A 57,671-nucleotide genomic window follows, 5' to 3' on the forward strand; every position below is an offset into this window, starting at 1 on the left:
TAGGCTGTTTCCGCCCATTGAGATCAGGAGCTGCATAACCGTTTCAAAGGGTAACTTTTTCTTTCGCGTAAAGTCTTTTTCGGGGTTTTTGACATACAGTGCTGGTGCGGCTGACATTTCTTGAATAAGGGATGTCAGCTTTTGTTTTAGTGAATTCGCGTACGTATTCATGGGCGAAACCTCCTCGTTTTTTCAAGGGGCTTCGCCACACATTTTCAACTGCTTGTCAAGTTCTTTTACTCTTTTTCACGCAAAAAAGGAGCAGGCTATCTTTCGATAACCTGCTCCTTTGCATAGATATTTGGTTCAACACCTTAACTTAATGACATTGCCGAAATCGGCGGCCCTTGTTATTATTACAGTCATCATCGATGTATGCGAAATATCGATGATCGGGACGACTTACCATGCTGTCGCTCCACCATCTACGGCGTAGTTAACTCCTGTAATATAAGAAGCTTTATCTGAAGCCAGGAATACGGCCAGCTCCACCAACTCCTCGGGTTGGCCGAATCGCTTAAGAAGCGTCTTCTTTGTAACGGCATCTCGAGCCGCTTGATTGTCACCAAGATCGCGGTCGCTGGCTGGGGTCAGGAACGGTCCGGGGCTGAGTGCCACCGCGCGAATGCCATGACGCGCGCCTTCGAGAGCCAGCTGTCTGGTCATGGCGATGACGCCTGCTTTTGCCGCGGCATGTCCAACCATCGGAGGCGTTTCGCCGGCGATCATACCCGAAATGGATGCGACGTTAAGGATGACGCCGCCTCCCCTTTGGACCAAGTGAGGCCACACATACTTGGATACGAAGAATGGAATGTCCAGCTCACCTGCTAGGGTCGTCCGCCAATCTTCAATTGAAAAGTCGGGCATCGGGCCGAATTTCTGAATGGCTGCGTTGTTATATACCACATCGAGTCCGCCATAAGCATGAACGGCTTCATCGATGAGCTTCTGAACTTGTTGGTGGTCGGTTAGATCGATCGGGGCGATGCCTGTCATCTCGCCTCCGGCAAGACGAACTAATCGGACGGTTTCGTTGTTGGCATTGGCGTTAATATCGCTGCCCACGACTTTTGCGCCTTCTCTGGCGAAGGCAAGCGCTGCGACGCGTCCGAGTCCTCCTCCGGTTCCTGTGATCAACACGATCTTATTTTCAAGGATTCCCATGATTATTGCCTCCTGATGTTCGAGAATATCGGGGCATCATCGTTATGCTGTCCCAAGTTATCCATTCCATTCGTGGAACCCAAAACTCCGGTTAATTCAAACCTGCGATTACGAATGCGATAATGCCTAACAGTACAATCATAAACGTGTGCTTCATTCCATCCTTCACTCGCAAATGCGCGACAGTTCCGCCGATCGCGGTAACCCCGATTACGAGCGCGCCGACCAGCGTGAAATTCGAGTTCCAGTAGCCAGCGATCAAGAGCGCTGCGCCAACGAGCTCGACGAGTCCAGTAATCCAACGAAACCATTGCGGCAATCTCAAATGCTCGAACGTATCCTTCTGAGCTTTCGCTCCTGAAATTTTTCCTAAACTCGCCATGATGAACATCGCTGCCAGCAGGCCTTGCAAAATCCAAACTAAAATATCCATTACCAATCTCCCCCTCTGATGTCCCACACCTTTCGTTTACGCAACAGGTGTTGTACAATCGAGTTTATTCGATCGTCATTTCTACCACAACCGTTAGATTTCTGATTTTGTGGCATACGCAACAAATCGGACGGAATGTCGTTCAACTCGCTAGGAGGATCAAATCTATGACAACTGATGAGAAGGTAGACCCACGAGTGATGCGGACGAGGAAATTAATCGTCGATGCATTCGAAACGCTGCTTCACACCAATGATTTCAAGAACACCTCGATCAAAGATATTACGGATGCCGCGACCGTCAACCGCGCCACGTTCTATGCCCATTTTACGGATAAATACGAATTGCTTGATTCGGTCCTAACTGACTATCTCCTCAACAATGTACAAGGCAGCTTGGAGTGCCACGCCCAGTTGAACGAAGATTCGGCTGCCAAGGTGTTCCTTGCGATCGCTAAGTTCGAGAAGGATTTAAGCATTACATGCAGGAAGAGCTACGAATCGATCCGTCCGATGGTCGAGAATAAAATAAAAGAATCGCTGAAATCCGTATTTATCCATTTAATCGCGAAGCAATACCCGGAAACGGAAAAAGATAAGGCGGAAATTTGCTCGGTTCTTCTCAGCTGGCAAATATACGGGGCTTGCTTGGACTGGCAAACGAATAGCTCGCTCACGGCGGAAGCTTACATTGAAAAAGCCATTCCTTTTCTAACGAAAGGAATGGCTGCTCTAGAGATCTAATCAAATCGTTTAAAAATAAACAAGGATGTTGATAATCGTACTATGCACTCGAACTCGATAACAACTCATTGGAGTGAAACAATTGTCACTCGCCTTTTGCGTTCTGATGACTTGGTTGGTCATTACCATACTTAGTATCATCCCAAAGAAGATGACTGAACTCGATATGATTATTTTGTATGCGGTAAATACGATATTCGACTTGAGTATCTTTGCGATCGTACATATCAATCTAAATTGGATCTCAGTCAATACAGATGTTGAGCAATCTCTTGCGGATTTAGTGTTGCGTCTGATCATGATTCCTCTTGTGATGGTCATGGTCTCGAACATTTTGCTTTATTCATGGAAGTGGTTGAAATGGATCATCGTGATTGGCATTCTGCTGCTGTTCATTCCGATGCAATTCATCCTACAGAAATTAGATATCCTTAAAGCTATTCACTGGAATATCTACTACACACTCTGCATGTTTAGCCTTTATATTATCTTCTCTAGTCTGATGACGTTGTTTATTACAAGGTTTCGTTCGAAGGAAGTGAAGCTCGATTGAATATTTATGACAATCGATTCAATGCCAATGAATGGTTTATTCTGATTGGGTTAGCGGTCGGAATTTCTGCGTTTATACTTATACCTAAACGATTTTCGCCCAAGCATAACCTTGTTTACATGATATGTGGCATTTACAGTGGATTTTTCTTCGATCATTCCTTGAGTGTGGAGCCTGTGAATTACTATGATGTGAATGATACCTCGAACTACCAGTTCATTGATTTTCTTTCGTATTGCTCCTATGGACCGATTAGTTATCTGTTTTTTTATTCGTATGTTTATTGGAAAGTAAAGCGCTCCTATATCCCCTTGTTTATACTAGGCTGGGCTCTCTTCTCTGAAGGTATGGAATGGGTGGCTGTTCAAATGGGCGTATTTCATTACAGAGAAGGTTACAATCTGTACTATTCTTTTCCGATTTATTTAATGGTGAATAGTTGTTGGATTTTATTCTTTCACTATTCGCGTAAGAAATCCATGTCCGCACGGACTTGAATTCGCTTATTTCGGGCTGACCTCGAATGGCGCGGCGAGCATGATGCTCTTTGCGCCTCCTCCGAACGTTCTTACGATTCGGTAGTGGCCAGCATCGAGGCTCAACCACTGCAGCGGTATTTTCTCCACATTCTCCCCACCAAGGTTAAGCCCTCTTATCTCCATCGTGAAGGTTTGACCACCGTTCAGCCGCTTCCACTCTCCCGAATCCCATTTCTGCACTCCGAAGGCTGAACCATAACTCAGCGACGTCGGTCCCCAGTTGGTCAGTTTGAGATTCAGGCTATCCGACGGTTTATAGGTTTTGCGGTCTGCCTCCATTCTGGCATTGATCTCATCCGCCGCGAAGGCGTATACAGTGACTTTTCCATCGACGGTTTCCCCGGCTGCATTCAACAAATCGACTCGCAGTGCATACATAGCGTTTCTGCGTTCGGGGAAGTTCACTCTCATGCCGTGCGGATTATCGAACGTTTCGTTTGAAATTTCCTGCATTGGCTTTAGCGATGGATATGGTTCGAGCTCCGTCAGGCGGATCTGCGTCTTTATCCCTTCTGGAAGTCTATTGATTCCCAGTACGAGATCAGCAGCTGGCAGCTCCTTGCTACCGTCTTGATGCGAGTAGAACCCATATTTTACTAACAGCTTGCCGCTGAATTGAGGGAAGCCCGTTTTCTCATGCACCTCAAAGCTGATCTGGAGACGGAAATCGCGGATACCGCGGCAACCGATGCAAACGCTGCTATCGCAGCACCATACAGGAATTTTTTGTTCATGGAACATGTATCCTTCTTCGTAAGTGATGACCTTACGACGCAACTGAATCGAGAAAGTTTCACAGTATATTATTCCAGCAAAAAAACCATCAAGGCCATGACCTCGATGGTTCCATTTAAGTGGGTTTCATTTCTTCACTCGTTTGCCCACTGGAATACTCTGAGCAAAACGAAACACATTATGAGGATCGTACTTTCGTTTCACCCGCTTCAATCTGGCGAAGTTCACGCTATAATAGGCTTTGGGCCAGTTCTTAATCTGCAGATCGGGGAAGTTCACATAATCTCCATTAACGTAGGGACGTAACGCTTTGCGGAACCTTGTCACCCACTGAATATTCCGCTGCTGCTCCCCGCTTCTCCGCCAGCGAGCCGACAGTTCGTAGATGGTCTCCGCATTCCGATGCGGATAGGCCGTTGCCGTTGGCGATACTAGACTGACCGCGCTTCCTGCACCGCCTAAGCTTTGACTCCACACGCTGGAATGCCTGTTCGGTGCTTTGGACAGAAAGTCGCGTATAATGCGTACTCCTCTACCTGGCAATGGTTTAAACCCGTAAGCCCCTTTTATCTTGAATTTCGGTTCCAAGTTCAGGTCCGACTCGGCAAAGAAACGGGTTGCTTCAATAAAAGGGACTGTTTTCACCATCAGCTTCACCGGAGTGCCTGTTCGCAAGAGCGGTCTAATCAATCGACGCAGCTCCTCAGCACCGCCAAGCAATTGTCCGGTAGATACAATCGTTCCAACCTGCTTGGCAGAGACCTCAATCGTAGAGGTTAGGCGGTTTGTGACAGACGGGGACCAACGCTGCCAAACCGGCAACACTTTCTCCAAATCGCACCATTTCCAGGTGACGCTGTATATAGAAACGTTCGAAATAGGTCTAACGCGGAAAGTGTAGGCGGTAGCAACGCCGAAGTTCCCTCCCCCGCCGCCTCGTGATGCCCATAACAAGTCGGAATGTTTCCGCTTGTTTGCCACAATCGTCTTTGCCCCATACCGCCCCGAAGCGACAACCATCCTCACTTGTTTCAGGTTATCGCAAGTCAGCCCATATTTGCGTGATAGAAGTCCGATGCCGCCTCCCAGAGTAAGCCCAGCTACGCCTACGTCTGGCACAGTCCCAGCCGGAAGTGCCACACGTTTATTCCACAGCTTGTTGTACACGCGGGCAAGCGGATTTCCGGTCTGAACGACAGCCACCATTCTTTTTCGATCAACCGTAATCTTATCCATCGCGCTCACATCAATGATAATGCCGCCATTTACAGCCGAAAAGCCTTCATAGCTGTGTCGTCCGCTTCGCACTCGCAGCCGTACGCCGCGCTCGCGAGCCCATCTGACCGCATTGATCACATCCTGAGTTCGTCTGCAAAAAAACAATGACCCTCGGAAATTTGTTAAAGCGCCTATTGTACTCCAATCTGGCCGCATTGTATGACGGATTGTCTGGAAATACGATCCTTCCGGTTAAACTTGTACGTGTCTTTTTCCGGTTCTGTGCCATCTATTTGACACCATCCCTGTCCATGGCATAAGCCTTCTCATCAGCTTATAACTATGTAGGAACACTTGACCTAGTAACGGCAAACGCCTTGTATGTACCGTAAAAATATGTCTAAGATCTTCAAAATATAAAGTCCAAAAGGGTTAAAGGGTTAAAGGGTTAAAGGGTTAAAGGCTTCGCCATGCGTCGATAGCCGCTGTCTCCGATGCGCAGCGTGCCGGCTTCGTTATAGCCGCTTGCCGCATAGAGCTTGTAAGCGCGATCGTTGTAGGCTTCCACGATCAGTGCCGTGCGGTCGAACCCGAGCTCAGCCGCACGCTGCTCGGCCGCAGCCATAAGCCGCTTCGCGATACCATGCCCGCGGAATTGCTCCGCAACGGCTATGGCATCCAAGTAGTATTCGCCGTCCTGAGCTTCCTTGACGATTACACTGTCAGCCAAGAGCGGAGTCTGTCGGCGCAGCTGTTCCAGAAATGGCTCGTCCAGCAGATGCGCATCATTGCCGGAGTATGCGACGAGCATGCCCGCGACCTGCCCGTCTTGTTCCGCGACGAGAACATGCTCCAAGCTGACCCGATTGCCCGGCTGCTTGTAGAAGTCAGTCAGTCATTCAGCCGCCTCCGCCTCATCGGAAGCCCCGGTAAGCAAATACGCGATGTCCCCGATCGCTTCGAGCAGCAGCGGAATGACCGCCGGCGCGTCGTCCCTTGTCGCCATACGTATTAACATGGAAATTTCCTCCAAACTCGTTGAATGGTTTATAGGCACATTATATCCATTTGCCGATTTAGGTTAAACGGATAGTGATTAGTCCGTTAATGCAGGTTGCCGATCGATTATCCGATTCGCTTCTGCTCCCAAAGGTAGAGTATAGTAAGTATAGTTGAAAAATATATTCCAGGAGGCTATAACCATGTCACAGGATATTTGGATTAACCTGCCGGTCAAAGATGTTGAGCGGTCAACTGCCTTTTTCAATGCGATTGGCTATCAAGCGACAAGCTTTGGTAATGAAAGAGCCAAGCTTGCCATAGGCCAAACAACGATATTGCTGTTCCCGATTGAGACGTTTGAGAAGTTTACTGGTTCGAGAATCGCCGATACTTCTAGTAACGCAGAAGTCATATTTTCCTTAGGCGCTGATAGCAGAGAAGAAGTCGATGCCATCATTCAAAAGGTAGAGTTCGCCGGAGGAATCATCTTTGGCAAGCCGAGCGAAAATGACGGCTGGATGTACGGCGCAGGATTTGCCGACCTGGACGGTCACCGCTGGAACCTGCTGTACATGGATGAGAGCAAGATGCCGAAACGCTAAAAATTGAACGCTCATATAGAAACGCCGTCAACCTGTCTAAGGTTGCCGGCGTTTATTCATCCGACCCTGCTTCGGATCGTGCTGCTTGCGAATTCATAGAAAGCCATTGCTTCGTTCAGCGTATCGAAACCAGCCTGTGACATGCTGCTGCTTCCTCCGCCTTTGCCGCCGTACGCTCTTAGATGCTCCTTGAAGAATGCGCCGCAAGCAAGCTCGGAAGACCCGCTGTGCGACAGTACGATTTTGCACTCTGCAAGATCGGCAAGCAGCACGGGCGCGTTAGTCAATGTCGTGAGCTTGGTCGCCAGGCTTTGCAAATCCTTCAGCGGCTTGTTCTCGAACTGGTGTGCGATCAAACCGCGTTCCTGCGATTCCAAGAGATCTCTTGCGATGAACGAATCATGCTGTTCTTTGAGAGCAGCCAGCTCCGTTTGAAGCTGTTTCTGCTCTTGCTCCCACTTCTCCACCCGTGCGACGATATCGTCTTTATTCGTATTGAATTTAATAGATAGCTTCCCTAGAATCTCTAAGCAATCATTAAATTCCGCTAAGGCACGGCTGCCGCCTTTGAACGAGATTCGGGTATTCCCTCTGATCTTCTCCGTTCTCAGCAGCTTGATCATCCCGATTGCGCCTGTTGACGATACATGTGTTCCGCCGCACGCATTGTATTCCACGCTCTCAATCTCGACGATCCGTACCATCCCGGACACTTTCGGCGGCTTTACCAGCGGCAGCTGGCTAGCCTTCTCCTCGGAAACCATATAGCTCGTAATTCGGTGATTATCGTAGATGGCCTGGTTTACTTCCCGTTCTAGATCGGTCAACTGCTCCTGCGTTAGCTCGGGCATAGCCACTTCGATCGTCGCAATCTCATTGCCAAGATGAAAACTTAACGTCATTGCATCGAATAGCTTCAGACAAACTGCCGACAACAGATGCTGGCCGCTATGCTGCTGCATATGATCGAATCTGCGCTGCCAATCGATCCGGCATGATGCCTCCGTCTCCTCCGGCAGTCGCTCTACTTTATGCAGAACTTCATCTTCTTCGCTTATAACATCTAAGACATTAACGCCGTTAATTGTCCCCGTGTCGCAAGGCTGGCCTCCTCCATGAGGATAAAAGGCGCTTTCCTCCAAGAGGACGTACCATCCATCCTCTCTCTCGAACGAATTCGTTATCTTCGTTTCCCATTCGGTGACATAGGAAGCATCATAATACAATCTAATCGTCATCGTTCAGTCCCTTTTCTGTCGCAGAGTCACTTCTCCATTATAACGTGTTAAGGCGTAGTTCATAGAAATACTGTACGATCGGATGCTTTGCCTTCATTTGCTGGCGCATATTTAGAATGCGTTTTTTTCCAATTCGTCTGTCCACCAACGCTAGAATGTTCAATAGAATGTCTTTGCTCTCCATGCTCTCTTCGATCGGACTTGCCAAGAACTTCGTCGCTTCGACCGTGAAGTTTGATTTGCTCAGCGCCGACTGTGCCGACAACAGCTCTTTTGCAACTACCGATATTTTTCTGCCTCTAGCAATGACGTTTAATCGATCCTCGGGAACTTGCCCCTTGGTTTCTAATCTGATCGCTTCAATTTCTGCATGCTCGATCGGAATTTGGATATCGGGATCATTCTTAACCTCCAGCTCCGTCTGATACCATCTGATTAACGTCGCGGCATCACTCATGTTAAGAATGTTCTTCTTATCTACTGTGAGATAACATTGCCCTGCTTTATCGGGTAAATAACGGTAGCTCGTTGCGCGATATTCAACCTTCCCCATTAATGCAGGACATAGAAAGCTCTCAAGTTGCTGCTTTAACTTGCTCCAGGACATGTCATTCTCCTCTGTTGTCAATATAATGTCAATCGCTAAACTGAAGCCTAAACTGCAATGGGGTCATTCCCGACAGCCTGCGGAACGTATGTACAAAATGACTGTCGTCTTGGAAGCCTACGGCTAGCGCAACTTCTCGCACTGTCAGCCTTCGATCCGCAATCAACAGCTCCTTCGACTTCTGGATCCGAAACTGCAGCAAATATTGATAAGGACTTAGACCCCAGCTTTTGCGAAACAGCGTATTGAGGTGCTGAGGGCTTATCGCAAGCGTGGCAGCCATCTGCTCGAGACCAAGTGCGGGGTTGCCATATGATTCCTCAATCAGCAGGTAGATCGGAGTCAGCCTCTCATGACCGGCAGACAAGGAGCTTTGACCGCTTATCTGTCCATACTGCTTTAATTGTGTAAGGAAAGCGTAGACCTCAAGGGAACCATTGACCCCAGCGAGATCAAAGCTATATCTGCACTTCTCTTCCGCTGTTTCGTGAATATGAGCCAGCGGACTATCCGGCTCCCATCCGATCGGCTGCGCCTGCGGAAGCTCCAGCGACGACGTTATCGGATTTGCCAGCGCTCCATCAAATGTCATATACCAGATTTCCCATTTATCGGTCACTGCATGATAGTGGTGAGGAACGTTCGGCTTCAATAAAATACCTTGATTCGCTTGAAGTCGGTACGTACTCCCTCCTACCGTAAAATCCCCGCATCCCCTAGTCGTGTGCAGCCAATGAAACGAGGGAAAGCCCTGCTCTCTATGAATAGGGTTCTGAGCATTGTCATATCCCATGCTTGTCAGATGCAGAGGCAAGCTGCGATCCCATTCCGTCGTCACGAAATAAGTGCTGTAGTTTGGTCTCAGGCTTATATACCCACTTTCATTTTATTATACCGATGATGAAATATATTATATATGAAACGCATACTTATTGGATTAAAATAATTTTGAGATTTGCATTTTATTATACTAATCACTGAATTGGAGTGAACTTGTGCCATGTCCGTAAAGCTTGGTGTTATTGGTACCGGAGGAATCGCGAATCACCATTTGAAGAACCTCGTGAAGATGGACGGGGTGGAAATGACGGCATTCTTCGACGTGGACTCATCGCGTGCCGAGAAGGCGGCTTCAGAATTCGCTGGAGCGAAAGCGTTTACGAACCTTGACGACATGCTGGACGATCGCAAGCTGGACGGCGTATACGTCTGTGTTCCTCCTATGGCTCATGGCGATGCTGAGCTGAAGCTCGTCGAACGCGGGATTCCGTTCCTCGTTGAGAAGCCTCTTGGCATCAACAACGAACTGCCTGCACTCATCGCCGAGAAAGTGACTGGCAAGAAGCTGATCACTTCCGTCGGTTACCACTGGAGATATGAAGAAGCTGCCGCTCAGACGAAGAAGCTTCTCGAAGGCACTCAGCAAGGTATGGCTCTCGGATACTGGATGGGCGGCATGCCGATGGTTCCATGGTGGAGAGTGAAGAACGGCTCCGGCGGTCAATTCGTAGAGCAAACGACGCATATCGTTGACTTGCTCCGCTACTTGTGCGGCGAGGTCAAAGAAGTGTACGCGGCTTACGCGCTTCAGATCATGGATAAGCAAGTCCCGGGCACTGACGTTCCTGATGTAGGCTCCGTAACGATGAAGCTTGCGAACGGTACGATCGCAACGATTTCCAATACATGTGCCATTCCTGTCGGACACCATGTTGGGCTCGACTTGTATACGAACCGCGGCGTGCTTGAGATCAGAGGCGGAACGCTTCGCGAGATCACCCCTGAAGGCATCAACACGTTCAGCGGCAGCACGAACCCGTATAACACCGAAGATGAAGCTTTTATCTATGCGCTGCGTACAGGCGACACTTCCAGAATCCTCTCGGATTATGAAGATGCGCTCCGCACGCATGCTGTGACGATTGCTGCGAACGAATCTGCTGTCTCGGGCAAGCCGGTCACTCTATAAATCATAGCAAAGGCGGTTAGTACCTATGAAATTCTCAATCTGTATCGGCGCTTACTCCGGCAAAGACGAAGTCTATCATCTGGAGAAAATCAAAGAACACGGCCTTCATGGTCTTGAGTATTATGCTTGGTGGGACCTGAAGGACATTCGTCATACGGCGAAGGAGCAGGAACGCATCGGCGTGGGCATCAACGCGACATGCACGAAGTTCATCAGCCTTGTGAACGAATCGCTTCGTGACGCTTATATCGATGGCGTACGACAATCGATCGAAGCATGTAAATTGTTGAACATTCGTTCGATGATTTCCCAAACCGGCAACGTTCTTGACGGCATCCCGCGTTACATTCAGCGTGCGAACATGATCGAGACGCTGAAACGCTGCGCGCCGCTGCTTGAAGAAGCAGGCGTCGTGCTCGAGATCGAACCGCTGAACGGTCTGGTCGACCATGCAGGACATTTCTCCCAACGTTCTGACGAGTCCGTCTACATCATCGATCAAGTCGGCAGTCCGAACGTGAAGCTCGTATTCGATGTGTACCACCAGCAAATTACGGAAGGCAACGTCTCTCGTAATGCCGTGAATTACATCGACCGAATCAACCACTTCCATATCGCTGACAACCCAGGCCGCAAGCAGCCGGGTACCGGCGAGCTCAACTATGTAAACATCCTGAAAGCGATCAAAGGAACCGGATTCGACGGCTTCGTCGGTCTTGAATGCGGCTACACCGTTGACACGGACATTGCGATCGAACAGTTCAAGCGTGATATTGTTGCGCCAGCATTGGGTTAATCGTTGGATGAATAAATAGCGGCGTAAGGGACCTTCGTTCCTTCGCCGCTATTTTTTATTTTGAACCGGAACTCTTGTTGCTTTATCTCCTATCCCCCCTTATTTGTTCAGTATATTGCAGGGGTTTTGGGGAAATAATTCCATAAAGCATTGCGGGGATGGGGGCTTTCATCAGACATGAATACGCAAAAAACTCCGATCGAGCCTTCGGTCGTCCGAAATGTGGATGCACTGCGTCATTTGTTCTCAGACAACGAACAGATTGCCTTTCATTATTTGGAGTCTAATGCAGGTTCACCAGCAGCAGTCATTGCATATATCAGAGTCCTTATCGATATGGAACGGCTCCAACAGCATATTCTTCCACAAATGAGCAAGCATTACCGCGCTTCCGGGTTCGATGCGCAAGCGCTTGAAGAATCGGCAGCTGCTCAAGGCTTCGAGCAAACCCTTGAAGACATGGACCTGGCGGTTCATATGATTGTCAGCGCGGGGATCGTGCTCTTCGTCGAAGGCTATTCCCATGCTTTTGGCATGAGCTTGCCGGGATATGGCAAACGCTCGGTTGACGAGCCGATGCTGGAAGTGAATGTGCGCGGCCCGCGGGTCGGTTTTATCGAGGACATAGGCATCAATCTAGGTTTGATCTATCGTCGGCTGAAGACGAACAAGCTCAAATCGAAGAAATACATGATTGGACGAGACAGTCAAACCGACATTACTGTAATTTACCTGGAAGATCAAGTCAGTCCAGACGTGCTGCAAGAGGTAGATCGCAGGCTGAATACCATCCGGCTGAATGTCCTAACGGATAGTGCTCAAATCGAGGAATGGATACAAGACAGTCCCTACTCTCCTTTCCCTCAAATTCAGAACACCGAACGGCCGGACCGGGTCGCAACGGCTCTCAACCAAGGACGAGTGGCAATCCTAACGGATGGTAGTCCGAACGTCTTGTTAGTGCCTGCAGTCATTACCGATTTGCTGCACCCTAGCGAAGATCTCTACGAGAAGTTTTATTTTGCCAATTTTCTGCGCATTTTGCGGTTGATTACGCTGTTTATCTCTTTGTTTCTCCCATCGATTTATATTGCCCTCTCCACTTTTCATCTGGAGATGATTCCGACTCCGCTCATGCTAACGTTCCTGTCTGCGAAAGCCGGCATTCCGCTGCCTACGTTTCTCGAAGCGCTCGTGATGGAAATCGCCTTTGAGATTCTTCGGGAGGCTAGCATTCGTCTTCCGCGGACGGTTGGGCAGTCCGTAAGCATCGTCGGGGCGCTGATCATTGGGGAAGCAGCCGTCCAATCAGGTCTTGTGTCAAGACCGATTGTTATCATCGTTGCGTTAACGGGAATCGCATCGTTCACGATTCCATCGTTTAACACGGCGATTGCGATACGGATGCTGCGCTTTCCTCTCATGTTCATCGCAGCTTGGACTGGTGTTCTGGGTATTTCGCTGTGCTTGTTCGCGTTAATCCTGCATCTCTGTTCATTGAAATCGTTCGGAAAACCGTATATTACGACACTGGAAATGGTCAAATGGCGTGACTTTATCAGTCACTATGTACTGCTTCCTGTCAAACACAGAAGGCTATCGAGAATGCAAGCTTCCCCCGCACTCCGGAGAGGGTCAACACATGAAGATGATTAAGCGGAGCATAGCGCTGCTTCTATCGATGGCAATGCTTGCCGGCTGTTCGTCGGACATTCGTGAAATCAGCGATATCGCACTGGTCATGCTGACTTCGATTGATTATAACGAGAAGAAGCAGGAGTATATCTTTACCGTCAACTGTCTCGAAGCCTCCACGAACAGTTCCGATAGTTCAGAGCGCAAATCGGAGTGGATTGCCAGCGCATCCGGCAAGTCCATCTTCGAAGCTGCCCGCAACTTAAGAAGCCGGGCTGGTAAAATTCTGGTCTGGCAGCACGACAAATTTTTTCTCATCGGCGAGAGCGCCGCACGCCGTTCTTTCTACGAAGTCGTGGACTTTCTGACCCGAACCCGCGAAATTCGGCTGTCAAGCTTCCTGATTGTCGGCGAAGGTCCTGCCCTTGAGTTGATGAGGATGAGAGCGGAAACCGGCGATCTGGTGTCTAATGAAATTTTGGGGCGAATCAAGAATGAGCAGTTATGGGGTAAAAGTCTGTCGATCACGATTAAAGATGTCGTTAATTATTACACCAACCCCTATCGCGGATTCGTCACCGGCAAGCTGAGTAAATCCATGCCGATCGGCGGAACTCGCGAAGTTATTTTCCTAAGCGGGGGCTCCGTCATCAAAGAAGGCAAGCTGAGCAACTGGCTTACGAAGGAAGATACGCTGAGCATCCACATCCTCGTCGATAAGAAGTATTGGAGGCATCTCGAATTTGCGGAATACGTGCCGTATAAGTCTTTAAACGTCGGTTTACGGTTGCATGTAAATAAGAGATCCATGAAACTGGTTCATATTAACGGCAAGCAAGGAATTGATATTCATATCGGACTGACGGGGACCATCGCCAGCTTAGATAACCATTTAAATCTGGCGGACCCGGTGAAGCTGCGAGAGCTGGAGAACGCTGCAAACCGATATATGGAGAGGAAATTGAAGAAGAGCCTTAACCGGTTCCAACAGGTAATGAAGACAGACATTATCGGCTTCTCCGACTATCTCAGGCATTACCACCCTTACCTCTGGCGGAAAATATCAGCGCATTGGGTGACGGAAGTTTACCCATCTATGCCAACTCGTGTTCACGTGGATGTGTCGATTCCTACGATCGGAATGAGTGAAGTGTTAGGAGGTTCGAAAGATGATTGAGTACCTTGTACTGACATTCGTCGTGGTCTATGGAAGCTGGAAATCAACTCTTTTGTGGAAGAAGTTTCAACGCAGCGAAGCCATCGTCGTATGTGTGCTCTCTCTTGTGGCAGCCTGCTACCTCCTTCCTGTGATCGGAAACTGGATCCCGACGACAGAAACCTTTAATACGTTCCTATACCAATCGATTTCCGAATTCGTAATGCGTAGTTTCCATATTGTGCAGGAGGTCAGCCCCTCATGAATGTCGAGAAGATTACCCCGTTTCAGTTTGGTTGTATGTGCTTCGCATTCATGTCAGGTTTCTCGACGCTATATTTATTGGAAGCGAAGCTAATCATGCACGATGTATGGATCGCGATCATTGCGGCCACAATTGCTACGCTTTTTCTGGTGCAATTACTCGTCTACATTCAACGTCAGTTCGCTGATATGAATCTAAGCGATATCATTATCACTGTTTTCGGCAATTGGGTCGGCAAGCTTGTTCTGTGCCTCTATCTCTTGGGAATGACGGGACTGGGCGTATTGTCGCTGCGCTCCATATCGTTGTTTTACACAACGGCCATATTGCCGAATACATCTCCGGGCCTGATTATGGCTATTGTATTGCTCGTCACGACTTATGCTGCTTATCTGGGGTTAAGTTCCATTTCCCGAGCTGCTCTGGTCATTCTTCCATTCTTCGCAGTAGCGATGCTGGTCATTTCCGTGTTCATATTTGATGATGTCGAGAGCAATCCGTTCATGCCTCAGTTTCAGAATGCTCTGCCGTTGATTGTCTACAGCTCGATGATTTCCTTCGGATTTCCATTTGGCAAAACAAGCGTGTTCGCCTTCGTATTCTCCGAGATTACAAACCAGAAGAAGCTGGTCAAGAGCTGCACGACTGCCGCCATCTTCTCTTGTGTGTATCTTCTGATGTCGACTTACCTTGCGATTGGCTGTTTGGGGGAGTACATGTTCAAGACGGCGGCTTTTCCGTTCTTCTCCTCGATTCAATTAGTGAAGTTCGGCGAAAATATTGAACGAATTGAAATTATGATTATCGGAATATGGACGATCTTAACCTTGTTTGAGATTATCATCGTACAGTATTGTTTTGTGAAAATCGTAGGCCGGATATTCGGAGCGAAGAACCTCTCCTCGCTCTATCTTCCCGTTGGAGCCATCTTCTTCGCGGTATCAATGAAAAGCTTCGACAATCCTGCGAAGCTGGTCGCGTATGACGTGAAGATTCTACCCTTCTCGATCATCCTGCCTTCGATCATTCTCCCGTTAATATTGGGATGTATTCTGTGGGTGAAGAAATCAAGAAAGAATCAGATGGATATCCAGAACTCATAGGATGTCCTCGAAATATTCGACAACGATTTCCCGAAAATCCAGCGAAGCCGGCGATAAATAGCGGCTCTTGTGCCACAATAATGCGATTTTCCGCACCGCTTCGTGGCCTTCGATCTGGAGATACCTGATCTGTGCTCGTTCATTCCTCGCCGTGCTAGGTATGAAGGCGATGCCGATTTCGGCTTCCACCAGATTGATCAGCCTCGCAGGCTCATCTCCCTCGTATACATAATGAGGTACGAATCCCGCCGATTTGCATACGTTGTCCATTAAATCGCGCGTACCGTATCCGATCTTCACCCCGACGAACCATTCGTCCTTCAGTTCGGACAAGGATACGCTGCTTCGATCCGCCAGCCGATGTCCTTCTGGGACGGCGACAAGAATAGGGTCAATGTAGACGATTTGACATTCGATGTCATCCCCCTGAACAGGTGGCGATGACAAACAATAATCAACCTCTCCTCTCTCGAGCAGCATAATCATTTCCTGAGTGGTCAGCATTTGAACGTGAAATTGAATGTTTGGCCGCTTTCTGCGATATTTCCGGAGAATATCGGGCAATACGCTTGCGCTAGTCACGGCTAACTCAAGTGTGCCATGATCGGGGTCGGATAAATCGCTAAGCTCCTGCTTCCCTTGTTCAAGCTCGAACAGAGCCCTTTCAGCCCGCCTGAGAAATCTTCTTCCGAACTCATTCAATTGAAGCTTCCTGCCTACCCGGTCGAATAGCAATACGCCTAGATCATCCTCCAAGCGCTGGATCGTCTTGCTTAAGGACGATTGCGTAACATGCAGACTCTGAGCAGCTGCAGTTACATGTTCTGAACGAGCTACCGCTAGAAAATAGCGCAGTTGAAGTAGTTCCAATCTCGTACACTCCATTCATTCCTTTTAATGAATGAGATTATAGCATGAAATGCGTTGGAATAAATAATGGATCTCAAGTACGATAACAATAAGCTATCACAGAAAGGATTGACCATTGTGAATCGTAAATTCATTGTTTATCTTGTCGCGTTTGCTGCATTTCTTGGGCCGTTCACGCAAACCATCTACACGCCGGTGTTGCCCGAGGTTGCCAGCCAACTTCACTCGACTTCATTCGTCGTCAATTTGACGATTTCCGTGTTTACCTTTTTTCTGGCCATCATGCAAATGATCTATGGTCCGCTTACGGACTCAAAGGGACGCCGAAGAGTCATGCTATTCGGAGTATTACTGTATGTGATTGCTTCGGTTGGGTGTTACTTCTCTAAAAATATAGAGCTGCTTCTGGTTTTCCGAGCGTTGCAGGCAATCGGAATCGCTGCGGGATCAGTCGTTGCTGTTACGGTGATCAGCGACTTGTTCGAAGGAAAAGAACGGGGTCATGCGATGGGAACGTTCCAGATGTTAGTTTCATTAGGACCGGTGCTCGGGCCCGTCATTGGCGGATTCCTGAGCGGGCTGTTCAATTTTCACTCTGTATTTCTCGCTCTGGCAGCAACTGGATTGCTTGTGTTGATATTCAACTACCTCTATTTGAAGGAAACGAAACCAAGCAACGTCGAAGCCGGCCGGTTTCAACTGCGGGACTTTGCCATGATTCTTCAGAATCGGATCGGCTCGTCCATTATTTATCTGGGGTTTATTCAGTATTATGTGTTTTACGATTTCCTTGTCTTCCTGCCGAACATCCTAAGTGATCGTTACGGCTTATCGGCTGAACAGAAAGGATTGGTATTTCTGCCGATGTCACTCAGTATCGTGATCGGCAGTTATTTGGGCGGAAAAATCCAAGCGCGGATAGATGGAGAAAAGGTTGTTGTGCTGACGACTTACCTAAACGCAATTGCGGTATTGTTCTTCCTCATCTCCTATTCGATATCATTGGCTTGGCTGCTGGCTGGAATTATTGCCTTTGGATTATTCCTGGGGCTGTCTCTCCCTGTGCAGACGACGCTCCTAACGGGAGCTTTCACAAGAAATCGCGCGACTGCCGTCGGTGCGTATAACTTCTCCCGTTATATGGGAATGGCCGTCAGTCCGATCGTGGGCAGCATCTTCTACCGAATCGGCGGCTATGGCTTGTTGTATGGATTTATCGTAGTCGCGACGCTGGCCTTTGCCTTTATGTTGTCCCGACGTCTCCTTGTTACCCGATCGGTTTCGGTTTAACGGCTTCAGAGCTCTTCCTAATGCGGATGATTAGGGTAAGCAACAGCGTCATGAGAGCGACTAATCCGACAACGACGGAAACAATCCGAATCGCGGAGCTGAAGCCATAGACGGTAGACGCCAGACCGCCCCCATAGGAGCTGGCCCCTTGGAATAGATAGCAGAGAAAGACGGCGGATAAAAACTGCGCTCGATGCGCGGGAGGCGAGTTCAAGGCAGCGAGGGCAATTCCTCCGGCTGCAGAGAATCCATAGCCAAGTCCGCCGACAATTGATGAGATAATAAAAAGGGCGAAGGAATGAAGCTCCGATGCCATGACGAGCAGCACGAAAGTCAATATGATCGCAATCATGCCGGCCCGAATCGAGGTTAACGGACCCATTCGTCCGGCAATGGTTGCACTCACCGCGATCAGCAAATTCGATATCGATAATACGGTACCGATCACCAGAATATCTTTGGTCCCAACGACATCTCGCGCAATTTGCGCGCCAAGAGATAGGAATACACCGCCGTAGCTGAACGCCATGCCGACGGCTAACACTGCCAAAATATAAACACCCCATAATCCATCCGGCACTTTAATCCCCGCTGGTTTCCACTTTGACCGACCTTCCGAGCCAGACCTTGCATTCTGTGGAAGGAAGAGACAAAGAATAATGCTGATACATACAAATGCGGATAAGACCCAGTAACTTAGATGCAGCGGGAACGGCGCATATTTTATTAGAATTGCACCAACAATTTGTCCAAGGAACACGCCTACTGCTTGCGTAATGGTATTTATCGATCCGGGCAGCTTCTTGTTCGATGTCGGATTGAATTCGACTAGAGCTGCAGCCCCCGACCCCACGGCTAACCCAACTCCGGTGCCTTGCATCGCACGGCCGAAGAACAGCCAGTACATATTGGGAGCCAATGCGAAAGTCAAAGCGCCAGCCAGAAGAAATAGAAGTCCAGTAATAAGCGTATTTCGGCGTCCGAAGTAATCCGAAATATTTCCTAACACAACGAGTACCACTATGATTACGATTGGATACATAGCAAAGATACCTGTCGTAATGGATTTCGACAGATGCCATTGCGATGCATAGAGCGGAAACATAATGGAAGGAGCTGCGCTGGACCATAAACTCATGACGAGTGCCCAGGCAACAATCCAAAATGCCGTTCTGGATGAGACATGTTTCATTAGACCCCTCCATCCTGTAAAGTTGATTCCTCTGTCTATATTCCCCCTGCTCTCCATGATTAATGTTAGGATGCCGCCAGCCAATAAAAAAAGCCCGCTATTACAGTTTCAGCGGGCTTCACTTAGACACAGTCACTCTTCGATATTTCGTGTTTTACTAACACTTGTTAATGCAAAATCCTCTTTGGAAATTCCCATGTTTTCGGCCAACTTCTTCTTGATTACCATAGCTTGCTGTAAACTGGTAGCCCGATATTCAATCGCGGTGCCGGATGCATCTTCGAATGAATAGTAGCACTTCTTATTGGACATAAACGCTGCACCTCTTTTGTCTGACAATAACAACATTATGTCCCTGATCTTGGTTTATAAACTTCTTTGTACAATATCGGTATTATCATTCATTTCATTCGACGACACTTCTTTTACGATCCGGTTCAAGTCCACCAAGATCCCTCCGATCTCCCGAAGTACCAGAGGTGAATGTACGCCTGTCATGTCATGCAAACAAGCAAGCTGCAGGGACTGTGCCCGTTCTACATAACTGCGCTGCGTACTCCTGCTCGCGGTGGAATTGTGAATAATCGTCTCCCCAAAATGTTCAATGCATGCCGCTGTTGCCTCGAACGTCTCGAATATCCGTTCGATCCTCGGATATTCCACGTTGTACTCTTCGATTTCCCTCAGCTCAATCAAGCTGCGTCGTATCCCTCGAATTTGGATCGTCACCTTTTCCAATTGGTTCATTCCGAACCCGATCGCTTCCAAGCGCACCCTTTCTTTGGAGCGAAAAGGACTGAATTTCTGGCTTTGCTTAGCCAACTGCAATTGCTGCAAGCTAACTCCGGTTTCATCAATCAATCGTTCTACCGCTTCATCATCATGTGCTGGGCTGCTCTCCTGGCGATATAACTTGACGAAAGAATGAAGCGCCGAAGCCGCGCGCTTGCTAAGTTGAAACAGAGAAGCTTCTGCGCTTGGGACAGCGTTCGGCGGAATAATGAAGGCATTAACTGCAACGGCGACTGCGGAGCCAATGACGGTTTCCACGATTCTGCCGAGGGCATAGCCTTGATTGTGCCCAAAGGCCAGAACCAAGAGTGAACTGACCGCCACTTGCGTAGCGATTTGGTCATTCAAGCGCAATGCTTTCGGGATGGCCATTCCAATGAGAATGACGATGAAGATCGATAGAATCCCTGCACTGAGCCAATGTCCAATAAGTAAGCTTATAATAACTCCGAGAATGATCCCCATAGTGCGCTGCATCGCTTTCTCAAGCGAATCGGCAACGGTAACTTGTACCGTTAGAATCGCGGCCAGTGGCGCAAAGTACGGATAATTGTTGAACGACAGATGGGACGCCAGCTCCCAGGCTAAGGCGGATGACAGAGCTGTTTTCCCGATTTGCAGAGTCAAACCGTAGCGCGTCAACATTTCCAAGCTTAGCTTCATCGACTTCATCCCCCCTATGTAAACCATAACAAGAGGACATCCGGGATTCCGAATGTCCTCTTCCATTAAGTCCGTATTCACTGCGATGTCAGTTTAGAATAATACCGTTTAAATTGCAAGGAATAAATCAGCACATAAACGACAATGAGAGCTGCAAACATATTGATAATCACGAGCGAAGTGTTCAAACTTAAGAACGATGTCAGGACGCCGACGGCAACTGGGGGAGCAATGAATCCGGCATAAGCGCACATATAGAAGGCGGAGATGACACGCGGTCGTTCTTCCGGTTTGGGCAGCTGTCCGGCAAATCGCAAAGCGGCTTGAAACGTCCATCCGGCGCCGATCCCTTGAATGAAGAAACCTGCCCAGAGCAAGGGCATGCTCGACGTTTGCCCCGATAAGAAGATAAGCCAGGATCCAATGGTAAGCGCCAATATGCTCAGACGGATCCGTGTGACAGGGTTTTTAGGCCAAGGGAAGAACTGCATGAGCGCTCCTCCACCCAGAAGCAGCAAAATCAATAAACCGGATATGGATAAATTGCTGGTGTGTATTACGTTTTTGACAAAGGTTGGGATGAGTGATAAAACAACTCCGCCTAATGTGAACACCGTGAAGATTGGAAGCCCGATAATGGACCAGAATTGATTTCGAACGTTATGCGGGATGCCAAGAGAGATCTTGTTCTTCTTCGCATTCGAATCCTCGTGTTTGGGCAGAAGTTCCAGCAGCACCAAGGAGACGAAAAGCATGAAGAGCAGGATCCAGAACGGCATCCGAAGCGGTTGAACATGCAAGTATTGAACAATAAGGCCGGAAACCGCGGGTCCCAAACCAAATCCTAAGTTAACCGTTACCCCGGACAGCTTCAGTGCAGTTCCTGTTTTCTCAGGCGTCGTTTGTTTCAATAAGAAGGCACTAACGGCTCCTGTAAATGCGCCATATGCGATGCCTTCCAAGATCCTTGCCACATAGAGCATCCAGACATGAGTGCTGGCGATGAACAACAGAGTTGAAGCGATGGAAAGCCAAATACTGATCCGTAATACCTTCTTTAAGCCCCAATATCCCCCTCTGGACCCCACAATAAGCAAGGTAGGCAGAAGAACGGCAGCATAGATCGCGAACAAAATGGTGATTTCCAGACTGCTCAGCTTAAAGTGTTCACCATAGACAGGAAATAACGACGAAATGTATGTCGCCCCAATGGACATTAATAGCACGATTAACAGCGTTCTTTTCATTCAAGTTCTCCTTCTTCATGATTGAGTTATTATGCCCAGCATTTTAAAAGACATTTTGTCTTATATGCCCCTATTTATCAAAAAAAAACGACGGTGAGCAAAATGATTATTTCTGCGCGTTACTCACCGTTGATGTTTGAAACGCCTCCTTCAATTAATGCTAAAGGAAAGGCCGATTACCTCATCCATCATGTTCCTCATGGATTGGGCTTGTTCATGACCAAGCAGACCTTCGAATTCGGTTTGAGCTCGCTCCCATCCGCTTCTTCCGATTTCAATCCGCTTCTTCCCTTCATCGGTAACCGAGACGATGCGAGCTCGACGATCGGATTGACTAACCTCAATACGTACCAGCCCGTCACGCTCTAATGGCCGGAGGTTATGGCCAATTGTTGCTCGATCCATTGTCATCATATTAGCAAGCTCCATCATGGTCTTCGGTCCCTCGCGCTTAAGTAATCCTAAGATTGCGAATTGGGTAGCCCGGACTCCTGCGCCGGATTCAGCCAAACAAGTATCATAAAGACGTGTAATATGCCGCTGAGCACGTCTTATCTTGGTACAATTACATATTGCAGCTATATTAATGTCATTGGCCATTACGTTCACCTCCCTTAACCGTATCGTTATTGTTTGCTGCAATTCAACTTGATAAAACATATTTTAGTCTTATATGCCCGTAAAAGCAAGTGGCAAGATTAATAAAAAAAAAGCCGCAATTATGCGACTTTAAATCATTCTTCCATTTACCTACCCAAATTGCTCTTATTTGCTTCGCGATAGTATACGGCCTTCTGAACGATCGCGATGATGGCCAGGGCGATGATAGGCAGCGGTGTAAATTCAAACAAGAAGGAATAGAGAATGAAGAACAGAATGCCGCCAGTGATCATATGATTGACAGCCTTAAAGGAACTGTAAGCAGACCGATAGACCGTGAACCGCTCGGCTTCATCCAGTTTGTCGAACAGCTCGCGCTGAGCAGATCTTGAACGCAAATTAATCGAGCGATCCGGAAACAGCTTGTTGTAATGCCGAAGGATGATGGCCTGCAGGATGACTGCTAATACGACGAAAACAACGGAACTTAGCACATTGGCGATCAGGAAGGCTTCTTGATCATTATCCCGTGCTTCCCGGCTTGCGAAATAAGCAAAGCCAAGCGCGAACCAGACGAAGGCTATAATTACATTGTAAACGCTGATCTGAATAAAAGAACCAATCGCACGCTCGCTTGCAGGCGTTTCATCTTCCGCCATATTGGATTCATCATTTCTCATAGAAGATAGCTGCACAATTCCAACGATGCTCCACATCGAGAAAATGAAACAGGCTAATCCGATAACTCCGAATATAACATCGTAATCGTACACGATACTCGGTTTAAACGTTAAATGGTCCGGATGCGGAATCGAATCGCTAGTCAGGAGGAATCCGCAGATCCCTCCAATGGCCATCATGAATAACAAGTACGGCACAGAAATTTTTTTCGATTTATTGTTCATCGTTCTCCCCATCCCCTTCCAGGTAAAATATAGCCTCCACTTGCTCCTTAAAGACAGCAGCGATCTTCAAACACATGACGATCGAAGGTGCGTAATCCCCTCTTTCGATCAAGGCAATCGTTTGTCTGGATGCGCCGATTAATTGGGCGAGTTCGCTCTGGGACAGTCGATCGCGGGCCCTCAGCTCTCGAACTCGATTGTGTAATTCACCCACCTCATCACCTCCACTTGGAATTATACATAATTATTGTCATAATGTATATTATCATAAACAAAATGACTATAAAAATAGACACAAAAATAACCGCGAATTTCGCGATCATTTATGAACCTATGCAAGTTACATCATGAGCCTGATATCTGGAAACGATAAGGTCATGCTACTAGAAAAAGGTGATGCAATGGCTTCAACGACACCGCCTGCAAATGACCTATTAAGCTTATTCGAGAAGACCATTTCCATGGAGATACGAGTCGAAGACGCCGAAGACGGTTGTGGAGTTTTGGAAGAGCGATTTGTTAAGGACTGAAAGTGAAATATGGGATTGCTCCACGCTGAGGGCAGTCCCCTTATGAGAGGAAGAACTATGCAACTGTCAACGAGTGATGCAATAAGGCATCTTGAGGAAGTACTCACGATGTTAAACATTCATTACTGGCTTAAGCATGATTTGTTCACATTTCCTTGGTGGGTGCTGCTTATGACCTTAATCGCCCCATGGATGATATGGTGGAAACTGGTGGACAAGAGTCGAATTGCAGTCATTTTGGTTTATGGACTATTCATGAGTATCCTTATCATAATGTTGGACGAGATTGGGATATCGTTTGGATTGTGGTCATATCCGACCCAGCTTATTCGAATTCTTCCCGGTTTATATCCGGTAGATTTCTCATTTCTTCCTGTAGCACATATGCTGCTGTTTCAGTATTTCAGGAATTGGCGGTCATTCCTAATTGCTGTTACGATCACCGGCGCTGTTTTTTCGTTTCTTGGAGAACCGCTCTTTGTCTGGCTGGATATCTACGAGTTGAATCATTGGGAGTATTATTATTCATTCCCGATCTATATTGCTAAAGCCATACTGGTGAAATGGCTTGTGGAGTCTCTAATGACGAGAGCAGTAAAACACGCAGGGGGTAAAGAAAGGTGAGTCCAGACCCGGAGGATTATAAAGTTACATAAACTTAGAAAGCTGCGAGCCTGCAGGCGTCGCAGCTTTCTTCATGTATCCCTCTAAGGGAGCAATTTGAAATTGGGCATATAGCCGTGAATCCGGAATGAGCGAAAAGCTTCGGCATAGACGAACCCTGCTTGAAGCCCTCTGAATTTGTCGGTAATCTCCAAAATATCGAGCAGCCCATGCGTCTGATAGACGTCCATCCAGGTATACTGGCTTGTATGCTTGGTTAGTGCCTCCCTCTTCTGCTCGTAGAAATCGGTGATATCTACGTAAACCTCCGGCATAAAATCGATTCCCACTGGCGTCCCATAGAAGAAGAGTGATGGGTTTTTGGAAATTGGCGGTTCGTCTGCCGGAATCAGCCTCCCAGGAATGGACAGCATGACTTCGCTCACGATTTTTCCGGTTATGGCATGGTCTGTACTCGGATCGAGCGGATAATTGGCTAAGATTACGTCTGGATTCGCCCAGCGTATGGCATTGATGACGGCTCTTCTTGTTTCCGGCGTGTCCTGCAAGCCCTGATCGTCGAATCTCATAAACCGGACTTGCGCCCCCATCACCTTCACGGCTTCCAGCTGCTCTTGCTCCCTCTGCTGCGCGATCGCTTCCCTGCTCTCGTACTCGTTCGAACCGATATTTCCGCTCGTGGTCAACGCGATGAAGATGTTATGTCCCTGCTGTTTGTATTTCAGCAGCGTCCCCGCGCAAAACACTTCAATATCGTCGGGGTGCGCGCCGATAGCTAGTATGTTCATCTTGGATCATCTGCCTTTCAGTATGTTTTGCAGGATCGACGTCAATCCGTTCGCGAGCTGCATGAAGCCCAGATCGGTATGATGAATGCCGTCAACCGTGCATTCGTTCCAGATATCTCCCAGTAAATCGGCTCCATCGCAGAAGTGAATGAACCCGTCGTCTTGGCTTCGAAGCGTGTCCACGAGCTCTCGTTGGAAGGTCATCCGCTCGATTCTGTCGTGATAGGAAGATCTCTTGGCATGCTCGAACCCGAACGGGATGCGAGAAACGACGATGATCGGAACTTTCGGATGCTTACCGCGAATGATGCGAATGAATTCTGGCATCGTATCCTTCAATTTCTGCGGTGTCGGGCAATTCGTATCGTAGTCCAGCACCACGACGTTCGGATAATTAATGTCATTAATGAATGTGGCGACTTCAGGATCTCCTTGACCGTTTCCGGAGAAGCCCAAATTGATGAACTCGAGGTTGAATCTGCGGCTTAAAATATTGGAGTACGCCATGCCGGGACGGGAAGCGCAGCCGCCTTGTGTAATTGATGTTCCGTATACGATCACCTTTCCGTCAGAATCATAAGCGAATGGCTCTTCGATGACGGCATCCGCGTTCACGCCGATCTGTACCTCATGCACGCCTTGAAATAGAGGGAAATGAAGTGTGACTCCGCGCATCTCAGAGGTTAAATCTTCGTAGAAGACATACTCGTAATGGTCCGCATCATAAGGGAATCGCGTCGTTCCGTAATACAGCTGAGAGGCATGATCGCCTAAGTAGCAATCGAAGCCGTTCACGGCGGTCGCCGGAATATGTTCTGCGGTATTCGACGCGTATAGCTTGGCCTGAATGGCTAACTTCGTCGCATTCGTCCGGAATCGAATTTGACCGCCTGCGGTGTTATTCGCCAGTTCGTCGACTGCTTGCCGAAGCACTCCCGGTTCGACGACGGGAAGTCTGCGATACTTGCCGCCATACGTTCCCCAGGCGAACCCGGACAGCCGAAATGGCGCTTCCAATGGAGAAAGCCATTTCAAGCGCTCCTTGATTTCGACCTCGTTGTCCATTTGCCTCATACCTCCTTCTCGTTAGGATTCGAATTGATAGGTTCCGGAGCCAACGCGAAGAACCCAATATTCCGGATCGTCCCCTGCGAAGGCGACACCTTCCACGGCAGATACGTCGATGCCGCTTTCCAGCAGCTTCCGTGCTCCTAGCTTCGGGACGTATAGGGTTGCCGAAGCATTGACCGGTATCGTGACTGTCAGCCTAATCCCGTCGGCGGTTCGCTCCCATGCCGAGCCGATCGGTCCGCGGACCGTATCGATTGTCGCACTTGCACTGTTAAGTCCCTCGATCGGATAAGGTTTGATCGCGCTAGTCTTATAGCCATTCTCTCCTACTTGGATGCCTGCCAAATGACGATAGAACCAATCGTCGATCGTACCTAGAAAGAAGTGGTCGAATGAACGGGTCTCCTCTTCCCACGACTCCCAGAAGGCGGTCGCTCCTCGCGCGAGGCAATAGCCCCAGCTCGGATACGTTTCCTGCGTTGCGATCGTATAAGCGACGTCTCCTTTACCGTTCTCGGTCAATACAGGGGCCAAATATTTGGTGCCAAAACAGCCCGTATTCAAATGGCCTGCCTTCCGCAGCATCACATCCTGCGCCAAATTGTCGATCACGGCTGGGATGTCCTCTACCGGCGTTATCCCGAATGCGACCGCAAGAACATTGGACGTTTGTCTGTAGCCTGCTTCGATCTCGGTATGGTACACCTGCTGTTCGCGATCATAAAACTTCGCATTTATCGCTGCTTTGAGGCGCTCCTCTGCCGCTGTGAAAGATTCGACATCCGATTCATGACCCAAAACTCCGGCGATTCGTGACATCAGCGTACAGCAGCGGAACACGTAAGCTGTTGCCAGCAAGCTTCCTCCTTCTGGACCGATGAATGGCCCGGGAACGGCCCAGTCCGCGTAGCTCTTGTCGGAGCTTACACCGTCGAACAAACGGTCGAGCTCGAATTGGAGGTAACGTTTCATCTCCGCGTAATGCTCGCGTAGGGTTTCGCGATCTCCGTAATATTCGAATAGAGCCCATGGTATGATGATGAAAGCACTCATCCACGCAGGTGTTGGATCCAAGTATAGAAACGGACCCGGGCACGTATGGGCGATTCCACCCGATTCCTGCTGAGAATCTGCAATATCCTGAACCCACTTGGCATAGAACGACGACATATCGAAGCTCATCGATGCGCAATCGGCGATCAGATGCCCGTCGCCCGTCCAGCCTCTTTTCTCGTGAAAAGGTGTGTCCGTAGGAATGCTATGGAAATTGTTCAGCATCGTGTTCGTCATGACTTGATCGATCCGATTGAACAGAGGGTTCGAGCATTCGAATTCGCCGATCTTATCCAAGTCATTGTGAAAGATGCGCGCTTCCAACTGAACGGGCTGTACCGCACTCTCGACCTGAACGTAACGAAACCCTTTATAGCTGAATTTGGGCTCCCAACACTCGGTACCTTCTCCTTTGGCGACGTAGACATCCTCTTGGGCATTCTCCCAAAACTGATGGTCATACCCGTCTTTCCAAATGTCGAGCACGCCGTCCGCGCGCAGCTTCTCGCCATAGATGAGCTTTACGCTCGTGCCCGTAGGTGCAGCGCTCGTTATCCTCGCCCATCCGGCCGTGATTTTTCCGGCGTCGTAGATATAGGTGTTTGGCTTCGGATTGGAAATATAGGCACACGGGATCGTATCGACAATTCGGATCGGCGGAGAAACCGTTGCTTCGATCGCGCCTGTGTACGGCGTTAAGCGTCGAACTTGAGCCCATTCTTCTACCGGATATCCGGCCCTGTTCCATCCGCGTTGCTCGAGGCGAGCATCGTATTTATCTCCGTACCAGACATTGTCGTCGAGTGTCGGACCGTCTGCCGTAAGCCAAGTCGCGTCCGTGGCGATTGTCTCTTCCGTTCCGTCCGTGTACGAGAGTCGCAACTGAGCGATAGCTTTTGGCTCGATCGTCCCGGTAGTCGGCTCTTCTTGGCTGAAATTATCTCCGATCCAATCCTTCCCGTACGCGTAGTGCCCTCTGCCCAGCTCTAACCCGATGCAGTTGTCTCCGAGCTCCAACAAGCCGTCGCAATCGAGTGTCACCGAGTAGGTCCGTTTCGGAAAGTGGGTGTAGTCGGGCTGAAGAAGTTCATTGCCTACGCGCTGTCCGTTCAGTGTCGCTTCGAAATAACCGAGGCAAGCGATATGCAGACGGGCATGCAGCACTTCCTTGGCAATACGAAACTCCTTGCGCAGCAAGGGGGCTGGACCTCTGCGCCGAATGCAGCCCCAAGGCGCATCGCCGTAGGATGCAAGTATGACCGCGGACTGCGCGTCGAAATCAATGGAGTCGGCAAGCTTCCAACCGTCAATAGCCCGATTCGAAACAGACCAGGTGCTGTCCGTGTCTACGATTTCATATGTGCCGTCTTCGTAATGCAGCTCGAATCTGCCAATAAATCCTGCGTAAGGTGAAGCCGTATTTTCGGCCTCGCAAGCCAAACAGTTCGCTCCGTCTAGTAGCTTAGGCGTAAAATCGATATAGACGAAAGGAGAAGTATAATCCTGCTTCCACCGCACGTTCAGCTTCGCGATCGTGCTTCCGTTCACGTAGACGATGAAAGGCGTGCCACAAGTACCGTAAAAAAGAGCCTGCCTCACCGCCTTATGATCAGCGGACAAGTGCAGCACTTTGCGGTAGTAGATGCTTCTGGCAGGCGTTTCGCCCACTGGAAGCGCGAACGGCTGACCGATCCATGTGCCTCCATCGAGTGGGTTCGTCCTTGTGTTGCCGCCGATCCATTCTCCTTGCCAATCCTCGGAATGGAGCAGCCCCGTCTCGAACCAGGCGACGGGGCTCCACTCCGCGGCGGCATTCCCTTCACCGTCCCAGACGATAACCTTCCAATAGTAATGCTGGCCGGATGCCAAGGGGCTGCCGCCATAACGAATTTGCAAGGTTTCATCCGACTTGACCTTGTCTGAGTCCCAGCAGAAAGGGCCGAGGTCGTATCTCAACCGTTCTTCGTTCGTTCCGACGATAATCCGATAGGCGGATTGACGCTGCGCGCGCAAGGAGGCGTTCAGTTTCCAGCTGAATAGTGGCTGGAGGCTGCCGATTCCCAGCGGCTCAGCGGCATTATCGGTTCTCAAATCGTAAGGCTGAATACTTCCGAACATACTCGGTTTCCCCCTCATGGAAGCAAATGGAGACCGCCAGGTATTGGATACAGGGGCAGGCTACGGAAGCCTTCGGCGTATTTGAAACCGGGAGCTGCGCCTCGGAATGCGGAGGTTTTCGCGGCATTCTCCACCACTCCCGTTCCATACATGTATTTCAGCCAGGAATTCTGACTATCGTGGCACTCGAGCATTCGCGCTTTCATATCGAACGTATTGGTGATGTTCACATACGCCTCGGGCTCGAAGCCGACGCCGCCGATCGTGTCCATTAGAAACACATGCGGAATCTTCTCCATATGCGGATATGCGGTCTTAATCAGCGGGACGGTGACCGGAATACGGCAATCGACGGCGATTTCGGAGCAAATCCGATGATCGGGATGATAATCGTTGCCGCTGTGCACGAACATCACGTCGGGATTCGCCTTGCGAATCGCGTTAATGAACGTCATTCTGGATTCGCGGTCGTGGAACAAAAACTCGTCGTCATAATTCAGCCAGATGAAATCGGCGCCGATCAACTCGGCCGAGGCTTCCGCTTCGCGCTTACGCACAGCCGCGATTTCATCTTTGCTGAGCGCCTTGGAGCCAACGTTGCCGTTCGTCGCGACCATAATTGTCACGTGGTCGCCGCGGGCAGCGTATTTCGCCAGTGTGCCGCCGCACAGAATTTCCACGTCGTCCGGGTGAGCGCCAATCGCCAGTACTCGCATGAAGTTCCCCTCCTATGCTCCTACAAAATCTGGCCGATCCGCGGCTGGAACTGCGGATCTTTCGGATCGTAAAATACCATTTCCCGTTCGAAATCCGTTCCGTACAATTCGAGTTTCGCGATATCCAGATCGATGCCGAAGCCAGGGCGATCCGGCACTTGGATGCTGCCTTGGCGGAACGCCAATTGCTCGCGCAGCAAATCGCCAGTCATGAAGTTCAGGTGCGTATCGTTCGCGAACGGGAAATTCCGCGAGGAGGCGACGAGATGCACGTTGCCGAGCGTCCCGATGCCGGTCTCGGCCCAGCTTCCGGTCACGCACCAAATGCCGGCATGATTGGCGAGGTCGACGATTTGCTTCGCCTTCAAGATGCCGCCTGCTTCTGACGGGTAGACGAGAAAGCAAGCGCATGCTCGCTTGTCGATCAATCGCAGCGCATCCTCGTAGGTAGCGCACCCTTCATCGGCGATGATCGGCACGTCGACCGCGCGCGCGACGGCGGCCATGCCGTCCACATCGTCGTAGCGGGTCGGCTGCTCGACCATTTGCAGATCATATTTCTCCATGGAGCGAATCGCCTTGATGGCGGTTGGTACGCTCCAGTTCTGGTTCGCGTCGATACGGATCTTCATCGCCGGACCTACCGCTTCGCGGACGGCTTTGACCCTAGCCGCATCCAGAGCGATGTCCCGTCCGACCTTCAACTTCAATTCGGTATACCCTGCGGCGGCGAATTTACGAGCCTCCTCCGCATTCGCTTCAGGCGCATCGATAAAGATGTAGCCGGCGAACGCGACCTCCTGCTTCACCTTTCCGCCGAGCAAATTGTACACGGGCGTGTTCAATATTTTTCCTCTCATATCAAGCAGAGCCATCTCGATGCCCGCCATGCCGTAATAGCCGATCTGCTTCCAATTGACGCAATATTCCTCCAGCCGGTGGAGTATGGATTCCAGTTCCATCGGATCGCGTCCGATAACGAACGGGGCGAATTCCTTGTCTACCACGGTTTGGATCACGGGAATGGTCGGTCCTACCGATTCGCCGATGCCGATCAAGCCTTCGTCCGTTTCGATTTGAATAATGAGCGAAGGCGCGCTGTACCTGGTCCCTCCAGACCATTTCTCTCCTTTGTAAAAAGGGATCTTAATCGGTTTCGTACGTACGGCTGTAATTCTCATCGCGGTCCCCCCTCATCTTCTTGATCTTCTTCTAGCGAAACGATGATCTTGACGGCTTCATCCGATTGGCTCCGAGCGAATTCGATCGCCTGATCCATCTCTTCGAACCGATAGGTGTGCGTAAGCAGCGGTTTTACTTGCACTTGTCCGGAAGCCATCATTCGGATGACCCGCGGCCACACGCGAGGTGCATTCGTTGTGCCAAGCAAGCTCAATTCCTTCAATACTACGGTTTGCACGTCCGCCGAGATCGGCTTGCCGGGTAAGCCGAACAAGAGCAGCCGCCCGCCCCTCTTCAGAAGATTGACGCACAAGGCAAGCGATGACTCTGAGCCGGCCGCGTCGATGACGATGTCTTGCGATTCCGCATCAGGCGCTTGCATTGAAGCGCCGCTTACATTCACCGCTTCGTCCGCACCGAGCGCAAGCCCCAGTTGGAGACGGCTCTCCCTCATGCCGATGAGGCTTACTTTGCCGGCGCCAGCTGCCTTCAGCAGCTGCACGAAATACAAGCCTGTCGGTCCATCGCCAACGACTGCCGCATGCTCGCCGATGCGAATGTTCAATTTATCGATTCCGCCCAAACAACAATGGAGCGTCTCCGCTTGCGTGGCTTCCGCGAAGCTGATCGAATCCGGCAACCCGTACACGTTCGCCGACGGTACGATCATATACTGCTGCCAGCCCCCTGGATATTGGAGTCCGAATTCTCCGGAATCGGGGCAGCGATGCTTGTTGCCGGACAGGCACTCTCCGCATTTGCCGCAGCCTGTTAACGGATCGATGCAAACGCGGTCGCCAATCCTCCAGGAAGTAACGCCCGCACCGATGCGCTCCACGACGCCTGCCAATTCATGTCCGAGGGGAAGCGGCGGCTCAGCGAAATTCGCGTGACCGCTCATAATGTGCAGATCCGTCCCGCAAATGCCGATTGCCCGGATACGCACCTCGACTTGACCGTCGCCAACATCTCCGCGCTCTGCGACCCGCGGTTCCATGGCGTTAAACCCCGTCCATTCCCAAATTTCGTTTCTCATCTTAAGTCACGACCTTTGTCTCGAACTCTACGAAACTTCCCGTCCGGTCGATGATCGCGAATGACAGCGGCTTCAGCCGAACGGGATAACGGTCTCCCTCCCAATTCAGAACGCCTGCCGTCTCGGTAGCTGCTAGATTCATTAGAACCGTTTTGCCACCATCGTTAGCTCCAAGCCACGTGATTCCGATATTTTCGCCTTCAGCGATCCAAGGAAAAGTCCACGCATCCAGCTTTGCCAGCTCCCGAAGCCGCTCGGTTCCTTCAACGACGTTGTTTCTATCCGCATCGAGATCCCAGAAAACAAGAAGAGAGACGGATGATTGCAGTTTTCCGAGGAGATCTATGTTCTTCGAAGCCGCCTTACGGTCGAATATGACCCTCCTATAGCTCGAAAGCCTCTCTTGCCATTTGTCGCTTAATTGATAGTCTCCGAAGAACAACAGCACCTCTCCGTCGTCGCTGAATTGATCCGCGCGGACCGGCTTCACGGGCAATCCCGCCAATAGGGGCAGCGTTGAAGGGACGAAGGCTTCCGCGAAAGCGCCGTTTGTACCATAAGCAAGGTGCACAGGGTATTTGCGAGTGGAATTCGAGCAAGCTTGGTCGAGCGCCTCCAAGGTCGGCCGCGCTGCCGCCAATGCTCTCCAGTAGCTCTCCTCCAGCAGCCAGGTGCCGCTCATGAAGAGAACATTTTCGATGCCGGCTGTAATCGCCAGCTTCGCTTTATAGACCAGATTGTGCTCCTTTAACGATCGTGGCGGGAAAATGGTAGATTCGCTATAAGCTTCCGTGCCGGTCATAAAATTCAGATGATAGAGGATACCCATAAGTTCTTGCGCTTTGCCGTTCGGGTTTCCGAAGCTTACGTCATTGAAGTGCAGCTCCCCGACCCGGAAAATCGTATTCGGTACTCGTTCGCGGATGGAAGGCACGTCGATTCCATGCCGTTCGTCGCCGTAATGCATGACCATAATGCCCGGCCGTACCCCGTCGATGTCCGTCGCCTTCACCACGTCCGTCACTTTATCGCATTGGAACGCGACCCAATCCAGCATCAAGTCCGCATCCCGCTTATCCACCGTCGCGTCCCGAAGCGTTTCCCTTGTCGTTTCACGATTATAAATTCGATTGAATTCGGCTACGCAGTCGTCGCAATAACAGCCTTCGATGTCCGGATTATAGTTGCCCGCTCTCAGATCGTCGTCGAGAAACACTTCCTTGAAGCCAGCTTCCTTCAAGAGAGTGGCCGCCTTGCCGTTATCTTCGATCAAGCTTTCATCGATCGCCCCGCAGTAATAGACGGTTTCACCGAATTTGTCGATGCGATAATGCCAATGCTTCGGCAGTTCCAAGTGCTCGATATCCGGATCGTCCGGATTGAGCGCGTTGCCTGGATGGCCGACCGGAATGGTGACCGCTCCGACCTCGAGACCGTGTCGCTCCGCGAAAGCCTTCGCTTGCTTGAGCTCCTCGATATCGATCATTTTTCCGGAAAAGAAGCCTGCGATCCAGATTTTTTCGATTCCCGCGTCTTTCATCAGTTCAATCAACCGATCTCGCGATGAAACGTCCAGCAGCGGCTTATGCTCCATGCTATAGTTCAGCTTCATCTCTATGCTCCCTTCACACGTTGGTTTCTTTAAACGGGAACCGGGCCGAACACGACAAGCGGGATTCCGAATTCATCTTTCACGTTGACGACGGGATTGAAGCCGGCTCCATGCGATAGCCAACTGTCGGCTGGAACGGATTGCTCGAAGCGCAATCGGATTCGCCGCCGTTCTTCGGTCAATTCAGCCGTTAACGGCAATCTCTGATTCTCTTTCTCCACTCGAAACCCGCACACGCGGCCAACCTCTGTCAATCGGCCATTAATTCCAGTCAGGGCTATCGTTAGCTCCGTGCGTTCCTCGTTCCAACGAATCACGTCCGGTCGCGGACCGGATTCCGCAATCGGATTTCCATAGGCGATGCGCAAAGCTTGCCACGCCATTCTTTGCCCGACCTGCTGAAGCGACTCCGTATCCAAATGTATGATGTCCGCCAAACCTGCATCAATCGTCGGGACCATCGCCGTGAAAGGCAAGGCGTGCTCCAGTGCCAGTTGATCCGCCTGCACGCGGTTCCACAACGCAGAATCCGGCCATCTTGCATCCGGCTCGAGGACGTAAAACACGGATAGCTGCGCAAAGATAAAAGGCAGCTGCGGGTCGTTCAGGTCTTTGCGCAGGGCGGCTACCCAGGCAACCATCGTTTCGTAATATTGCGGTGCCGTTTCAGCGTTAGTGTCACTCTCGCCTTGATACCACAGGCAGCCTTTGACCTTGCCGCCCAGCTTATTCACTCTGCGCAGCATCGCCCCGTAGAAGGAGCGGCCTCCCTTATCGGCAAGCCGGTAATCCCAATGCGCCATGCTGGTCCCGGAATGGGAGCATACGATAAGGCCGATCGGCACGTTGACGTGCTTTCTGACCTCCTTGGCGAACGGAATGCCTAAACCCGCCCCATGCTGGCGAAATTGCCTTTGTTCGAGAATGGCTTGGGACAACTCAGCCTCCGGCACCTCCCGATTAATAGGGTCGACCGATTCAAGCAGCCAGCAAAGCGGATCGGTCGCGATCTCCCATCGGTCGCCGAGGTAGAAGCAGCTGATTCCGGTTTCTGGAAGCTGGATTTGGCCAAGCTTGCCTACGCCGTCCATATTCGATTGGCCTGCCAGAATCCACAGATCCCCCACGAATACCGGTGTCACGTAGCATCTCGCTAGTTCGGCGTCGTCGGTCCACGATACGATTCGAACTTCTACGAGGTGCTCCCCTACGGGCACGTTCGTCAATGAACCGGAGAACGAATCGCCTTCGATTGGGCCAAGTGGTTTCCATGCTCCAACCGAGCTTGTTCCGACGATTCTCCCTTCCACGCGGCTGCTCGAGCTTGCGGGTAGTACGCCTGTTAATACCAGCTTGATCGGGATGACAGCTTCGTCCAGTTCTTCTCTTTGAAAAACCTGATGCGGCACTGGCTCGATAATCTTCAAATCTTGCAGATTATTCATCTGATTAATGTTTAACCCCCTTAATTAATACGGATTCGAAGGCATCATTTCCCAAACGCGGATCGAATCGAACGCCGCGTCGCCGCCTTCACAGAAGAGGTACACGCCTGTGCTGTCCAATCTCCCCGGATACACGCGTCTTGCGATGCCCTGTCGCTCACACGCAAAAATTTCGATGACGGATTTGTCGAGGAAGATCGTCAACTCCAGCTTCTCCAGCCCGTGCAAGCGAAAAGGCGCTGCTTCTCTGATTCTCCTGCCGCCGGCTCCGCTCTTCGTCGAATCGAACACCAGTTCATCCGTATCGGCATCATAATAGAGCAGCGTAACTTCCTCTTCGTCCTCAGAGGCGCGCACCTTCAATCCCACTTTGCGAGCCGATCCCGGCGCGATCTCTAATTTGATTTCGGAGGATTCCCCGTTGATATTCGTAAGCTCCAGCCTTTCCCCGGCAGGCACAACGATTGAGGGAAAGCTCCTCTCGTTGTATCTCAGCAGAGCAAGTTCATCGACAGGCGCCATTCGCAGCGTGTCGTCATCGCCCAGCCACAACGTTCTCGGCAAGCTGTACACGCCGGACCAGCCGTATTGGAGCTCGTCGTCCAGATTATCCACGAGCCAAGCCCACATAATTTGCCGACCTTTATCATCCATCAGCGCTTCGGGAGCACAGTAAGTAGTGTCCGCCCATGTCATGCGTCCGTGGGATTCCAGCAGCAAGCGCCCGCCACGATATTCGCCAATATAATATTGGCAGCCTTTGTTATGCGAGATGAACAGCTGCAGATGCTTCCCGCTTGATGCTCCGCCCTGTTTGGATACCGGTAGAGGAAAGAAGCTCGCGCACATATCGTCCTCGCTTTCCTCGGTCCACTTGTTGGAGCGATCCCGTTCATAGAACCGGTCGACGTAGGTCCATGTTTCGAGGTCCGTCGATTGGAACAGATCTGTCCAGTCCCCTCTGGCTTCGAGCGGAGAATCTGCGGCCCTCCCGTACTTGCCCAATACGCAAAGATTGCCTGTCTGCATGTAATAGACGCCGTCTTGCTTCCATATATTGCTCGGATCGCAGCAGCCTACATACAGCGTTTCACCATCCGGACCGATCGCTTCCGTAATCCCGTTGACCGTGCTTTGCAGAGCTAGCTTATCGAACTTCTCCCACTTGTCGTAGTGTCTGTCCGTGCTCTTCGCGATGCCGACGCCTCCTCCGGCCATCGTTTCGAGACTCGTCGCCAAGCTCGAATAGGAGAGATATGCCGTACCGTCATCATCGACGAAGGCGCCGCCGCTGAAGGCTCCGTTATCTCCGTTACTCACAATCAGGGCATCCATGTGATATCGCCAATGCACCAAGTTATGGCTCGATATGTGCCCCCAATGAAAGGAGCTGCCGCTATGCGCATAGAGATACATCAGATGATAGCGGCCATTCGCGTAGAAGGCACCGTTCGGATCGCCTGGAATGCCGAGCCCTTCGGGCATCGCGAAATGATAGCCCGGACGATGGCGGTCATCCAGCAGTTTCATTCTGAACTCCCTCGTTGTGCGAATCGCCTCTTGGATCTTCTCGTTCTCCATGATTTTTGGCTCGCTCCCTTTACTTGATCATTCTTAAGATCGCATCGCTGAACACCGGATCGAACAGCCCCCAGTTCCGATCGGTATACCCGTACGGATGGTTGATCATGTTGCCCTTCAGCTCCGTGATGAAATACTTCCCGTACTCGTGCAGCTTGCTGAAATACGAGTATCCTCCGACGAAAGCGACACCGTATTCGGCCGCCATCCTGCGGTATAGGTCATGATAAGCTTGGAAGTTTGCGGAAGACGCGTGTCTCGAGAACTGTGGATTCGCTCCGTTGTTCGTAAGGAGAATGCAAGGAGTGCCCTCGTCCTGAATACTTTGCAAAATAAAGCGGGCAGCCTGTTCGGTCTCCTTCGGGTCGCCGTGACACACATCGTTGATAAAATACTCCATGATAATCAGGTCTGGCGCGCCAGGCAACACCTCGCCGTGGAAGCGGTGCCTGCCATGGCGCATCTCTTCTCCGCCATAGGTAATGGAGGAAGTTGAGATTCTGGTTTGCGGATACGAGGTCCTTAAGCTCTTGATCACGTGATACGGCCATAAGCCGGAGCGCGCGTTACTCGCGCCGAATAAAGCGATTCTGACTTGGGCATCTCCTGAGGCGAGCTTCTCTCTGAAGCCGTTCAGATGCTCGCGCTGCTCCAATGGGATGCATGATACCGGGTCGCTGCCGCTGAGTGCGGCTCTTCTGTCGAAAATCATTTCTGGATAAGCTTGAACCCTGTACTCCCCAGGAAGGTTTCGACCTCCTCCAACCTGCCACGATGGCGAAAAATCGAGCTCAAGTCCCCAGTTCACCGGGAATCGATAGGCGGATTGCAGCAGCAGCGGCAGGTTCTGATCGCGCGGCAGAGGCACACGCTCTGTCCATCGCAGCGTATCCATCGTCAATCTATCGTTCATGCCGTAATCTGAGCCTGTCGCGGCGATCCGCACGTAATAAGTTCTCCTGGGATAGGAACCCTCCTCGTTCTCGTTCTCGACCTCGTCCACCGTCACTTCAACCACATATTCGCGTTCCTCCATGTCCTCGTACCGGCCAATCAGCCGCGGAACCGTAGACGAAACGGATGTCGATCGCGCTAATTGGTTCACCGACGAAACGAAGCTCCCGCCGCCGTATACTCGCTCTTGCCCCCAGCCGGTAAACACATGCGCGAGCACGTATCCTTCTGAGACACACGGCGGCTCGGGAAGCAGAAGCTCGCGCGATTCCGGCGCTTCGCAATCGCCTTCGGCGACCCGGATTGTTCCATCATCCTGCAGGACGATAGCATCGTATCGACATAGCCAGACCGCGTAATCCAGGGACAGTTCTTGCCCCGCCTCAATCTCCCCTTGGGGATGACGTTTGATTGACCCCCAATAGCTGTCATGCGTATAGTCCGTATCTGCGAGATAGCGTTTTCTTCTATCCTTGGAATACACCTGCAATGATCCCGGTACCATTCTCTGATAGGGCATCCCGCCGCTGCCGCGAATGTCCTCCCCATTCCATCCGCTAGGGGAAGCGGCGCCTTCGCCTTGGATGCGATAGATTTGATTCCTATACGGCCTCTGGCCAGCCTTGCGAATCGCGATAGTGACGGGCTCTCGCAGCTCAATCGTACGAGTTCCCGTATTCAACCACCCGGGCTCCACGATGACGTTCATGGAAGCCGGCTTCGTTGATACGACCGCAAGTCCCGAGCAGCTTGGTTTCATAGACATCCCTCCATGCCCTATTCCGTTTCCGTCAGCATAATGAGCTGCGAAGTTAAAGCCGTATCCAGCTTGATCTCGAGTCCTGTGCGCGACAACGCATAGCCTTGAAGCGTGAATTCGCTGCCTTCCGGCTCCACGGTCACGCGGTAATGCGCGTTCTTATTCAGTCCTCTGAACTTCAGCGTATACATGTTTTCTTCCGCGTTCATGAGCCGGAATACAGCTGCGACAGCCTTCTTCCGGTCCTCGGATACATACTCCAGCGCTGCCCATCCTGTGCCATCAGCACCGGGGATAACCGGGGTATGATGATACACTTTCGCCGTTCGATGGAAAGTCCGAATGAAAGTTTTGTAGATTTCAATAAACTTCCGGGTTGTCTCCATAATGGCCGGATTCGCTTGCTCCAAGGAAGGCGTAATTCCGAACAAAGTCGGGTGTCCCATGATAATCACATGCATCTGCGTATCGAGATTTCCGGCGTACGAGCTCTCGACTCCCGTCGACCGATTGATATATTCAGGCGGCAGCGCCATGCTCATGCCATTCAGAATGCGAACCGTACGCGGCATTTTGAACCAGTCGGAAACCCAGGTCGTCGTAAAGCGGCTGACGATACCGACATCCGTCCGTCCTCCACCGCTCGCGCAGTTCTCCAGCTGCAGGTTCGGGAACCGTTTACCAACGCGCTCGAATATGTCGTAGATGGCTTCCACATGCTTCCAATGCGTGTTCTCGTGCCGTCCATCGTGGACATTAAAGCCGCCGTCGTTCGAGCTTGAATTGTAATCCAAACGGAACATATCCAAGTTATACTTCTCTACGAGACGGACGATTTCCGACTCGACGAAAGCTTTGACCTCCGGCTTCGCCAAATCAAGAACGCGATCGAACTTGCTGCCGAATTTATGGAGGAACCAATCCGGATGCTCTTCGGCGAGCTTCGATTTGGAACCCGCCGTTTCCGCTTCCACCCACAAACCGACCTTCAAGCCCTTCGACCGCGCATAGTCGAAGACGGGAAACAAGTCGTTCGGAAGGCCATCCGCAGCATGCCAATCTCCCGTCGTATTTCCCCAATCCGTGCCCTCTTGGCCGTTCTTTCCGTACCATCCCGCATCCACCATCAGGAGCTCCGCGCCTAATGCCGCGGCGATATCCGCTTCCCGCTTCAATCCTTCCTCGCTCATCTGCGGCTGTTTATAACCCGGCTGCATATAACCCGCCTGGTTATAGATGACCGGCTGCAAGCCGTCGCCGACTTGTCGCAGAACGCTCTTCCGCAGATGCGAATGAAGGTTCTGAATCGCCGTATCCAAATCAACATGACTCATCCCGAAATGGACGACAGGCGTTCGAATCGTTTCTCCCGGCGCGATGAGTCTCGCCGGAGCCGGCGTAACCGGCATCATCTCGAAATTCAAGCTCACCTTCATCTGCAGCCGTCCATCGTTAAAGTAATCCGCGAAGAAAGCCGTTTTCCAGTTGGAAGACCATCCCATCTGACAGACGAAGTAGCCGCCGTTCAGATTGTTGCGCAGGATGAAGAACGGGCTGCTATGCCCGCTCATGCCGAACGTCGATTGGAAGAAGATGCCGGTGTTTAGGGGAATGTCCTGCCAATCGAAATTCCCTTCGTGCGACCAGTACAAATCTTTGAATCGTCCAACCGAATAAGGCGATACCGAATAGTCTTTCAGATTATCTGCCAAATTGTCGTTGATACTCCAGATACAGCCCTTCAGAGGGGTCATGCTCGTAAGTCCTATTGTCGCTTCATCCGATAAATTCGTGATTTCTATGAATCGTTTGAAGAATCCGAACCCGCAGCAGCTCGTCACCATTTTAAGTAGGATCGGCTTTATCGTATTTTTCAGCGTCAACGTTCCATGCATGTTACCGATCTCGTCTTCATGAGAGTTGAAGTCCGCGAATTCCCAACCGAAATTGAGAGTATCGCCGTCCACCACGAGATCGAATGACGGCTTATCCAACACATCGCTTAATTCGTAAATGGTGATGCCGTTATCTTGAAACCCCGAAACGAGCAGTCTGCCGTCTGCGAGCGTCTCCGTATAAATCGAGAGGTCCGATCCGTACTGAAACCGTTTCTTCTCCAAATCCGCGAATACGACATTAGGTTGAACCGGCATTCTCATAACCTCCTCTCTCCTATTTGGTAGAATATTCTAAATTTCCAAATCCTAAGATGGTCGAGACGCAGAACGACTTCCCCTTCGGAGCTTTCTATTGCCGTTTCTGGCAACGGAATGCTGGTTCCGTCTGCCAACAGTTCATAAATAGTCCACTTGGCTTTGTCCGATCTTGCTCCAATTCGCAGCTTCGCTTCGAAGGAACCGGTCTCGTCGAATGATCCATTGAACAGCATGAGGAACCAACCGTTTGCTTCCTCCGCTTGCTTGATGAATGGTACGACCTTCAGACATCGGTCGATGACCACAGGCAGTCGGTCATAGCTGAGCCAATCGCAAATCCGCAACAACTGCGTTCGTTTGATCCCGGAGTGGATCAACTGCCATGGAACATATCCTTGAACGGCGACTCTGCCGCCTAGCGCATTCTCGTAGAGCGTCGAAGCCGGTCCGACATCTTCCTTCGTATAGCTCACTAAACGGTCGAGTACTCGGACTTCATCGTGAAGCGGTTTCAACACGTACCCGGGTTCCCTGCTCATCGAATTGCGGGCATCCCTGTTTTCCCCGGCAAAGCCAGTATTAATCGGATCGTCTGTAAAGCGCTCGAGCACCCCGTTGTCGTACGTTCTCTCTATTGCGACTCCGCAATACTCGCCCAGCCCTCGCGCAGTCAGTATCTCCACGGTCTTGCCATCCATCAGCACACCACGGCTCAGCATCGCCATTAATTCCTCGGTCGTATATCCTTCCGCCATCATGCCGCTTAGAACGATCGCGCATGCCTGGTCTACGTCCATGCTTAGCGGGATTCCAATCTCGCTAAGCACGTATACATTCGGCGCGTTATCGACGGAAATGGGCTCGAACCAATTACCGCCGTCCACGCTTCTGCGCGCCTCATACAACGGAGATAACGCCGGGTAAAGCCCAAGACTGCTGTAATTCCCGGCAATGCGATCCATTTCTGACCATAACGGCTTATTCGCTGCGATTGCGTCCATGATCTCGTGGAACTCCGCAAGCGAGCCCTCTTCTCCCTTCAGCGCGTTGAATGCGATCCCGTGGGTACCGGAAACGAACGCGGCCGTGCACTCCAGCATCGCGATATGAACAGATTTGGACAGCCGGTGGTACGGGAAATTTTCCAATTCGTATTGAATGTCCTTCACCGCTTCGGGGTAATGGGCAATTTGCCGGTTGACTTCATGCGCCTTGCGGATGAACCCGAACGGCTTGGCGTCGTCGAAGAATCCGCCTCCCGGTCTGCCTTTCACAGAACGGAGCGCTGCGAACCATCTCTCGTAATCCGCGCCAGTATAAGTCGAGATATTAAGGCTGACCGTCATTAACCCGAGCTCAATTCGAGGATCTACTAATCGGACCGCTTCCGCGATATGAAGAAGTAAGTTCTCAATCGTTTCGATATTCTGCTGAACCCAGTTTTCTCGAAACGGCTCGCCTGCAGGGGAATTCAGCTCGCCAATCAGCGCTTCTCTCGTATAGGCGGTCTGATGCTTGGCGTTATAAATTCCGATGCAAGTATCACAGAAGCAGGCATAATCAACGCCAATGCCGAACATGCGCAGATCGTCGTCGAGCCATATAAACTCCGGTTCCGCGAGTGCGGCCATCGTGTATTTGAGGGCAATATACGTGCGGAACTCCGGGGAATTCGGACAGAAGGTGCTTGTGGCGACCTTACCGTCCCAGCCGACAGCGCCTTGATAAGGCAGTTCGGGCAGCCAATCCCAGGCTTCAGGCATATGGCCGAGCGTGCTCAGCATGTTAATGCCTACGTTTCGGAAACCGTGCGAGCGAAGGCGTTCCATACGGTTCTTCAAGATGTCGCATCGCTTCGCGAAGTCGTCCAACGGGAAGTAACCGTAATGCCAGTACTCTGTGAAGAGGGTCAGTTCATCCACAATTTCTCTATGCCTCAGCAGAAACGTGAGCAGTTCTTCGAACTGATCTTCTCTCTCATAGCGGGAAACGCCGATGCGAAACGATAATTTCATCAGGGAGCCACCTTTTCTTTAATTGAAAAGGGACCCCCTAAGGCAGTCCCTTCTCAAGTTTCCAGTCCAGCCGGTTTGATTATTGATCCAATTTGACCGTCTTCGCGAACTCTTTGGCGTCATCGATCAGCTTGCGGAATTCATCGTACGCTTTGTCGACGCCCATCGCGTTGAAGTCGTCGATCGCTTTCTGCTGCGCGGCATCGAATGCGGCGTCGTCCTTCGCCATAATGTACTTCGCGACGTTCGCCATGAAGTATTGTTCTGCCTTGACGAGCGTCTGAGCCGTCTGTTCGGAAGGCTGCTTGACGAATGCGGTGAACGGGAAGTACGTCGTGTTGACGATCCCTTTGCCCTCTTTAACCAGCTTGTCGTACACCTGTCCTGGGTACAAATCAGCTCCGAACTGTTGAGCGAGTTCCTTCTCGGCTTTCGTTACGGTAGCCGGGTCGATGTTGATCTTCAAATCGAGCGGATACCCGTCTTCCGCTGGGTAGCTCTCGATCAGACCAGCCAAGCGATTCAGCTTCTCCGTGCCCACGCTCTTCAGATAATCGGCATAACCCGGATCGGAAGGATTCGCCATCTTGCCGATCAGCTTCGGCTTGCCGTCCACAACGTCCCAATCGACGCCTTTTACCCCTGTATAAAGCAGCCTTCCGCCTTCTGTTCCGCTCAGGTAATTGAACAATTCCATCGTGCGTTCCGGATATTTATTCGCCTTTGTAATCGCATGGGCTGGCGATAGACTGTTCCCGCCCGGATTTTCAATCGGGTACAGGTACAGATAGCCAGGAAACGGACCAGGCAATTGCAGCAACTGCGCGTTATCGTTACCGGTGTTCTGAATCAATTCGTTGCCGCCCATCCAGAAGCTTGCAGCCGAGTTGAATACTTGGCCGGAGTTGAGCTTGGCGATATATTGGTCGATCTTCTGCGTAATGCCCTCTGGGTCGAAGATGCCCATGCGGTAAGCTTTATTGAAGAACTTGATGCCCTTCCAGAATACGCCGTCTTTCTCGGTGAAATTGTACGAAACGTCGCCGGTCGTCGCGTTCAAAGAGGTATCCGAAAGCCAGTTGCTCCATCCCATCGCATGCGGATACGAGATGATGTAAGGGAACAGCTCTCCTCCCCATGCGGAGAAGGCATATGTCTTCTTGCCGTCCTTCGTCGTTGGATATTTATCCTGCATTTCTTTATTGACCTTCAGGAAATCATCTTCGTTATTCATGGCGGGAGCGCCGACGCCCTTGTACAGATCCCATCTCGTATAGAATCCGACGAAGCCGTCTTTGGCCATGCTCGCGTCGTTCGCTTTACTTACCCGGACCGGCAGGAAATAGACTTTGCCTGTGTTGTTGCTCGCGACTTTCTTCATAATTTCCAGGGCGCCAGGCGTGTACTTCTTAATGTTCGGACCGTATTTATCGATCAAGTCATCGAGTGGAATGACCTGGCCGCCTTGAATCATCGAATTGACCAGAGCCGATACCGATCCGACTGTCATGATGACGTCGGGCAAGTCGCCGCCGGCGATCATCGTTTTCGCTTTCACGTCGTCGCCCGTGATGAAGTCGAGCGTGATGCCGAGCTTCTTCTTAATCTCTTGAGCGATCGTTGTGTTCCATATCCCCTTGTCCGTATCCGCTCCGCCGATGAATACTCGTAAAGTAATGGGATCTCTCGGAAGCACGGGATAGCCGTCCGAGTCGGCAGCTGTGTTCTCGGTCGTGCCCGTCGAATTGTTCGCAGCAGGCGCCTTGTTCGCGTCTGACGTATCGGTTGAATTCGACGTGCCCGCCGTGTTTGTCGTGTTGGTCGAATCATTTGCCTTGGATGAAGAGGTATTGTTTTCTTCTTTATTACCGGAACAGGCCGATAATGCGAGAAGCGTCATAATGACCATGATCGCAATCCAACTCGTTCTTTTTTTCAAGATTGACATGGAATACCCTCCCTATTAATCGTTAGCGTGCTTCTATCGATACATGGTCCCCTAGAAAAACCATCATATCTGCTTCAACCTTTTACCGCGCCAAGCATAATTCCTTTGATAAAATTTTTCTGCAAAAATGGGTACACGAGTATGATCGGGAGCACCGATATGACGGTGATGCTCATCTTAATCGTCTCCGGCGATAGCTGAAGCTGCCTGCCTGAATTGGCGTTCGTCACCATCTGCGTAAGATCGGTCGCCATCCCCTGCGCTTCGTTCAGATAAGCGAATAAGATGACTTGAATGGTTTGCAGCTTCTCGTTATCGACGAGCAGATAATTATCAATCCAAGTATTCCAGCAGCCTACAGAGGCATAAACGGCGACTGTTGCGACAATGGGTTTGGATAATGGGAATATGATTCGATTGAAGATCGTCAGGAATCCCGCCCCATCTATTTCCGCTGACTCTTCTAACGAAGCTGGCATTTGTTCAATGTAAGTCTTGATGAGAATGATATAGAAGGCGTTGATGATTCCTGGGAGGACATAGAGCAGGAAGGAATCTCGCAAGCCGTACGTCTTCATCGTGATATACCACGGGATCAATCCGGAATTCAGATACATGGACGAAATGACGATGCGATACATCGTTTTGCGAAGGGGCATAACACGTTTCGTGAAGAGAAAGGCAAGCATCGCCGAGAAGTAGACGCATAATACGGTGAAGATAAGCGTCTTCTCCACGGAGATCAGGAAGGCGTGCGGAATCGTATTGAGGCTAAGGACTTTGATATAACTGTCGAAATCGAAATGAGCAGGCCAGAAATAAATGCCCTTCGAAGCGAGTCGCGGATCGCTGATTGAATAGATCAGCACGTAGTAGAACGGATAGATGCACACTAAGGAGAACAAGGCCATGAATACGTAGTTGAACACGTCGAACAATCGTTCAGCCAAAGAACTGCGCCCATTGCTTATCATAGAATCGACTCTCCCTTCGTTTTCCTGGAGAGATAGTTAACCGCGAACAACAGCGCGATACCTAGCAGAGATTTCACCATTCCGAGAACGGTCGCGTAAGAGTAATCGCTGACCAGCCAGCCAACCTTGTAGATATAGAAGTCGAGAACCTCGATTTTATCCGCGACGAGCGAGTTATAGAAGACGAAGTATTGATCGAATCCGTTATTCAGCAAATTGCTGATTTGCAGCAAGAGGAGTACGAGAAAGGTCGGCGCCAGCCCCGGAATCGTGATATGACGCATTAATCCGAATTTACCAGCGCCGTCGATACGGGCGGCCTCGTATTGCTCGTTGTCGATCCCGGCGATGGCGGCGATATAGATGATCATCGTCCATCCGATGCTCTTCCACACGGAAAGTCCAAGCTGGAAAAACCAAGTCGCGCCGTTATTGCCCATGATTCCGATGACAGGTACGTCGAGATGCAAGTTTCGGAGCAAGGTATAATAGAGACCATCGTTCGAGAAGACGGCGAACGTTAATGCGAATACGACGATCCAGCTAATGAAATTCGGCAGCGTAGTTACCGTCTGTATGAACCGCTTGAATTTGCCATGCTTGATTTCGTTCAGCATGATGGCTGCGATCAGAGGCAGCGGCGTCACCAAGATCGAGAGGAAACTCATCGCCAGCGTGTTCTTGAGAACCCGATAGATTTCGCTCCATTCGTTGTAGATTTTGAGGAAATTATCGAAGCCTGCGAATTGCAGCTGCGAGAAGCTGAGAGCCGGATTGTAGTTATAGAAGGAATAGATCCAACCGAATAACGGGACGAAGTAGAAAGCAATGACATAGAGCATGAACGGCATGGCGATTAAGAAATATCTCCATCCCGTTTTATTTTTCCTAAAGGTCATTTGATAGTTCTCCTTGCCGGGTGGATTTGGTCTATGGACTCATTATAGAAAAGAGAAAATCCGATAAACATGGACATTTCGGCGAAATCTAGAACAAACCAGAGCATCGCGAAATGAATGAAAGCAGCTCCGGTAAAAAATTGTACTTTTTTTACGATTTTTGGACTTTCGGGATGGCGAACGTCAGCTTAGTCCCCTCTTGCGGCATGCTATCGATCTGAATGTAATACTGACCGCCGAAGTGAAGCTGCAGCCTGCGGTTCGTATTGTACAAACCGATGCCTTTCCTTTCGTTCCAATCCTCCCCGTCCCAATTCACGAGCGCTCTCCTCACTTCCTGCAGCCTGGCTTCGGTCATTCCCTCTCCATTATCCTGGATGCTCCAGATGATCTCGGTGCCCCGTTCCTCTGCCGTCATGCTGATGACGCCGCCGCTTCTGTTCTTCAGTCCATGCGTGATCGCGTTCTCAACCAAAGGCTGCAGCAGGAAGCGCAGAATTGGGTAATCCCTTACATCGGCGGGAATTCGGTGCTCGACTTTGATTCCGCCCGCCATTCGATAATTCATAATCCTGGTATAGTTCTCGATATAATCGATCTCCTCTTGAATGGTACAGAACATCCCTTTGCTGAACATCGGCTTCAGATAATCGCCCAGCGTCGTAATGCTTTCCACAATGTTGTCCGCCTTGGCCATGATGGCCATCCATTTAATCGTATTCAACGTGTTATAGAAGAAATGGGGATTGATCTGGGATTGCAGCGCTCCGATCTCGAGCATCCGCTTCTCTTCCTGAATGGTTTCCTTCTGCTCCATCAATTCGTATATGTTCTTCGACATCTTGTTGAATTGCGTGATCAAGATGCCGAGCTCGTTTCTTAATTCCAGATCCAGCGTCAATCCGAGGTTCCCTTGTCCCATCTTTCGGACGACGTTCGTTAAGCTGTTGAGCGGCTTCGTCACTTTCAGAATCCAGAATCTCGAAACAACGGCCGCCGATGCCAAACTGAATACGAACATGGTCATTACGATGGTCCTTAACGTCAGCGCATCGCTTGTAAAAACACTTACGGGTATCTCGTTCACTAATTCCCAGCCCAAGCTGTCGATCCGGTACGACATGATCTGCTTGCCGCTTCGTTCTTCGCTGGAAAATTTATTCCCGCCGCTTGCAGTGGCGCTTGCCTGCAAAGGTGCCATTCCCGATTCGCCTATTCTCGCTTCGATGCTATGGGAGACGATCTTCCCCTTCTGGTCGATCAGATAGAGCTCATTGCTGTTAATGTCATTCGCATGATTATAAATATCGGTGAAATACTTCATGTCCACGTTGATGACGAGCGTGCCAGCCCTATTATTCGAAAAGAAGCTGCGAGCCGCGGAGATATAAGCAACGGGCTTTGCAGCTTCTGGAGACGTCGTAAAGCCGTCCGTTATCGCGAAATCCTTATCCGTGAAGCCGCCTAACCAAACCAGCTTCTGCCCCCCGGATACCGCCTGATCGTAAATTTCGGACCGATAGAACTTGTTCACCTGATCCGCAGGATCGACGAGAATTTCATTGGTCTGCGCTGTCGTGCGAATAGCGAAGCCATCATCGCCGAAGAAGCTGATCTCGTTGATATATTTATAGTCGGACAGAATTTGCGTGAAATTGCGGAAAGCAAGCCCGACCGCAAGAACGCGATCCAGCTCGGGCTTGCTCTTGTAATTGATGAGATCGTACAGCTCGGAATCGAGGACGAGCATCCGGGACAATTGATCCACTTCGCTCGTGAAAGAGGTAAGGTTATAGTCGTATTGTTTAAACTGGCGAAGCGTCGTCTCCTTCGCGTTGTTCTTTAATATCGCCAGTATTCTTAAATAAGCGAATAGCGAACTAAGGGAGAAAATAATCAGGAAGATGACAAGGAAAGAAAGCACTAATTGATTCGCGAGCGAGACCCTCTTGTTCCGTTTATAGATGGCCATCTTCTCTCTCCTCCCTGCTGTCCGCGAGCCATTGCCTTCTGAACTCGTGAGGTCGCATGCCCGTCATTTTCTTGAACGTTCGGCTGAAATAACTGTCGTCCCAATAGCCCGTTTTTTGGGCGATTTCGTAGGATTTCAGACGCGTATTGAGCAGCAGGTTTTTCGCCATGTCGATCCGATAGAAGTTCAAATACTCGACGTAGCTCATTTGCAGCTCTTTTTTGAACAGTCTGCTTAGATAGCTCGGATTCAAGTGAACCTGTTCGGCGATTTGTTGGAGGGATACTTCTTCGTCGTAATGCTCCCGAATAAATTGGATCGCTTCCGCGATTTCTTTGCTCAAGTATTTCTTCTTCTCGTTATAGTTCAAGATGTCCCGCAAATAACGCTGAAAAATCTCGATCGTCTCGTCGAGCGTCGCGCTGTCATGAATTTGACCGGCATAATCGAGCGCCATCGCGGAGATGTCGTCGGAAGGGGGGTTCAAATTCACGGTCGGCCAATGAATCCACCGGATCATCATGATTTGAACGTCCAATCTGCTGATTCGATCGAGACGAATGAGCGCCTGCGTACCAGCCTCGATTTCTTTGGCGTGCCTTTCGTTGAACGGCTTCGATTCCCTCAGCATCTTCTCGAGTTTCGCGCCAACGATGCTCCGAAGCGTACTCAATCTCACCGTATCCCAGCGGATGAATCGCTCGCTGCTCAGAATGAAGCTCTGCTCCAAAGCGCCGACGCCTTCTTGATATAATTGCCTTAGCAGCGAGTAGCCGGTTTGAATCGTGCTGATTCCGAAAGTGACGGAAGCGTTAAGGTAGGTTTTGATCACATTGCTAATATGCGAAAGAATATCCTGCAGCTGCAGGTAAATCCTCTGTTCGCTGACGATGTCGTGAAAGCTGAAAACCAAGATATACTTCGCGTCTTTCTCATATATGACTTCTCCGCGGTCGTATCCGGCGAGCAGCTCGCTGACGATGTTCAGTATGCTGAAACGAATCAAATTGCCATGGTTATCGTGAAACTTTCTTTCCATGCGTTCGAAGTTATCGATCGACATGACGCAGAGAAGCAACCGCTCCGGCTGGAGCCGGAAGTTCAGCTTCTTCGTGATTTCGGCAAATTCCGCGTCCGAGTAACGGCCGTAGGACAAATAATCCTTCATCGCGGTTTCTTTCAGGCTTGTCCGGTCCAAGGCCGGGGGGTCTTGCTGTTCCGCTGATGCGCGGCTGTTCTCCGATTGCAGCTCCGTCTGAACTTTCCGCAGCACGGACTCCATCTCGTCGATAGACATTTTGAACTTGAGAATATAGTCGGTGACGCCGAACCGGATCGCCTTTTTGACCAGATCGAACTCCTCGTACGCAGTTAGTATAACGATCTTGGTCTTCGCGTCGTTCTCCCGGATAAGCGAAATCAGCTGCATCCCGTCCATATTCGGCATCCGGATATCGGTCAGAATCAAGTCCGGCTTGGCCGCATTATAGAAATCCCAGGCCGCTTGCCCATTAGAGAGGTCGGCGATCACTTCCATGCCCAGCTTCGCCCAATCGATCGAGTTTTTCAGTCCGATTCGTACCAGCATCTCGTCTTCGACGATGATCACTTTAAACATGATCGGCAGCCTCCTATCCTCGTACATTCGACAAACTGCTATCTTTCCTCTTAATTCAGCAATGGCTATCGATTCTCCTGCGGTGAAGTCATGGCGGGAATGCGATATAAAAAAAGCAACCGCTCTTACCAGCCGGCTGCTTCGTGTCCTTCTTATCATTCTGCTAATTCGCACTAGGTAAAACAACTTCCACAATGGTTCCTTTCCCAACCTCGCTCTCGATGTGCATCGCCCCTTTATGATTCTGGATGATTCGCATGGAAACCATTAATCCTAATCCGGTTCCCGTTTCTTTCGTCGTGAAGAATGGATTACCGATCTTAGCAATTTCTTCTTGCGGAATGCCGATCCCTGAGTCTTGAATTCGAATATGGATTTCGCCGTCCATTTGCTTCGCGGTTATGATGGCTTCTCCGCCATTAGGCATAGACTCAATTGCATTCTTCAATATATTAATAAATACTTGATTGATCCCGCTTTGACAACGAATTAACGGTAATTGGGTATCCAATTCTTTCTTGATCTGCACATTATAGAGGTTGGCTTGTCCTTCAATTAATCGAGTCACATGATTGATGATTTGTACCAAGTCTCTTAACTGATATCCCTCTCTCGAAGGCTTAGCTAATACGAGAAGCTCGCTTACAATGCCATTGATCCGATCGATTTCAGCCAGCATGACATCATTGCGTACTTTCCTTGAACCGTCAATATCCTCCCTTAAATACAATTGCATAAATCCCCGCAGGCTAGTCAGCGGATTTCGAATTTCATGGGCGATCCCGGCTGCAAGCTGGCCAACTAGCGTAAGCTTCTCTGATCTGCGGATTAATTCTTCGGAATTAATTCGTTCCGTTATATCGCGTCCCATACTGATTACATGTTGAATCGTTCCGGCCGCATTCCTTATTTTCTTGGAGTGTGCCTCTTGCCAGATATAATGACCTTTCTTATGCAGGAGACGATAAACCGTTATTCGGCTATCCGATTGATCGGGATGACCTCGGGTTAACCAGCCGTTGTTCTTGTCATCCGGATGCCAGTAATCATAGGCATATGTTCCGACAAGTTCCTCGGGCTCATAGCCGAGCTGGTTGCGGACAGCCGGCGAGGCATAATCGATCATTCCGTTAGGCGTTAGCCGCAAAATCACGTCTTGTGAATGCTCCGAAATCAGAGTGTGAAGCTCTTCAATTCGTTTGAATTCTTCTTCCTTCTTCTTTTGTTCCGTGATATTTACGATTTGGGAAATGAATATGTCATTCCCGTCGATACCCTGACAGTTTCTTTCGGCTGTAACATTGAGAAGACCCCACAGGATGGCCCCGGATTTGTGAATATACCTTTTTTCCATTTGATATTCATCCAGTTCACCCCGACACACTTTGCGCCATAACTGCATATCCGCTTCTACATCTTCAGGATGAGTGATGGATGTAACATCGAGGTTAATAATTTCACTATCGCTATATCCCAACATGTTGCATAGAGATGGATTCGCTCTTAAGATCGTTCTATCGCTTAATAATAATGCCATTCCGCTTGGCGATTTCTCGAATATGCGAGAAAACAGACGATGGTCACTGAATTGAGATAACATGTAATCCTCCATTAAAGCAGTTGCATGGATCAACTAACCGACTACTGAATTTAAAATTACCTTAATGATGGAATTATAACAGCAATTTACTTTTAAAAATATATGTTTTTACTTGGATATCGTCATTCGTCTATTTAGCAGGAACCAAGAGGAAGGATATCGAATGATGTAAATCAATCACATTATCCTTCAGGAGGAGAAGCCCTTGTTCCGAAAGCTGCTACCCTACGCAATCGCGCTTATGAGCGCCTTGTACATCTTCGTCATTCCAGCCGAACCAGAAGGCTTGAAGCTGGTCTTCAAGCTGATCCCCATGGCGCTTATCCTGACATATGCCTGGCTGCTTGCTCCGACTTCGCGACAGTCGAAGCATTGGCTGCTCCTGCTGGGGCTATTCTTCTCCATGTGCGGAGACGGACTTATGAAATGGTTCGTTGCCGGACTCTCCGCGTTTCTGATCGGGCACTTGTTCTACATCGCATCCTTCACACGCGAGCTCCGTTTCTCTTGGCCGCGCGCCGCAACACTGCTCCCGATTGCTCTCTATGCTGGCTATATGGGTTACCGACTGGTGAACGCACTCCAGGACAGCGGGGACAACGGACTCCTTGCGCCTGTGCTCGTATATATCACCGTAATCTCGCTGATGGCTTGGACGGCGATATTGACAGGCAATCGCTTCGCGATAATCGGCTCGCTGCTCTTCCTCGCCTCCGACTCCATCCTCTCATGGAACATGTTCGTGTCGGACATTTCCTATTCCGGAGTATGGATTATGACCACCTACTATGTAGCTCAGTTTTTCATCGCCAGCAGCATTCGGGCGCGCGAATCATAATCGTAATCCCGGAATTGAAAAAAACCGCGGTTTACGCGGCTTTTTTCGGAGCGAAAAGTTAAAACGTATTATAAATATTTTCGCACTCTTGTCCGGTCGGCTCATAAAAGCAGTGCTTCTTCCAGCGTCCTACGAACGGCTGATTATACCAGGTTGCTGGACATGGGCCTGGATTCTCGAACGAACCTGGACGGAAATACCATAGGGAGAATTTGGCTGGCCAATTCCGCTCCCCGTTCACAGCCCGCTGCGCCAGACGACGTTCTCTGTCTCTCGCGCTTTGATAGTACATTCCATGCTGCAGCGCTTCGAACGCATGCGGCTGGTTGATCATTTGGGGAATGGTCCGAAGATTCTTGAAATCGGAGCAATTCGCGCGTATTCGGTTAATGCCGACATTTCCAACAAGGAGCATGCCCATTTCGCCTTCGGTCTCCGCTTCGGCCCGAAGCAATCTTGCCAACATATCGATATCCTGCTGCCTTGCTTTTACGACTCCCATTGGCTCACCTCTTTAGATGTCTAGACTCATCTTATTGTAAGTGAAGCGGATGTGTTCCTCTGCAGTTTCATAATCCTACTATCCTTCAAATGAGGTGCTTGCATGCAGTTCGTCAAGTTTAAGGTTTCATTCCTTTATTCGTACGTCTGTATTACCGGCGCGTCGGTTATGGCGCTGGAGCTTGCTGCATCGCGGTTCCTGGCTCCGTATTACGGAACCTCCATGATCGTATGGGCGAACATTATCGGTCTCATTCTTTTATCCCTGTCGCTAGGCTACTGGATCGGCGGCAGATGGGCCGACCGCAGGCCGGACGGCAAGCTGCTCATGCTGATCTCTCTTGCGGCAGGCGTATTCACGTCGCTGCTGCCGCTTTGGGGGAAGCTGATCTTCCCGTTGCTGTCGAACGGTATCCTCGATACATCGCTTTGGATTATCCTGTGCTCCTTCTTCGCGATCTTAATCGTGTTTGCGCCGCCTGTCTTCTTGCTCGCCATGGTCAGTCCATTCGCCATCCGACTCGTTTCGGCGAGCGAAGAACAGATCGGCAAGACAGCCGGCAATCTGTACGCCTTCTCAACGCTTGGCAGCATCATCGGCACGTTCGGCACCGCATTCGGCACAATCCCCTTCCTTGGCACGCGCGAGACGATCTTTCTATGGTCGGCAGCGCTGATCGCCATTAGCAGCTTGGGGCTCCGCAAGTCCAAATGGAAGTGGTCGGCGCTGTTTCTTCTGCTTCCTGTGCTGCTCTACTTGATCCCGTATGATACATTCAAGCAAGTAGAAGGGAAACCTGTCGTCTGGTCCAAGGACACGCTGTACCAATTCGTGCGAGTGACGCAAACCGCTGATGGTCAAACGTCTCTGATCTACAATGAAGGCGGCGGCGTGCAGTCCATGCGGCGACCGAATGACGCCCTCAATAAGAATGACTACTACGACGACTATCTCATGCTGCCTTTCCTGATGGAAAAACCAGAACAAGTGCTCGTGCTTGGCTCCGCGGGAGGCACAATTCCCCGGCTGCTCGCCAAATATGTCAAACCAATCTATCCGGGCTTACATACGACGGGAGTAGAGATCGATCCCGAAGTGATCAAGCTCGACTCCCGCTTCTTCGGCCTACAACCTGAAGATGCGAAGCTCGTGAACCAAGACGCGCGCGTCTTCCTCGACAACACTGAAGAGCGCTACGATATCGTAATCGTCGACTGCTACTCCCAGCAAATCTACATCCCCTTTCACCTCTCGACGGTCGAGTTTTTCCAAACGATTGAGAACCATCTGAATCCATCCGGTCTGCTCGCTCTAAATGTGAACGCCGTCTCGACAGACTCGCGTCTGCTGCAATCCATGGAGAAAACGCTGCACCAAGCCTTCCCGTTCAGCTATGTCGTCAGAGCAAGAGGCGATTATAACTACATACTGCTTGGCTCGCTCACACCACTTAAACTAGACAAGCTAAAGGCAATTGAAGCCGATCACCCACTAGCTGGGATCCGCGACGAATGGCCGAAACAGTTGACTTCCCTTACACCTGAGCAATTCGCGAACGGCCAGCTGCTCACAGATAATCGCGCGCCAACCGAGATGCTAACGGACTCTATGATATTCAGTGCTGCTGGAGCTAGATAGTCCTAGCAGAAATACGCTCCATGTGTCGGCAGGAAAATCCCGTTTTTTGGCGAATTTAATCAAGGAATGTAAGTATTAACTTCGATTAGATTTTGAAAGGCGGCCGGCGCGTGAACCTCACAAAAGATTTCCTGCTTCAACTATCGCTGGTCGGATTCCCTCTCGGTATTTATCTTGCTTATGTACTCGGCCACATCGGGCCGGTCACTCATATAAAGCTTTTCATTACCTTACTGTGGGGGAGTTCGATTGCACTTTGCATGTCGTTCCCAATTTATTATGGCACCGGCAGCCACATAGATCTCCGAATTGTTCCGCTCCTGATGGGAACGCTGTACGCCGGACGCAGAGCTGGTTTCTGCTTAGCCATGTTCATTCTCGTGTACCGTTTCATCGAAGCCGGCGCAGTTCCGGGCTTCTGGACGACCGCGCTCGCGCTGCTGCTTGGTTTCTCGGTGGTTCTGTACGCGCAGCGCATGTTCGAACAAGCCGCCAAGGGCAAGCGGCTTCGCATTGCCTTATTGCTGGCAGCGTTCTATTGCGTGCTCGGTTCTGTTCTCGTCGGCGTGCTTCAAGGCGTGACGGCTGAGAGCCTTCTTGTGCAGTTTATTCTCTTGAATGTTGTCGTTGGCATCGTCGCGACAATGATCGGGCTGATCGAGACAATGGCGGAAATCCATACGATGCGCAAGGAGCTTCACAATGCCGAGCGATTGCGGCTCATTGGCGACTTAACAGGCGTCTTCGCGCATGAAATTCGCAATCCGATGCAGGTGGTGCGCGGCTTCCTTCAGCTGCTGGATTCGCCCGAGCTGCCTGCAGCGTCCAAGACGCAGTACATTCGGCTATCAATCGAGGAACTTGATCGTACGAACGAGATTATCAGCGAGTTTCTTCTTCTCGGCAAGCCCGTCACGGACAACCTGGAGAAGTTCGACGTCGGCAAGCAGCTGCAGCGAACCGTGAACCTGATCAACAACTACGCCCTCGATAAGAACGTGATGATCGAGACGACAATTGAGCCGGATTGCTTCGTTAACGGCAACATGCAGCGGCTGAATCAATTCATGATCAACATCATGAAGAACGCGATTGAAGCGATGCCGAATGGCGGGACTGTACAGGCATCATGCATCGTTGTCGACAAATCCCATATCGAGATTCATGTCAAGGACGAAGGCGTGGGCATGTCGAAGAGTGAAGTGGAACGGCTCGGTTCGCCGTATTATTCGCTCAAGAAGAACGGGACGGGGCTCGGGATGATGATCAGCTTCCAGATCATCCGGACGTTCGGAGGTACGTTACAAGTCTATAGCGAGCAAAAAGTAGGGACCGAGGTAATTGCGAGAATCCCGTGTGTTAAGTATTCTCCTTCTCTGGAATCGTCCTCGCTCCAATCTGGATAAGAAATTGCTCCAGATCCCGTTTGGTCACGGGCTTTGCCGCGTCCGTAAGCTCGTAGCCAAGCTCCCCGTTCGCCTCGATGACGCCGGACTTAATATCATCTATGTTGGAGATGCCTAATTGACGAAGTCGCATCTCAAGCTGATTGACCGTAATACGAAGCTTGCGCAATTCCTTCATATCCACTTGCCCATCACGAATAACCGTAACCGCTTCTCCTGTGATTAAATTCTGGAACTTGCCGAAGCGTATCTCCAGAAGTTCCAGTATGACCAATACGGCTAGAAACAAAGCAACTGACGCAATTGCCCTCCATATGGTTTTCTCGATAATCCCTTGCGCGATCAACTCACCAATAGAGATCATGATTACCGTCGTCGCCACGTTCATTTGCGCGATTGATTTTCGGCCTGATAAGCGCAGCAAGAAGATCCCCGCCAAGACAAGGAATGCACATTTCCAGATTAAATGCCAGGATAGATCCATCTCATCCCGCCTCCTTCCTGACCTATCTTTCCCATCTCCCCCACATTCCACCCAAATCCGGATAATGAAAAAAAGGCAACCGATCCACTCTGATCGGCTGCCTTCATGTATGTATTGGACGCTACTCCCCTGCTCTTATTTCGACTCTCGCAGCATATGATCAACAGACTTGCTGAGCTGGTTGAAAATGAACTTCGGCGCGATCCGGTTCATGAACTTCAAGTCGTTACTTTGCCCAGGTCGAATTTCGAAATTGTCCTGCTCCATGCCCCGAATTGCAATTCCAACCATTTTGGTCACGTTCATCGCTTTGGAACCTGACAGATCTGCTGGATCGAACGAGTCTACGAGCGGTGTATCGGTGAGCGGAGGCGCGAGCTCAAACACGTTTACTTTCGTATTTTTGAGCTGTACTCGTAATGACTGTGTATAGGAATGAAGCCCGGCTTTTGCTGCACAATACACCGGCGAGATAGGCAGCGGGACGAAAGCAAGTCCTGACGATACATTCATAATCGCGGCAGATTCTTGTGACTTCAGATGCGTCAAAAATTGATTGATCATCCAGATTGGCCCGCTTAAATTCGATTCGATCTCGCGATTGAGATCTTCCATATCGATATCCGTGTCGTGTAGATTAAGTTTGCGCATGAATCCCGCGTTATTGATCAGGACGTTAAGCTTAGGGAACTGCTTCACCACAGTTTCAAACAAATCAGCAATTTCGCGAGGATCCGCCGCATCGCTTCGTAAAGTATGTACAGCCGGCAGCTTGAACTTCGCCGAATTCAGCTTCGCCTGATCGCGCCCCGTTATGATAACGGTATTTCC

Annotated in this window: 51 protein-coding genes and 1 pseudogene (1 of these 52 running past the window's edge); 14 read left to right on the forward strand and 38 right to left on the reverse strand. The window is 50.3% G+C overall.

All coding sequences use genetic code 11. From position 1 onward, the window contains the following. Positions 1–402: 402 nt before the first annotated feature. Positions 403–1,167 carry an SDR family NAD(P)-dependent oxidoreductase gene (locus A8990_RS24300; protein WP_116191631.1) on the reverse strand — a complete coding sequence of 255 codons (765 nt, stop codon included), beginning with the start codon at positions 1,165–1,167 and terminating at the stop codon, positions 403–405. Positions 1,168–1,258: 91 nt separating this feature from the next. Next, positions 1,259–1,600, reverse strand: coding sequence for a DoxX family protein (locus tag A8990_RS24305; RefSeq protein WP_116191632.1), 342 nt, complete (start codon positions 1,598–1,600; stop codon positions 1,259–1,261). A gap of 167 nt (positions 1,601–1,767) precedes the next feature. Between A8990_RS24305 and A8990_RS24310 the strand changes: the two genes are divergently transcribed. Next, on the forward strand, positions 1,768–2,343 hold the full coding sequence (locus tag A8990_RS24310) for a TetR/AcrR family transcriptional regulator (RefSeq protein ID WP_116191633.1): 576 nt from the start codon (positions 1,768–1,770) through the stop codon (positions 2,341–2,343). Positions 2,344–2,509: 166 nt separating this feature from the next. Then, positions 2,510–2,896, forward strand: coding sequence for a hypothetical protein (locus A8990_RS24315; protein WP_181909755.1), 387 nt, complete (start codon positions 2,510–2,512; stop codon positions 2,894–2,896). A 503-nt stretch (positions 2,897–3,399) separates the two neighbouring features. Here the strand turns inward: A8990_RS24315 and A8990_RS24325 are convergent. The 4 genes and pseudogenes from A8990_RS24325 to A8990_RS32535 all read right to left on the reverse strand — a co-directional run bounded on the left by A8990_RS24325 (position 3,400) and on the right by A8990_RS32535 (position 6,406). Then, entirely contained in the window at positions 3,400–4,176 is a 777-nt protein-coding gene (locus tag A8990_RS24325) for an immunoglobulin-like domain-containing protein (protein WP_116191635.1), read from the reverse strand. A gap of 120 nt (positions 4,177–4,296) precedes the next feature. Further along, positions 4,297–5,677: pseudogene (locus tag A8990_RS24330) on the reverse strand (FAD-binding oxidoreductase). A 159-nt stretch (positions 5,678–5,836) separates the two neighbouring features. Beyond that, positions 5,837–6,244, reverse strand: a complete 408-nt coding sequence (locus A8990_RS24335) for a GNAT family N-acetyltransferase (RefSeq protein ID WP_116191636.1) — start codon at positions 6,242–6,244, stop codon at positions 5,837–5,839. Positions 6,245–6,283: 39 nt separating this feature from the next. Next, the gene (locus A8990_RS32535; protein WP_281272524.1) at positions 6,284–6,406 is read right to left on the reverse strand and encodes a hypothetical protein; all 123 of its coding nucleotides are present in this window, start codon (positions 6,404–6,406) and stop codon (positions 6,284–6,286) included. A gap of 184 nt (positions 6,407–6,590) precedes the next feature. Between A8990_RS32535 and A8990_RS24340 the strand changes: the two genes are divergently transcribed. Then, entirely contained in the window at positions 6,591–6,992 is a 402-nt protein-coding gene (locus tag A8990_RS24340; RefSeq protein WP_116191637.1) for a VOC family protein, read from the forward strand. A gap of 56 nt (positions 6,993–7,048) precedes the next feature. Here A8990_RS24340 and A8990_RS24345 read toward each other — a convergent pair whose 3' ends face one another. From A8990_RS24345 to A8990_RS24355, 3 genes are read right to left on the reverse strand one after another with little or no spacing between them, the layout of a single operon-like run. After that, the gene (locus tag A8990_RS24345; RefSeq protein WP_116191638.1) at positions 7,049–8,230 is read right to left on the reverse strand and encodes an alanyl-tRNA editing protein; all 1,182 of its coding nucleotides are present in this window, start codon (positions 8,228–8,230) and stop codon (positions 7,049–7,051) included. Positions 8,231–8,267: 37 nt separating this feature from the next. Next, the gene (locus A8990_RS24350) at positions 8,268–8,837 is read right to left on the reverse strand and encodes an SF0329 family protein (RefSeq protein WP_116191639.1); all 570 of its coding nucleotides are present in this window, start codon (positions 8,835–8,837) and stop codon (positions 8,268–8,270) included. A 28-nt stretch (positions 8,838–8,865) separates the two neighbouring features. After that, entirely contained in the window at positions 8,866–9,630 is a 765-nt protein-coding gene (locus tag A8990_RS24355) for a helix-turn-helix transcriptional regulator (RefSeq protein ID WP_245996193.1), read from the reverse strand. 207 nt (positions 9,631–9,837) lie between these two features. Here A8990_RS24355 and A8990_RS24360 point away from each other — a divergent pair, with 207 nt between their 5' ends. From A8990_RS24360 to A8990_RS24385, 6 genes are all read left to right on the forward strand, one after another. Next, positions 9,838–10,806, forward strand: coding sequence for a Gfo/Idh/MocA family protein (locus tag A8990_RS24360; RefSeq protein ID WP_116191641.1), 969 nt, complete (start codon positions 9,838–9,840; stop codon positions 10,804–10,806). A 25-nt stretch (positions 10,807–10,831) separates the two neighbouring features. Beyond that, positions 10,832–11,602, forward strand: coding sequence for a TIM barrel protein (locus A8990_RS24365; protein ID WP_116191642.1), 771 nt, complete (start codon positions 10,832–10,834; stop codon positions 11,600–11,602). Positions 11,603–11,779: 177 nt separating this feature from the next. Continuing rightward, positions 11,780–13,258 carry a spore germination protein gene (locus A8990_RS24370; protein ID WP_116191643.1) on the forward strand — a complete coding sequence of 493 codons (1,479 nt, stop codon included), beginning with the start codon at positions 11,780–11,782 and terminating at the stop codon, positions 13,256–13,258. Continuing rightward, complete coding sequence (locus tag A8990_RS24375; protein WP_181909756.1) at positions 13,245–14,414, forward strand: Ger(x)C family spore germination protein; 1,170 nt, start codon at positions 13,245–13,247, stop codon at positions 14,412–14,414. Before A8990_RS24370 ends, A8990_RS24375 begins: the two co-directional genes overlap by 14 nt. Further along, complete coding sequence (locus A8990_RS24380) at positions 14,407–14,658, forward strand: hypothetical protein (RefSeq protein ID WP_116191645.1); 252 nt, start codon at positions 14,407–14,409, stop codon at positions 14,656–14,658. Before A8990_RS24375 ends, A8990_RS24380 begins: the two co-directional genes overlap by 8 nt. Beyond that, positions 14,655–15,761 (forward strand): GerAB/ArcD/ProY family transporter, encoded by a 1,107-nt coding sequence (locus A8990_RS24385; protein ID WP_116191646.1) that lies wholly within the window; start codon positions 14,655–14,657, stop codon positions 15,759–15,761. The genes A8990_RS24380 and A8990_RS24385 overlap by 4 nt, the downstream gene beginning before the upstream one ends. Here A8990_RS24385 and A8990_RS24390 read toward each other — a convergent pair. Further along, positions 15,756–16,631 carry a LysR family transcriptional regulator gene (locus A8990_RS24390; RefSeq protein WP_116191647.1) on the reverse strand — a complete coding sequence of 292 codons (876 nt, stop codon included), beginning with the start codon at positions 16,629–16,631 and terminating at the stop codon, positions 15,756–15,758. The two genes, A8990_RS24385 and A8990_RS24390, sit on opposite strands and share 6 nt — an antisense overlap. Positions 16,632–16,748: 117 nt before the next feature. Between A8990_RS24390 and A8990_RS24395 the strand changes: the two genes are divergently transcribed. Further along, positions 16,749–17,921, forward strand: coding sequence for an MFS transporter (locus tag A8990_RS24395; protein ID WP_245996190.1), 1,173 nt, complete (start codon positions 16,749–16,751; stop codon positions 17,919–17,921). On the opposite strand, the gene A8990_RS24400 is transcribed toward A8990_RS24395, so the two are convergent. The 7 genes from A8990_RS24400 to A8990_RS24430 form a co-directional block, all read right to left on the reverse strand. After that, the gene (locus tag A8990_RS24400; RefSeq protein ID WP_181909757.1) at positions 17,899–19,113 is read right to left on the reverse strand and encodes an MFS transporter; all 1,215 of its coding nucleotides are present in this window, start codon (positions 19,111–19,113) and stop codon (positions 17,899–17,901) included. The two genes, A8990_RS24395 and A8990_RS24400, sit on opposite strands and share 23 nt — an antisense overlap. Before the next feature lie 132 nt (positions 19,114–19,245). After that, positions 19,246–19,425 carry a hypothetical protein gene (locus tag A8990_RS24405; RefSeq protein WP_116191650.1) on the reverse strand — a complete coding sequence of 60 codons (180 nt, stop codon included), beginning with the start codon at positions 19,423–19,425 and terminating at the stop codon, positions 19,246–19,248. A gap of 54 nt (positions 19,426–19,479) precedes the next feature. Further along, positions 19,480–20,568, reverse strand: a complete 1,089-nt coding sequence (locus A8990_RS24410) for an FUSC family protein (protein ID WP_181909758.1) — start codon at positions 20,566–20,568, stop codon at positions 19,480–19,482. A gap of 77 nt (positions 20,569–20,645) precedes the next feature. Continuing rightward, a complete protein-coding gene (locus A8990_RS24415) occupies positions 20,646–21,815 on the reverse strand; it encodes an MFS transporter (protein WP_116191652.1) in 1,170 nt (389 codons plus the stop codon). 150 nt (positions 21,816–21,965) lie between these two features. After that, positions 21,966–22,415, reverse strand: coding sequence for a MarR family winged helix-turn-helix transcriptional regulator (locus A8990_RS24420; RefSeq protein WP_181909759.1), 450 nt, complete (start codon positions 22,413–22,415; stop codon positions 21,966–21,968). A 146-nt stretch (positions 22,416–22,561) separates the two neighbouring features. Next, positions 22,562–23,320: a DUF3169 family protein gene (locus tag A8990_RS24425; RefSeq protein WP_181909760.1), complete on the reverse strand. Its 759-nt coding sequence runs from the start codon at positions 23,318–23,320 to the stop codon at positions 22,562–22,564. Beyond that, a complete protein-coding gene (locus tag A8990_RS24430; RefSeq protein ID WP_116191655.1) occupies positions 23,310–23,534 on the reverse strand; it encodes a helix-turn-helix transcriptional regulator in 225 nt (74 codons plus the stop codon). Before A8990_RS24430 ends, A8990_RS24425 begins: the two co-directional genes overlap by 11 nt. Before the next feature lie 424 nt (positions 23,535–23,958). On the opposite strand from A8990_RS24430, the gene A8990_RS24440 reads away from it, so the two are divergent. Further along, positions 23,959–24,474, forward strand: a complete 516-nt coding sequence (locus A8990_RS24440; protein WP_147306861.1) for a CBO0543 family protein — start codon at positions 23,959–23,961, stop codon at positions 24,472–24,474. Positions 24,475–24,557: 83 nt separating this feature from the next. Here the strand turns inward: A8990_RS24440 and A8990_RS24445 are convergent, their stop codons facing one another. From A8990_RS24445 to A8990_RS24530, 18 genes are all read right to left on the reverse strand, one after another. Then, positions 24,558–25,262 (reverse strand): PIG-L deacetylase family protein, encoded by a 705-nt coding sequence (locus A8990_RS24445; RefSeq protein ID WP_116191658.1) that lies wholly within the window; start codon positions 25,260–25,262, stop codon positions 24,558–24,560. 6 nt (positions 25,263–25,268) lie between these two features. Next, entirely contained in the window at positions 25,269–26,327 is a 1,059-nt protein-coding gene (locus A8990_RS24450) for an SGNH/GDSL hydrolase family protein (RefSeq protein WP_181909761.1), read from the reverse strand. Between the two features lie 21 nt (positions 26,328–26,348). After that, on the reverse strand, positions 26,349–29,504 hold the full coding sequence (locus A8990_RS24455; RefSeq protein WP_181909762.1) for an alpha-L-rhamnosidase: 3,156 nt from the start codon (positions 29,502–29,504) through the stop codon (positions 26,349–26,351). Positions 29,505–29,518: 14 nt separating this feature from the next. Then, complete coding sequence (locus tag A8990_RS24460) at positions 29,519–30,220, reverse strand: PIG-L deacetylase family protein (protein ID WP_116191661.1); 702 nt, start codon at positions 30,218–30,220, stop codon at positions 29,519–29,521. A gap of 20 nt (positions 30,221–30,240) precedes the next feature. Next, entirely contained in the window at positions 30,241–31,401 is a 1,161-nt protein-coding gene (locus A8990_RS24465; protein ID WP_116191662.1) for a mandelate racemase/muconate lactonizing enzyme family protein, read from the reverse strand. Then, positions 31,398–32,438: a zinc-dependent alcohol dehydrogenase gene (locus tag A8990_RS24470; protein ID WP_116191663.1), complete on the reverse strand. Its 1,041-nt coding sequence runs from the start codon at positions 32,436–32,438 to the stop codon at positions 31,398–31,400. The genes A8990_RS24465 and A8990_RS24470 overlap by 4 nt, the downstream gene beginning before the upstream one ends. 1 nt (position 32,439) lies before the next feature. Then, positions 32,440–34,050: a hypothetical protein gene (locus tag A8990_RS24475; RefSeq protein ID WP_116191664.1), complete on the reverse strand. Its 1,611-nt coding sequence runs from the start codon at positions 34,048–34,050 to the stop codon at positions 32,440–32,442. Between the two features lie 29 nt (positions 34,051–34,079). Beyond that, positions 34,080–35,495 (reverse strand): sialate O-acetylesterase, encoded by a 1,416-nt coding sequence (locus tag A8990_RS24480; protein ID WP_116191665.1) that lies wholly within the window; start codon positions 35,493–35,495, stop codon positions 34,080–34,082. A 24-nt stretch (positions 35,496–35,519) separates the two neighbouring features. After that, entirely contained in the window at positions 35,520–37,076 is a 1,557-nt protein-coding gene (locus tag A8990_RS24485) for a glycoside hydrolase family 32 protein (protein ID WP_116191666.1), read from the reverse strand. Between the two features lie 19 nt (positions 37,077–37,095). Continuing rightward, positions 37,096–38,790, reverse strand: a complete 1,695-nt coding sequence (locus A8990_RS24490) for an SGNH/GDSL hydrolase family protein (RefSeq protein ID WP_116191667.1) — start codon at positions 38,788–38,790, stop codon at positions 37,096–37,098. A 17-nt stretch (positions 38,791–38,807) separates the two neighbouring features. Beyond that, positions 38,808–40,943: an alpha-galactosidase gene (locus tag A8990_RS24495; RefSeq protein ID WP_181909763.1), complete on the reverse strand. Its 2,136-nt coding sequence runs from the start codon at positions 40,941–40,943 to the stop codon at positions 38,808–38,810. A gap of 2 nt (positions 40,944–40,945) precedes the next feature. Next, positions 40,946–42,961, reverse strand: coding sequence for a hypothetical protein (locus A8990_RS24500; RefSeq protein ID WP_116191669.1), 2,016 nt, complete (start codon positions 42,959–42,961; stop codon positions 40,946–40,948). A gap of 79 nt (positions 42,962–43,040) precedes the next feature. Further along, positions 43,041–44,909: a type 2 periplasmic-binding domain-containing protein gene (locus A8990_RS24505; protein ID WP_116191670.1), complete on the reverse strand. Its 1,869-nt coding sequence runs from the start codon at positions 44,907–44,909 to the stop codon at positions 43,041–43,043. A gap of 74 nt (positions 44,910–44,983) precedes the next feature. After that, entirely contained in the window at positions 44,984–45,883 is a 900-nt protein-coding gene (locus A8990_RS24510) for a carbohydrate ABC transporter permease (protein WP_116191671.1), read from the reverse strand. Next, positions 45,880–46,782, reverse strand: coding sequence for an ABC transporter permease subunit (locus tag A8990_RS24515; RefSeq protein WP_116191672.1), 903 nt, complete (start codon positions 46,780–46,782; stop codon positions 45,880–45,882). The genes A8990_RS24510 and A8990_RS24515 overlap by 4 nt, the downstream gene beginning before the upstream one ends. Before the next feature lie 151 nt (positions 46,783–46,933). Continuing rightward, positions 46,934–48,754, reverse strand: coding sequence for a cache domain-containing sensor histidine kinase (locus tag A8990_RS24520; RefSeq protein ID WP_116191673.1), 1,821 nt, complete (start codon positions 48,752–48,754; stop codon positions 46,934–46,936). Continuing rightward, positions 48,741–50,372, reverse strand: coding sequence for a response regulator (locus A8990_RS24525; RefSeq protein WP_181909764.1), 1,632 nt, complete (start codon positions 50,370–50,372; stop codon positions 48,741–48,743). The genes A8990_RS24520 and A8990_RS24525 overlap by 14 nt, the downstream gene beginning before the upstream one ends. Before the next feature lie 163 nt (positions 50,373–50,535). Next, positions 50,536–51,972 (reverse strand): PAS domain S-box protein, encoded by a 1,437-nt coding sequence (locus A8990_RS24530; RefSeq protein WP_181909765.1) that lies wholly within the window; start codon positions 51,970–51,972, stop codon positions 50,536–50,538. Between the two features lie 205 nt (positions 51,973–52,177). On the opposite strand from A8990_RS24530, the gene A8990_RS24535 reads away from it, so the two are divergent. Continuing rightward, entirely contained in the window at positions 52,178–52,810 is a 633-nt protein-coding gene (locus tag A8990_RS24535) for a lysoplasmalogenase (RefSeq protein WP_245996191.1), read from the forward strand. Positions 52,811–52,868: 58 nt separating this feature from the next. Here A8990_RS24535 and A8990_RS24540 read toward each other — a convergent pair whose 3' ends face one another. Further along, positions 52,869–53,312, reverse strand: coding sequence for a cell wall hydrolase (locus tag A8990_RS24540; RefSeq protein WP_116191676.1), 444 nt, complete (start codon positions 53,310–53,312; stop codon positions 52,869–52,871). Between the two features lie 102 nt (positions 53,313–53,414). Here A8990_RS24540 and A8990_RS24545 point away from each other — a divergent pair, with 102 nt between their 5' ends. Further along, the gene (locus tag A8990_RS24545; protein ID WP_116191677.1) at positions 53,415–54,950 is read left to right on the forward strand and encodes a spermidine synthase; all 1,536 of its coding nucleotides are present in this window, start codon (positions 53,415–53,417) and stop codon (positions 54,948–54,950) included. 110 nt (positions 54,951–55,060) lie between these two features. Then, the gene (locus A8990_RS24550) at positions 55,061–56,356 is read left to right on the forward strand and encodes a sensor histidine kinase (protein ID WP_116191678.1); all 1,296 of its coding nucleotides are present in this window, start codon (positions 55,061–55,063) and stop codon (positions 56,354–56,356) included. On the opposite strand, the gene A8990_RS24555 is transcribed toward A8990_RS24550, so the two are convergent. Then, positions 56,310–56,840: a DUF421 domain-containing protein gene (locus A8990_RS24555; RefSeq protein WP_116191679.1), complete on the reverse strand. Its 531-nt coding sequence runs from the start codon at positions 56,838–56,840 to the stop codon at positions 56,310–56,312. The genes A8990_RS24550 and A8990_RS24555 overlap by 47 nt on opposite strands. Positions 56,841–56,975: 135 nt before the next feature. Then, positions 56,976–57,671, reverse strand: partial view of an SDR family oxidoreductase gene (locus tag A8990_RS24560; protein ID WP_245996192.1) — the 3' portion only. Its footprint extends 78 nt past the window's final position; 696 of the gene's 774 nt are visible here — the last part of the coding sequence; its start codon lies beyond the right edge, outside the window; it ends in the stop codon at positions 56,976–56,978.

Origin of the sequence: Paenibacillus taihuensis (assembly GCF_003386535.1) — a bacterium.
Taxonomy (GTDB): Bacteria; Bacillota; Bacilli; order Paenibacillales; family Paenibacillaceae; genus Paenibacillus_Z; species Paenibacillus_Z taihuensis.

Excerpts from the sequence above, each read along its gene's own strand:
- A8990_RS24440 (WP_147306861.1), top strand. The coding sequence starts at position 23,959 with ATGTTAAACATTCATTACTGGCTTAAGCATGATTTGTTCACATTTCCT.
- A8990_RS24490 (WP_116191667.1), bottom strand. The coding sequence starts at position 38,790 with ATGAAACCAAGCTGCTCGGGACTTGCGGTCGTATCAACGAAGCCGGCT.
- A8990_RS24530 (WP_181909765.1), bottom strand. The coding sequence starts at position 51,972 with ATGTTATCTCAATTCAGTGACCATCGTCTGTTTTCTCGCATATTCGAG.
- A8990_RS24355 (WP_245996193.1), bottom strand. The coding sequence starts at position 9,630 with ATGGGATATGACAATGCTCAGAACCCTATTCATAGAGAGCAGGGCTTT.
- A8990_RS24415 (WP_116191652.1), bottom strand. The coding sequence starts at position 21,815 with ATGAAAAGAACGCTGTTAATCGTGCTATTAATGTCCATTGGGGCGACA.
- A8990_RS24310 (WP_116191633.1), top strand. The coding sequence starts at position 1,768 with ATGACAACTGATGAGAAGGTAGACCCACGAGTGATGCGGACGAGGAAA.
- A8990_RS24455 (WP_181909762.1), bottom strand. The coding sequence starts at position 29,504 with ATGTTCGGAAGTATTCAGCCTTACGATTTGAGAACCGATAATGCCGCT.
- A8990_RS24485 (WP_116191666.1), bottom strand. The coding sequence starts at position 37,076 with ATGGAGAACGAGAAGATCCAAGAGGCGATTCGCACAACGAGGGAGTTC.
- A8990_RS24360 (WP_116191641.1), top strand. The coding sequence starts at position 9,838 with ATGTCCGTAAAGCTTGGTGTTATTGGTACCGGAGGAATCGCGAATCAC.
- A8990_RS24375 (WP_181909756.1), top strand. The coding sequence starts at position 13,245 with ATGAAGATGATTAAGCGGAGCATAGCGCTGCTTCTATCGATGGCAATG.
- A8990_RS24340 (WP_116191637.1), top strand. The coding sequence starts at position 6,591 with ATGTCACAGGATATTTGGATTAACCTGCCGGTCAAAGATGTTGAGCGG.
- A8990_RS24425 (WP_181909760.1), bottom strand. The coding sequence starts at position 23,320 with ATGAACAATAAATCGAAAAAAATTTCTGTGCCGTACTTGTTATTCATG.
- A8990_RS24465 (WP_116191662.1), bottom strand. The coding sequence starts at position 31,401 with ATGAGAATTACAGCCGTACGTACGAAACCGATTAAGATCCCTTTTTAC.
- A8990_RS24325 (WP_116191635.1), bottom strand. The coding sequence starts at position 4,176 with ATGTTCCATGAACAAAAAATTCCTGTATGGTGCTGCGATAGCAGCGTT.
- A8990_RS24385 (WP_116191646.1), top strand. The coding sequence starts at position 14,655 with ATGAATGTCGAGAAGATTACCCCGTTTCAGTTTGGTTGTATGTGCTTC.
- A8990_RS24410 (WP_181909758.1), bottom strand. The coding sequence starts at position 20,568 with ATGAAGCTAAGCTTGGAAATGTTGACGCGCTACGGTTTGACTCTGCAA.
- A8990_RS24300 (WP_116191631.1), bottom strand. The coding sequence starts at position 1,167 with ATGGGAATCCTTGAAAATAAGATCGTGTTGATCACAGGAACCGGAGGA.
- A8990_RS24365 (WP_116191642.1), top strand. The coding sequence starts at position 10,832 with ATGAAATTCTCAATCTGTATCGGCGCTTACTCCGGCAAAGACGAAGTC.
- A8990_RS24350 (WP_116191639.1), bottom strand. The coding sequence starts at position 8,837 with ATGTCCTGGAGCAAGTTAAAGCAGCAACTTGAGAGCTTTCTATGTCCT.
- A8990_RS24500 (WP_116191669.1), bottom strand. The coding sequence starts at position 42,961 with ATGAAATTATCGTTTCGCATCGGCGTTTCCCGCTATGAGAGAGAAGAT.
- A8990_RS24555 (WP_116191679.1), bottom strand. The coding sequence starts at position 56,840 with ATGGATCTATCCTGGCATTTAATCTGGAAATGTGCATTCCTTGTCTTG.
- A8990_RS24305 (WP_116191632.1), bottom strand. The coding sequence starts at position 1,600 with ATGGATATTTTAGTTTGGATTTTGCAAGGCCTGCTGGCAGCGATGTTC.
- A8990_RS24515 (WP_116191672.1), bottom strand. The coding sequence starts at position 46,782 with ATGACCTTTAGGAAAAATAAAACGGGATGGAGATATTTCTTAATCGCC.
- A8990_RS24420 (WP_181909759.1), bottom strand. The coding sequence starts at position 22,415 with ATGGCCAATGACATTAATATAGCTGCAATATGTAATTGTACCAAGATA.
- A8990_RS24405 (WP_116191650.1), bottom strand. The coding sequence starts at position 19,425 with ATGTCCAATAAGAAGTGCTACTATTCATTCGAAGATGCATCCGGCACC.
- A8990_RS24480 (WP_116191665.1), bottom strand. The coding sequence starts at position 35,495 with ATGAATAATCTGCAAGATTTGAAGATTATCGAGCCAGTGCCGCATCAG.
- A8990_RS24510 (WP_116191671.1), bottom strand. The coding sequence starts at position 45,883 with ATGATAAGCAATGGGCGCAGTTCTTTGGCTGAACGATTGTTCGACGTG.
- A8990_RS24475 (WP_116191664.1), bottom strand. The coding sequence starts at position 34,050 with ATGAAGCTGAACTATAGCATGGAGCATAAGCCGCTGCTGGACGTTTCA.
- A8990_RS24450 (WP_181909761.1), bottom strand. The coding sequence starts at position 26,327 with ATGGACAACGAGGTCGAAATCAAGGAGCGCTTGAAATGGCTTTCTCCA.
- A8990_RS24370 (WP_116191643.1), top strand. The coding sequence starts at position 11,780 with ATGAATACGCAAAAAACTCCGATCGAGCCTTCGGTCGTCCGAAATGTG.
- A8990_RS24315 (WP_181909755.1), top strand. The coding sequence starts at position 2,510 with ATGATTATTTTGTATGCGGTAAATACGATATTCGACTTGAGTATCTTT.
- A8990_RS24495 (WP_181909763.1), bottom strand. The coding sequence starts at position 40,943 with ATGCCGGTTCAACCTAATGTCGTATTCGCGGATTTGGAGAAGAAACGG.
- A8990_RS24520 (WP_116191673.1), bottom strand. The coding sequence starts at position 48,754 with ATGGCCATCTATAAACGGAACAAGAGGGTCTCGCTCGCGAATCAATTA.
- A8990_RS24400 (WP_181909757.1), bottom strand. The coding sequence starts at position 19,113 with ATGAAACATGTCTCATCCAGAACGGCATTTTGGATTGTTGCCTGGGCA.
- A8990_RS24345 (WP_116191638.1), bottom strand. The coding sequence starts at position 8,230 with ATGACGATTAGATTGTATTATGATGCTTCCTATGTCACCGAATGGGAA.
- A8990_RS24470 (WP_116191663.1), bottom strand. The coding sequence starts at position 32,438 with ATGAGAAACGAAATTTGGGAATGGACGGGGTTTAACGCCATGGAACCG.
- A8990_RS24460 (WP_116191661.1), bottom strand. The coding sequence starts at position 30,220 with ATGCGAGTACTGGCGATTGGCGCTCACCCGGACGACGTGGAAATTCTG.
- A8990_RS24525 (WP_181909764.1), bottom strand. The coding sequence starts at position 50,372 with ATGTTTAAAGTGATCATCGTCGAAGACGAGATGCTGGTACGAATCGGA.
- A8990_RS24445 (WP_116191658.1), bottom strand. The coding sequence starts at position 25,262 with ATGAACATACTAGCTATCGGCGCGCACCCCGACGATATTGAAGTGTTT.
- A8990_RS24540 (WP_116191676.1), bottom strand. The coding sequence starts at position 53,312 with ATGGGAGTCGTAAAAGCAAGGCAGCAGGATATCGATATGTTGGCAAGA.
- A8990_RS24380 (WP_116191645.1), top strand. The coding sequence starts at position 14,407 with ATGATTGAGTACCTTGTACTGACATTCGTCGTGGTCTATGGAAGCTGG.
- A8990_RS24545 (WP_116191677.1), top strand. The coding sequence starts at position 53,415 with ATGCAGTTCGTCAAGTTTAAGGTTTCATTCCTTTATTCGTACGTCTGT.
- A8990_RS32535 (WP_281272524.1), bottom strand. The coding sequence starts at position 6,406 with ATGTTAATACGTATGGCGACAAGGGACGACGCGCCGGCGGTCATTCCG.
- A8990_RS24505 (WP_116191670.1), bottom strand. The coding sequence starts at position 44,909 with ATGTCAATCTTGAAAAAAAGAACGAGTTGGATTGCGATCATGGTCATT.